General features: G+C 57.0%; 64 protein-coding genes and 1 tRNA gene (2 of these 65 cut by a window edge). 45 read left to right on the top strand and 20 right to left on the bottom strand.

Going from position 1 to position 54,325, the window contains the following annotated elements; genetic code table 11:
- The 3 genes from coaE to OZX67_RS04155 form a co-directional block, all read right to left on the bottom strand.
- A protein-coding gene (coaE, locus tag OZX67_RS04165) for a dephospho-CoA kinase (RefSeq protein ID WP_277144478.1) crosses the window boundary here: on the bottom strand, nt 1-335 show its 5' end (the start). Its footprint begins 379 nt before the window's first position; 335 of the gene's 714 nt are visible here — the first part of the coding sequence; its start codon is at nt 333-335; its stop codon lies beyond the left edge, outside the window.
- A gap of 117 nt (nt 336-452) precedes the next feature.
- Complete coding sequence (rpsA, locus tag OZX67_RS04160; protein ID WP_277144476.1) at nt 453-1,940, bottom strand: 30S ribosomal protein S1; 1,488 nt, start codon at nt 1,938-1,940, stop codon at nt 453-455.
- Nucleotides 1,941-2,079: 139 nt separating this feature from the next.
- Nucleotides 2,080-2,976, bottom strand: a complete 897-nt coding sequence (locus OZX67_RS04155) for a bifunctional methylenetetrahydrofolate dehydrogenase/methenyltetrahydrofolate cyclohydrolase (protein WP_277144474.1) — start codon at nt 2,974-2,976, stop codon at nt 2,080-2,082.
- A gap of 372 nt (nt 2,977-3,348) precedes the next feature.
- Here OZX67_RS04155 and OZX67_RS04150 point away from each other — a divergent pair, with 372 nt between their 5' ends.
- The 3 genes from OZX67_RS04150 (at nt 3,349) to OZX67_RS04140 (ending at nt 6,678) form a co-directional block, all read left to right on the top strand.
- The gene (locus OZX67_RS04150; protein ID WP_277144472.1) at nt 3,349-4,464 is read left to right on the top strand and encodes a zinc ABC transporter substrate-binding protein; all 1,116 of its coding nucleotides are present in this window, start codon (nt 3,349-3,351) and stop codon (nt 4,462-4,464) included.
- A gap of 343 nt (nt 4,465-4,807) precedes the next feature.
- A complete protein-coding gene (locus tag OZX67_RS04145) occupies nt 4,808-5,845 on the top strand; it encodes an ABC transporter ATP-binding protein (protein WP_348519620.1) in 1,038 nt (345 codons plus the stop codon).
- Nucleotides 5,842-6,678, top strand: coding sequence for a metal ABC transporter permease (locus tag OZX67_RS04140; RefSeq protein WP_277144470.1), 837 nt, complete (start codon nt 5,842-5,844; stop codon nt 6,676-6,678). Before OZX67_RS04145 ends, OZX67_RS04140 begins: the two co-directional genes overlap by 4 nt.
- Nucleotides 6,679-6,825: 147 nt before the next feature.
- Here the strand turns inward: OZX67_RS04140 and OZX67_RS04135 are convergent, their stop codons facing one another.
- Complete coding sequence (locus tag OZX67_RS04135) at nt 6,826-7,437, bottom strand: CarD family transcriptional regulator (RefSeq protein WP_277144469.1); 612 nt, start codon at nt 7,435-7,437, stop codon at nt 6,826-6,828.
- Nucleotides 7,438-7,622: 185 nt separating this feature from the next.
- On the opposite strand from OZX67_RS04135, the gene OZX67_RS04130 reads away from it, so the two are divergent.
- From OZX67_RS04130 to OZX67_RS04115, 4 genes are all read left to right on the top strand, one after another.
- Entirely contained in the window at nt 7,623-8,369 is a 747-nt protein-coding gene (locus OZX67_RS04130) for a response regulator transcription factor (RefSeq protein WP_277144467.1), read from the top strand.
- A gap of 115 nt (nt 8,370-8,484) precedes the next feature.
- The gene (locus OZX67_RS04125; protein ID WP_277144909.1) at nt 8,485-9,576 is read left to right on the top strand and encodes a HAMP domain-containing sensor histidine kinase; all 1,092 of its coding nucleotides are present in this window, start codon (nt 8,485-8,487) and stop codon (nt 9,574-9,576) included.
- Nucleotides 9,577-9,769: 193 nt separating this feature from the next.
- Entirely contained in the window at nt 9,770-10,420 is a 651-nt protein-coding gene (locus OZX67_RS04120; protein WP_277144465.1) for a S24 family peptidase, read from the top strand.
- A 9-nt stretch (nt 10,421-10,429) separates the two neighbouring features.
- Nucleotides 10,430-11,746, top strand: coding sequence for a Y-family DNA polymerase (locus OZX67_RS04115; protein WP_277144463.1), 1,317 nt, complete (start codon nt 10,430-10,432; stop codon nt 11,744-11,746).
- A gap of 123 nt (nt 11,747-11,869) precedes the next feature.
- On the opposite strand, the gene OZX67_RS04110 is transcribed toward OZX67_RS04115, so the two are convergent.
- Nucleotides 11,870-12,586 (bottom strand): phosphoribosyltransferase family protein, encoded by a 717-nt coding sequence (locus tag OZX67_RS04110; RefSeq protein WP_277144461.1) that lies wholly within the window; start codon nt 12,584-12,586, stop codon nt 11,870-11,872.
- A gap of 217 nt (nt 12,587-12,803) precedes the next feature.
- Nucleotides 12,804-13,616: an HAD-IIB family hydrolase gene (locus OZX67_RS04105; RefSeq protein WP_277144460.1), complete on the bottom strand. Its 813-nt coding sequence runs from the start codon at nt 13,614-13,616 to the stop codon at nt 12,804-12,806.
- A 94-nt stretch (nt 13,617-13,710) separates the two neighbouring features.
- Here OZX67_RS04105 and OZX67_RS04100 point away from each other — a divergent pair, with 94 nt between their 5' ends.
- Nucleotides 13,711-14,148, top strand: a complete 438-nt coding sequence (locus tag OZX67_RS04100) for a metallopeptidase family protein (RefSeq protein WP_277144458.1) — start codon at nt 13,711-13,713, stop codon at nt 14,146-14,148.
- A gap of 164 nt (nt 14,149-14,312) precedes the next feature.
- On the opposite strand, the gene OZX67_RS04095 is transcribed toward OZX67_RS04100, so the two are convergent.
- Together OZX67_RS04095 and OZX67_RS04090 are read right to left on the bottom strand one after the other, a co-directional pair.
- A complete protein-coding gene (locus OZX67_RS04095) occupies nt 14,313-16,034 on the bottom strand; it encodes a DUF5719 family protein (RefSeq protein ID WP_277144455.1) in 1,722 nt (573 codons plus the stop codon).
- A complete protein-coding gene (locus OZX67_RS04090; RefSeq protein WP_277144453.1) occupies nt 16,031-19,174 on the bottom strand; it encodes a glycosyltransferase family 2 protein in 3,144 nt (1,047 codons plus the stop codon). The genes OZX67_RS04095 and OZX67_RS04090 overlap by 4 nt, the downstream gene beginning before the upstream one ends.
- 245 nt (nt 19,175-19,419) lie before the next feature.
- Here OZX67_RS04090 and OZX67_RS04085 point away from each other — a divergent pair, with 245 nt between their 5' ends.
- The 3 genes from OZX67_RS04085 (at nt 19,420) to OZX67_RS04075 (ending at nt 22,707) form a co-directional block, all read left to right on the top strand.
- Nucleotides 19,420-20,826 carry an LCP family protein gene (locus OZX67_RS04085; protein ID WP_277144451.1) on the top strand — a complete coding sequence of 469 codons (1,407 nt, stop codon included), beginning with the start codon at nt 19,420-19,422 and terminating at the stop codon, nt 20,824-20,826.
- Between the two features lie 69 nt (nt 20,827-20,895).
- Nucleotides 20,896-22,218 carry an LCP family protein gene (locus OZX67_RS04080; protein WP_277144449.1) on the top strand — a complete coding sequence of 441 codons (1,323 nt, stop codon included), beginning with the start codon at nt 20,896-20,898 and terminating at the stop codon, nt 22,216-22,218.
- 210 nt (nt 22,219-22,428) lie between these two features.
- Nucleotides 22,429-22,707, top strand: a complete 279-nt coding sequence (locus OZX67_RS04075; protein ID WP_277144447.1) for a WhiB family transcriptional regulator — start codon at nt 22,429-22,431, stop codon at nt 22,705-22,707.
- 236 nt (nt 22,708-22,943) lie between these two features.
- Here OZX67_RS04075 and OZX67_RS04070 read toward each other — a convergent pair whose 3' ends face one another.
- Nucleotides 22,944-24,446 (bottom strand): PAS domain-containing sensor histidine kinase, encoded by a 1,503-nt coding sequence (locus tag OZX67_RS04070; protein ID WP_277144443.1) that lies wholly within the window; start codon nt 24,444-24,446, stop codon nt 22,944-22,946.
- A 170-nt stretch (nt 24,447-24,616) separates the two neighbouring features.
- Here OZX67_RS04070 and OZX67_RS04065 point away from each other — a divergent pair, with 170 nt between their 5' ends.
- A complete protein-coding gene (locus tag OZX67_RS04065) occupies nt 24,617-25,633 on the top strand; it encodes a hemolysin III family protein (protein ID WP_277144441.1) in 1,017 nt (338 codons plus the stop codon).
- A 176-nt stretch (nt 25,634-25,809) separates the two neighbouring features.
- Here OZX67_RS04065 and greA read toward each other — a convergent pair whose 3' ends face one another.
- The 4 genes from greA to OZX67_RS04045 form a co-directional block, all read right to left on the bottom strand.
- A complete protein-coding gene (gene greA / locus OZX67_RS04060; RefSeq protein WP_277144439.1) occupies nt 25,810-26,292 on the bottom strand; it encodes a transcription elongation factor GreA in 483 nt (160 codons plus the stop codon).
- Between the two features lie 119 nt (nt 26,293-26,411).
- A complete protein-coding gene (locus OZX67_RS04055; RefSeq protein WP_277144436.1) occupies nt 26,412-26,819 on the bottom strand; it encodes an FKBP-type peptidyl-prolyl cis-trans isomerase in 408 nt (135 codons plus the stop codon).
- A gap of 144 nt (nt 26,820-26,963) precedes the next feature.
- A complete protein-coding gene (locus tag OZX67_RS04050; protein WP_277144434.1) occupies nt 26,964-28,427 on the bottom strand; it encodes an L-serine ammonia-lyase in 1,464 nt (487 codons plus the stop codon).
- Between the two features lie 289 nt (nt 28,428-28,716).
- Nucleotides 28,717-29,997, bottom strand: coding sequence for an MFS transporter (locus OZX67_RS04045; protein WP_277144432.1), 1,281 nt, complete (start codon nt 29,995-29,997; stop codon nt 28,717-28,719).
- A gap of 167 nt (nt 29,998-30,164) precedes the next feature.
- Here OZX67_RS04045 and OZX67_RS04040 point away from each other — a divergent pair.
- A tRNA-Leu gene (locus OZX67_RS04040) sits at nt 30,165-30,245 on the top strand.
- Nucleotides 30,246-30,293: 48 nt separating this feature from the next.
- Here OZX67_RS04040 and OZX67_RS04035 read toward each other — a convergent pair.
- On the bottom strand, nt 30,294-31,445 hold the full coding sequence (locus tag OZX67_RS04035) for a site-specific integrase (protein ID WP_277144429.1): 1,152 nt from the start codon (nt 31,443-31,445) through the stop codon (nt 30,294-30,296).
- A 129-nt stretch (nt 31,446-31,574) separates the two neighbouring features.
- The gene (locus OZX67_RS04030) at nt 31,575-32,027 is read right to left on the bottom strand and encodes a hypothetical protein (RefSeq protein ID WP_277144427.1); all 453 of its coding nucleotides are present in this window, start codon (nt 32,025-32,027) and stop codon (nt 31,575-31,577) included.
- An 89-nt stretch (nt 32,028-32,116) separates the two neighbouring features.
- Here OZX67_RS04030 and OZX67_RS04025 point away from each other — a divergent pair, with 89 nt between their 5' ends.
- Nucleotides 32,117-32,836 carry a potassium channel family protein gene (locus OZX67_RS04025; RefSeq protein WP_277144425.1) on the top strand — a complete coding sequence of 240 codons (720 nt, stop codon included), beginning with the start codon at nt 32,117-32,119 and terminating at the stop codon, nt 32,834-32,836.
- A gap of 23 nt (nt 32,837-32,859) precedes the next feature.
- Here OZX67_RS04025 and OZX67_RS04020 read toward each other — a convergent pair whose 3' ends face one another.
- On the bottom strand, nt 32,860-33,279 hold the full coding sequence (locus OZX67_RS04020; RefSeq protein WP_277144423.1) for an ImmA/IrrE family metallo-endopeptidase: 420 nt from the start codon (nt 33,277-33,279) through the stop codon (nt 32,860-32,862).
- 17 nt (nt 33,280-33,296) lie between these two features.
- Nucleotides 33,297-33,692, bottom strand: coding sequence for a helix-turn-helix transcriptional regulator (locus OZX67_RS04015; RefSeq protein ID WP_277144421.1), 396 nt, complete (start codon nt 33,690-33,692; stop codon nt 33,297-33,299).
- 115 nt (nt 33,693-33,807) lie between these two features.
- Here OZX67_RS04015 and OZX67_RS04010 point away from each other — a divergent pair, with 115 nt between their 5' ends.
- Entirely contained in the window at nt 33,808-34,119 is a 312-nt protein-coding gene (locus OZX67_RS04010) for a helix-turn-helix transcriptional regulator (protein ID WP_277144419.1), read from the top strand.
- Between the two features lie 73 nt (nt 34,120-34,192).
- Here OZX67_RS04010 and OZX67_RS04005 read toward each other — a convergent pair whose 3' ends face one another.
- Nucleotides 34,193-34,447, bottom strand: a complete 255-nt coding sequence (locus OZX67_RS04005) for a hypothetical protein (RefSeq protein WP_277144417.1) — start codon at nt 34,445-34,447, stop codon at nt 34,193-34,195.
- 167 nt (nt 34,448-34,614) lie between these two features.
- Complete coding sequence (locus OZX67_RS04000; protein WP_277144415.1) at nt 34,615-35,238, bottom strand: hypothetical protein; 624 nt, start codon at nt 35,236-35,238, stop codon at nt 34,615-34,617.
- 43 nt (nt 35,239-35,281) lie between these two features.
- On the opposite strand from OZX67_RS04000, the gene OZX67_RS03995 reads away from it, so the two are divergent.
- From OZX67_RS03995 to OZX67_RS03885, 23 genes are all read left to right on the top strand, one after another.
- The gene (locus OZX67_RS03995; RefSeq protein WP_277144413.1) at nt 35,282-35,476 is read left to right on the top strand and encodes a hypothetical protein; all 195 of its coding nucleotides are present in this window, start codon (nt 35,282-35,284) and stop codon (nt 35,474-35,476) included.
- Nucleotides 35,473-35,601, top strand: coding sequence for a hypothetical protein (locus tag OZX67_RS03990; protein WP_277144410.1), 129 nt, complete (start codon nt 35,473-35,475; stop codon nt 35,599-35,601). Before OZX67_RS03995 ends, OZX67_RS03990 begins: the two co-directional genes overlap by 4 nt.
- A 67-nt stretch (nt 35,602-35,668) precedes the next feature.
- On the top strand, nt 35,669-36,073 hold the full coding sequence (locus OZX67_RS03985) for a replication-relaxation family protein (RefSeq protein ID WP_277144408.1): 405 nt from the start codon (nt 35,669-35,671) through the stop codon (nt 36,071-36,073).
- On the top strand, nt 36,057-36,284 hold the full coding sequence (locus tag OZX67_RS03980) for a hypothetical protein (RefSeq protein ID WP_277144406.1): 228 nt from the start codon (nt 36,057-36,059) through the stop codon (nt 36,282-36,284). The genes OZX67_RS03985 and OZX67_RS03980 overlap by 17 nt, the downstream gene beginning before the upstream one ends.
- Nucleotides 36,281-36,856: a hypothetical protein gene (locus OZX67_RS03975; RefSeq protein WP_277144404.1), complete on the top strand. Its 576-nt coding sequence runs from the start codon at nt 36,281-36,283 to the stop codon at nt 36,854-36,856. The genes OZX67_RS03980 and OZX67_RS03975 overlap by 4 nt, the downstream gene beginning before the upstream one ends.
- Entirely contained in the window at nt 36,846-37,397 is a 552-nt protein-coding gene (locus OZX67_RS03970; protein ID WP_277144907.1) for a single-stranded DNA-binding protein, read from the top strand. Before OZX67_RS03975 ends, OZX67_RS03970 begins: the two co-directional genes overlap by 11 nt.
- Before the next feature lie 93 nt (nt 37,398-37,490).
- Nucleotides 37,491-37,802, top strand: coding sequence for a hypothetical protein (locus tag OZX67_RS03965; RefSeq protein ID WP_277144402.1), 312 nt, complete (start codon nt 37,491-37,493; stop codon nt 37,800-37,802).
- Nucleotides 37,799-39,217 (top strand): ParB/RepB/Spo0J family partition protein, encoded by a 1,419-nt coding sequence (locus OZX67_RS03960; protein ID WP_277144400.1) that lies wholly within the window; start codon nt 37,799-37,801, stop codon nt 39,215-39,217. The genes OZX67_RS03965 and OZX67_RS03960 overlap by 4 nt, the downstream gene beginning before the upstream one ends.
- Nucleotides 39,214-40,233, top strand: coding sequence for a helix-turn-helix domain-containing protein (locus tag OZX67_RS03955; RefSeq protein ID WP_277144398.1), 1,020 nt, complete (start codon nt 39,214-39,216; stop codon nt 40,231-40,233). Before OZX67_RS03960 ends, OZX67_RS03955 begins: the two co-directional genes overlap by 4 nt.
- Entirely contained in the window at nt 40,230-40,505 is a 276-nt protein-coding gene (locus OZX67_RS03950) for a hypothetical protein (RefSeq protein ID WP_277144396.1), read from the top strand. Before OZX67_RS03955 ends, OZX67_RS03950 begins: the two co-directional genes overlap by 4 nt.
- Complete coding sequence (locus tag OZX67_RS03945) at nt 40,502-41,092, top strand: hypothetical protein (protein ID WP_277144394.1); 591 nt, start codon at nt 40,502-40,504, stop codon at nt 41,090-41,092. The genes OZX67_RS03950 and OZX67_RS03945 overlap by 4 nt, the downstream gene beginning before the upstream one ends.
- A complete protein-coding gene (locus tag OZX67_RS03940) occupies nt 41,082-41,363 on the top strand; it encodes a hypothetical protein (RefSeq protein ID WP_277144393.1) in 282 nt (93 codons plus the stop codon). Before OZX67_RS03945 ends, OZX67_RS03940 begins: the two co-directional genes overlap by 11 nt.
- Nucleotides 41,360-42,001, top strand: coding sequence for a hypothetical protein (locus OZX67_RS03935; RefSeq protein WP_277144392.1), 642 nt, complete (start codon nt 41,360-41,362; stop codon nt 41,999-42,001). Before OZX67_RS03940 ends, OZX67_RS03935 begins: the two co-directional genes overlap by 4 nt.
- Nucleotides 42,002-42,063: 62 nt before the next feature.
- Nucleotides 42,064-42,480, top strand: a complete 417-nt coding sequence (locus OZX67_RS03930; protein WP_277144390.1) for a hypothetical protein — start codon at nt 42,064-42,066, stop codon at nt 42,478-42,480.
- Nucleotide 42,481: 1 nt separating this feature from the next.
- On the top strand, nt 42,482-43,006 hold the full coding sequence (locus OZX67_RS03925; protein ID WP_277144388.1) for a hypothetical protein: 525 nt from the start codon (nt 42,482-42,484) through the stop codon (nt 43,004-43,006).
- A complete protein-coding gene (locus OZX67_RS03920) occupies nt 43,003-43,857 on the top strand; it encodes an ATP-binding protein (RefSeq protein WP_277144386.1) in 855 nt (284 codons plus the stop codon). The genes OZX67_RS03925 and OZX67_RS03920 overlap by 4 nt, the downstream gene beginning before the upstream one ends.
- Entirely contained in the window at nt 43,854-44,105 is a 252-nt protein-coding gene (locus OZX67_RS03915; RefSeq protein ID WP_277144384.1) for a hypothetical protein, read from the top strand. The genes OZX67_RS03920 and OZX67_RS03915 overlap by 4 nt, the downstream gene beginning before the upstream one ends.
- Entirely contained in the window at nt 44,102-44,350 is a 249-nt protein-coding gene (locus tag OZX67_RS03910) for a hypothetical protein (RefSeq protein WP_277144382.1), read from the top strand. Before OZX67_RS03915 ends, OZX67_RS03910 begins: the two co-directional genes overlap by 4 nt.
- Nucleotides 44,347-44,715: a hypothetical protein gene (locus tag OZX67_RS03905; RefSeq protein WP_277144379.1), complete on the top strand. Its 369-nt coding sequence runs from the start codon at nt 44,347-44,349 to the stop codon at nt 44,713-44,715. Before OZX67_RS03910 ends, OZX67_RS03905 begins: the two co-directional genes overlap by 4 nt.
- Nucleotides 44,708-44,959 (top strand): hypothetical protein, encoded by a 252-nt coding sequence (locus OZX67_RS03900; protein ID WP_277144377.1) that lies wholly within the window; start codon nt 44,708-44,710, stop codon nt 44,957-44,959. Before OZX67_RS03905 ends, OZX67_RS03900 begins: the two co-directional genes overlap by 8 nt.
- Entirely contained in the window at nt 44,956-45,393 is a 438-nt protein-coding gene (locus tag OZX67_RS03895) for a hypothetical protein (RefSeq protein ID WP_277144375.1), read from the top strand. Before OZX67_RS03900 ends, OZX67_RS03895 begins: the two co-directional genes overlap by 4 nt.
- 244 nt (nt 45,394-45,637) lie before the next feature.
- Nucleotides 45,638-46,144, top strand: a complete 507-nt coding sequence (locus OZX67_RS03890) for a hypothetical protein (RefSeq protein WP_277144374.1) — start codon at nt 45,638-45,640, stop codon at nt 46,142-46,144.
- A 246-nt stretch (nt 46,145-46,390) separates the two neighbouring features.
- Complete coding sequence (locus OZX67_RS03885; protein WP_277144372.1) at nt 46,391-47,125, top strand: hypothetical protein; 735 nt, start codon at nt 46,391-46,393, stop codon at nt 47,123-47,125.
- Between the two features lie 29 nt (nt 47,126-47,154).
- Here OZX67_RS03885 and OZX67_RS03880 read toward each other — a convergent pair whose 3' ends face one another.
- A complete protein-coding gene (locus OZX67_RS03880) occupies nt 47,155-47,874 on the bottom strand; it encodes a hypothetical protein (RefSeq protein WP_277144370.1) in 720 nt (239 codons plus the stop codon).
- Nucleotides 47,875-47,976: 102 nt separating this feature from the next.
- On the opposite strand from OZX67_RS03880, the gene OZX67_RS03875 reads away from it, so the two are divergent.
- From OZX67_RS03875 to OZX67_RS03845, 7 genes are all read left to right on the top strand, one after another.
- Complete coding sequence (locus OZX67_RS03875) at nt 47,977-48,240, top strand: hypothetical protein (RefSeq protein ID WP_277144368.1); 264 nt, start codon at nt 47,977-47,979, stop codon at nt 48,238-48,240.
- A gap of 9 nt (nt 48,241-48,249) precedes the next feature.
- On the top strand, nt 48,250-48,753 hold the full coding sequence (locus OZX67_RS03870) for a hypothetical protein (protein ID WP_277144367.1): 504 nt from the start codon (nt 48,250-48,252) through the stop codon (nt 48,751-48,753).
- Between the two features lie 526 nt (nt 48,754-49,279).
- Nucleotides 49,280-49,732, top strand: coding sequence for a phage terminase small subunit P27 family (locus OZX67_RS03865; protein ID WP_277144365.1), 453 nt, complete (start codon nt 49,280-49,282; stop codon nt 49,730-49,732).
- Nucleotides 49,695-51,425, top strand: a complete 1,731-nt coding sequence (locus OZX67_RS03860; RefSeq protein WP_277144363.1) for a terminase TerL endonuclease subunit — start codon at nt 49,695-49,697, stop codon at nt 51,423-51,425. The genes OZX67_RS03865 and OZX67_RS03860 overlap by 38 nt, the downstream gene beginning before the upstream one ends.
- Before the next feature lie 13 nt (nt 51,426-51,438).
- Entirely contained in the window at nt 51,439-51,621 is a 183-nt protein-coding gene (locus OZX67_RS03855; RefSeq protein WP_277144361.1) for a hypothetical protein, read from the top strand.
- Nucleotides 51,621-53,597 carry a phage portal protein gene (locus tag OZX67_RS03850; RefSeq protein ID WP_277144359.1) on the top strand — a complete coding sequence of 659 codons (1,977 nt, stop codon included), beginning with the start codon at nt 51,621-51,623 and terminating at the stop codon, nt 53,595-53,597. Before OZX67_RS03855 ends, OZX67_RS03850 begins: the two co-directional genes overlap by 1 nt.
- Before the next feature lie 13 nt (nt 53,598-53,610).
- On the top strand, nt 53,611-54,325 hold the 5' portion of the coding sequence (locus tag OZX67_RS03845) for an HK97 family phage prohead protease (RefSeq protein ID WP_277144357.1). 431 nt of this gene lie beyond the right edge of the window; the window shows 715 of its 1,146 coding nt (coding positions 1-715); the start codon lies at nt 53,611-53,613; the stop codon falls past the right edge of the window.

Here is a 54,325-nt window from a genome sequence, read left to right as displayed (position 1 = left end):
ACTTTGGCCTTGCATTCCTCAACGAATTGCCGTTCCAGCTCCTGCGCACGGCGGTAAATCAGCGGATGTTCGATATCATCAAGGCGCGTTTTGGCATCGGGCGCAGCCTGGGACGAGAAAACATGTGCAGCCATCCATTTGCGATTCAAAGAGCCGTCAGGCGACATTGCCTCAGAGCCGAATTCCTCGACGATTTGGCGGATCCCCTCACTGCCCTGCTTCACCACCTCGCGAGCCAGCTGATCGTAATCGATGAGATAGGCTCCGCGTTCCTTCAAGTGAGAGGCGACGGTGCTTTTGCCCGCCGCGATGCCTCCGGTCAACCCGATTCTCATGTATCCCCCGATACCGCCGACTTTGACAAGAACTAAAAATAAAGAAGGTCGGCACAAGCGTTAAAGCCTGCACCGACCTTTTCTCACGAAATCACCGTGAAATCACCAAAGGTGACCTCACTTCTTCTCCTTGAGGAGTTCCTCACGAAGAGCGGCGAGCTTGTCGGAACCGGCAAGCGTACCTTCGGATTCGTTCTCCGAGGAGTACTTGGTGGACTCTTCGGCAGCCTTTTCGGCATGAGCATTCGCACCCTGGCCATCCTCGGCGGCGGATTCCTCCGCGCCTTCGATTTCCTTGGCGACGAAGGCCTTATGCTGCTCCCACAAATCGTGGGCGGCCGCATACTGGTTCTCCCACTCCTCGCGCTGCTTCTCGTAGCCGGCGATCCATTCGTTGGTCTGCGGGTCGAAGCCTTCGGGGTACTTGTAGTTGCCTTCCTCGTCGTAATCGGCAGGCATGCCGTAGAGTGCCGGATCGAAGTCCTCGCTGGCGGGATCGACGGAGTCGTTGGCCTGCTTCAAGGACAGGGAGATACGGCGACGATCGAGATCGACGTCGATGACCTTGACGAAGATCTCCTCGCCCTGCTTGACGACGGTTTCCGGGTTGTCGACGTGACGGTTGGCGAGCTCGGAAATGTGGACCAGGCCCTCGATGCCGTCTTCGACGGAAACGAACACGCCGAACTGCACGATCTTGGTGACCTTGCCCTTGACGATCTGGCCGGGAACGTGGGTGCGTGCGAAGCGCTGCCACGGATCTTCCTGCGTCGCCTTGAGAGACAGCGAGATGCGCTCGCGATCCATATCGACGTCGAGCACCTCGACGGTGACCTTGTCGCCGACCTTGACGACCTCGGACGGATGGTCGATGTGCTTCCAGGAAAGCTCGGAAACGTGGATGAGACCGTCCACCCCGCCGAGATCGACGAACGCGCCGAAGTTGACGATGGAGGAAACGGTGCCTTCACGAATCTGGCCCTTCTTGAGCTGCGCCAGGAAGGTCTCGCGGACCTCGGACTGGGTCTCCTCAAGATACTGACGACGGGAGAGCACCACGTTGTTGCGGTTCTTGTCGAGCTCAAGGATCTTGGCCTTGATCTTCTGGCCGATGTAAGGCGAAAGGTCGCGGACGCGACGCATTTCGACGAGCGAAGCAGGCAGGAAGCCACGCAGGCCGATGTCGACGATCAGGCCGCCCTTGACAGCTTCGATAACGGTGCCTTCGACAACGCCGTCGTCGTTTTTGATCTTCTCGATATCGCCCCAGGCGCGCTCATACTGGGCACGCTTCTTGGACAGGATAAGACGTCCTTCCTTGTCTTCCTTGGTGACGACAAGGGCTTCGACGGTGTCGCCGACCTGGACGACTTCGTCGGGATTGACATCTTTCTTGATGGAAAGTTCGCGGGAGGGAATGACACCCTCGGTCTTGTAGCCGATGTCGAGCAGCACTTCGTCGTGATCGACCTTGACGACCGTGCCCGTGACCAGATCACCATCATCGAAATTCTTGATGGTGGAATCGACTGCCTTGATGAAGTCTTCTTCGGTGCCGATATCGTTGATCGCGACCTTGGTGACTTCGTTATTGTTCTCTGCCATTAAAAGTGGTTTCTTTGTTATTAGTTGGATGGATATTACCTATTAAGTTATGTTGGCGACCTTTCGGCCACGCAAGTCATAAGAATACTAGTCGCCCTAGCCAAAGCACCTCGACGAATCCGGGCGTGTCGTAGTCGGTTCAGCCGAGCTTGCGTTCGGCCATCTCCACGACGTTCGCCAAGAGCATGGCTCGGGTCATCGGCCCCACTCCCCCCGGGTTCGGCGTATAGGCGGAAGACAGGGCATGGCAGGCCTTGTCGATGTCACCGCGCACGCGGTAACGCCCAGCTTCCTCATCGTAGACGCGGGAGACGCCGACGTCCACCAAGACGGCTCCCGGCCTGACATCCTCGGGACGCACGAATCCGGCCCTGCCGACGGCAGCGACGATGATATCGGACGCACGTAAATGCTTCTGGATATCTTTGGTTCCGGTATGGCATAGCGTCACGGTGGCGTTCACGTCTTTCGCCGTGAGCATCAGCCCGATGGTGCGTCCGACGGTGATGCCGCGGCCGACAACGCAAACATCCTTGCCGTTGAGATCAATACCGTAATGCTTCAAGAGCACAATGATGCCGCGCGGCGTGCAGGGTTGCGGCGCGGGGTTTCTGCCGTCGATATGGGTGACGAGCTCGCCAAGATTGGCCGGATGCATGCCGTCGGCGTCCTTGGCCGGATCGACATGGGAGATGACCTTGTTGGAATCGATGCCTTTGGGCAGCGGCAGTTGGACGATGTAGCCGGTGCATTTCGGATCGGCATTGAGCCTTTCCACGGCATCGATGACCTCCTGCTCGCTGGCGGTTTCAGGCAGCTCGACGGCAATCGAGGCGATGCCGACCTCGGCACAATCCTTGTGCTTACCCGCCACGTATTTGCGCGACCCGACGTCGTCACCGACGAGGATGGTGCCCAAACCCGGCTGAACGCCTTGTGCCTTGAGCTTTTCGACGCGCTCGCTCAAATCCTGCTTGATGGCCGCCGCAGCAGCCTTTCCGTCCAATTTAAGAGGAGTCTGTTCCTCGTGCGCCATACCAATTCCTTAATAAGTTATTTCGACATTGCGTGCCGCCATGTTAAAGGCCGAACGGCATAGTTATCGATTGTAAGATGAAATCAATCCACAAACGCGGAAGTGTCCATCATCAACGCCATATCGTTTGCTTATAACCGTTTATAAGGCGGTAAAAACCGGACATCCCCGAAAAACGACAAAACAAAACACTTGAGAATCAGAATAAACGGTTTTCGAATTTTCGCTTCCGAAATCGACATACCTCGAGTCAATGGAATTGCTATACTTTTATTTGACAATGATTTTCATTTTCAGTATATTGCCTTAACGTATACTGGAATGACAATCAATATGGACCAGTGACAAACAGATACTGACTAAGGGGTCTCTATGAAACGATTCGGATGGCAGGCCAAGGCCACAGCCCTTCTGGGCTCTCTATGCATGGTTTTCGGCCTTGCGGCTTGCGGCGGCGGCAACGACTCCCAACCGCCGAGCAAGACTAACAACAGCTCCAAGCAAGCAAGCGGACCCATCAACGTGGTCGCCTCGATCAACCAGTGGGGCTCTCTGGCCAAGGAAATCGGCGGCCCGGACGTCAAGGTGACCTCAATCGTCAATACCGTCTCCGTCGACGCGCATGATTTCGAGCCGCAGACCAACGACATGGCCAAACTGCAAAAAGCGGAAATTGTTCTGGTCAACGGCGCCGGATACGACAACTGGGCCAGCAAGTCCATCGCCAAAGGGACCACCAGCGTTTCAGCGGCCACGGCAGTCGGGGCGAGCACGGGCGACAACCCGCATCTCTGGTTCTCCAAGGACGCCCGAAAAGCCACAGCCACGGAGCTCGAGGACGCCTTCGCCAAGGCGAGGCCGGCCAAGGCCAAGCAGTTCCAGGCCCGTCTGAAAACATGGAAGACGAACGAAGCCAAACTCGAAGATTCCATGAAGGCCTTCTCGCAGAAACACAAGGACGCCACGTATGGTGCTACAGAACCGGTCGCCTATTATCTGATGGATGACCTCGGCTTCACCGACAAAACGCCGAAGGGGTATACGCAGGCCGTCAGTTCCGAGGGCGAGCCCGCGCCGAGCGACCTGCAGAAATTCCAGCACCTGATTTCCGGGCGCGACATCAACCTGCTGATCAACAACACGCAGGAAGCCAGCAACACCACCAATCTGCTCACCGGAACGGCCGGACGCACCGAAGTGCCAGTCGTCGACGTCAGCGAGCAGATGCCACAGGACCAGACCACGCTCACCGGCTGGATCACCACGTTGATGAACAGCATCGACAAAGCCATGACAGATTTCAAGGCCAGCGAAGCCGACCACCAGAAAGTAGGGACCGGTAACGAGGGCAACAGCACGGAACAGCCTTCACAGGCCGGGCAGTCCGGACAGTCCGACAACGGAACGAATGCCAATCAGCAGACACCTGCGGCGCCGGGCAACGGCTCGGTGCCCTCGAATGCAGGACAGACCGATCCCGGCAAGTAATCAGGCGCGAAAAAGCACGTTCCATAGGTGAACAACGCGAGATGCCTGGTTTTCAAGCAGTCAGCAATGTGCTTGGAAACCGGGCATCGTCGTATTCTAAATCCCGATATCGGAATGGACGAACCGAAAACACCGACAGAGAACATTGGCCCTGCAATGGCTTCATCGGCAAATGCTGTTATCGAAACGCAATGTACAAGTGCGACATACGTGACGTTGCTTTCGCTTAACGAACAATTCATCACTAATTGAAAATGATTCTCAATTTCAAATATAATATATAACTATCAATTATTCAGTAGTGTTTCGAATGCCGCTGGCAACGAGAAAGACGACTATGAACATGCAAATGAAAACGAAAACGACGCGGACGGTCAAGCCCACCGACGGCCAGCCGGCCTTGGTCTTCCGCGATGCCGGCATCAAACGCGGAGAGAGAATCATTTGGCAACACGGCAATTTCTCCATCCCGTCAGGTTCCATCACCGCCATCGTCGGCACGAACGGGGCCGGCAAAACCACGATGATGAAAGCCGAGCTGGGTCTTTTACCACTGTTTAACGGAAGTTTGACCGTACTTGGAGGCCCGGCAGGAACCACCAATCATCTGATCGGTTATGTACCACAAAACTACGCAAGCGATATTGAATCGAACCTCACGGCAGAACAATCCGTCTTGCTGGGGCTTACCGGAACGCGATTCGGCATCCACCCCACCACGCGGGAGCAACGGGCTCGGGCACGCGAGGCCATGGCCTTCACCGGAGTGGACGACAAGCGGCATTACCGACTTTCCGAGCTCTCCGGAGGCCTGCGCCAACGCGTCGCCATCGCCCAGGCTCTGGTGAGCGGGCCGAAACTGCTCATGCTCGACGAGCCTCTGGCCAACCTCGACCTCGCCGCCCAGCGCGAAACAGTGCACGTGTTGGCCAAACTCAACCACGAAATGGGCATGACCATCCAAGTGGTCGCCCACGATCTCAACATGTTGTTGCCCATCCTCGACGGCGCTGTCTATCTGCTCGACGGGCACCCGCATTATGCGAAGATGAACGAGGTGCTGGACGCCGATCTCCTGACCCACCTTTATGGCACGAAGGTACAGGTGGTCACCACCCCGCAGGGCGACATGTTCGTCACCCCGGGCCCGGACGAACCCGATGACGTCACGCCTGACATCCACAAGCCGGACGAAGTGGCCGGCTTCCACCATCATCATTTAAAAAATCCGCCTAGTTCCGGCAGGAGCCATCGCCACGATTCCGCGATTAGCGGTGAGAAGCCGAGATATTTCGAACAGATGGTTTCCCATAAATCACAACCGGACACCAAACGAACGGACGGAAATGAAGCAAACCAGCGGCAGGAGGCAGGGCTATGAGTCACATCCAATTCGGGTTCAACCATGAATGGCTGGAAACGCTTTCGGTTCCGTTCATGCACAACGCCTTCATCGCAGGCCTTTGCATTGCGCTGGCCGCAGGCGTGATGGGCTATTTCACCATCGCCCGCCACTCGACCTTTGCCGCCCACGCATTGGCGCATATCGGTCTGCCGGGAGCCACCGGAGCGGTGTTGCTTGGTCTGCCGGTATCTCTCGGACTTGGCATTTTCGCTCTTGGCGGGGCGCTGACCATCGGAGCGTTGGGCAAGAAGGCTTCGCAACGTGAGATCGCAACCGGCACCGTGCTCGCTTTCGCCACCGGCCTGGGCCTGTTCTTCTCACGCATGTCGAGTTCGGCCTCGCAGCAGATGCAGGCGATATTGTTCGGTTCGATATTGACCATCACGAACGACCAAGTGCTGGGCTTCGCGATTTTCGACGTGCTGCTACTGGCGGTGATGGCCGTGGTCTACCGTCCGCTGCTTTTCAGCTCTCTGGACGAGCAGGTGGCGCAGGCCAAAGGCGTGCCGATCGGCGTGATGAACGTGCTGTTCATGGCCATCATGGCCGGCGTTATCACCATCGCCGTACCCGCTGTGGGCACATTACTTATCTTTGCGCTGGTCGTCACTCCGGCGGCCACGGCCAATATCCTCACCAGCACGCCGCTGCGTTCGATGGTGCTTTCCAGCGTCCTGTGCCTGGTCTCGATTTGGGGCGGACTGATCGTCTCCGTGATGTTCCCCACTCCCCCAAGCTTCGTCATCGTCACGATTTCGACACTCTTCTGGCTCATCGCCAAAGGCGTGGAGGCGTTGCGTCGGCACTGAAAAGCTTTGTGTGAAGGCCGGTTATGAGGTTACCGGTTTAAGCCAAAGGTCGGGGCAAAATTTTCAGGGTCATCCCCTGATATCGAGATGACCCTGAAAATTATTTAAACAATCAGCAAGCGATTTCCGGCCAGAGTAACCGAACAATCACTTCTTTTTCTTGGAACCCTTGGCATCCTTGTTTTCAGCTTCGATTCTTGCCAACGTCTGGCTGGCCGGTTCCTCGGGAGCCTCGGAATGATGCTCGGCATCTTCCGGCGTAGGTTCGGCATACCCGAGATTGACATCGAGCAGGTGCTGGGCCTCATCCTCGTCGGTCTTCTCGGAAAGCGCGATTTCCGAGGTGAGGATATTGCGGGCGCGCGTCAACATGCGCTTCTCGCCAGCGGAAAGTCCGTGCTCGTCGACATCACGCTGTGCCAGATCGCGCACGACTTCGGCGATTTTGTTGACCTCGCCGGTGGCGATCTTCTCGACATTCAGCTTGTAGCGACGCGACCAGTTCATCTTCTCGTTGTCGACAATCGGCGTGCGAAGAATCTCGAAGACCTTGGCGACTTCCTTGCCGTCGACGATGTTGCGGATGCCGACCTTCTTGGCATTCTCAACCGGCACTTCGATGACCAGACCATCGCTGGAAAGTACCGAAAGCTGCAGATAGTCGCGCGTCACGCCTTTTACCGTACGTTTTTCAAAGGCGGTCACCTTCGCCGCACCGTGACGCGGATAAACGACGACATCTCCAACTTTGTAATCCATGGAACCTCCGAGAAAACCCTTAAACGCAATGTGTCTTAGTTTTTCACGCGCCGCGGACGTTTACCATTGTCGCAAACAAATAAAATATAACCAAATCGAATAAAAACCTCATTTGGCAGCAAATTGGGTGCGCCGGAACCTATACTGGATTATTTGTAGCAATGTTTTTGAAAAGCGGAGGACACATGCTCAACACTTCGGCGCATCAGAAGACACCACGTACCATCTTGGTGGTCGAGGACGAGCCCGATCTCGCCACGGCAATCGCGCAACGTATCACAGCCAACGGATGGACCGCACGCGTGGCGGGAGACGGGGCGAGCGCAGTACGCGCCGCGAGCCAGATCAAGCCCGATCTGGTCATCATGGACATCATGTTGCCCGTCATGGATGGCATCGAAGCCACCAAGCGCATCATCGCCGAGCGCCCGGTGCCGGTGCTGATGCTGACCGCCCGCGATTCCGAAGCCGACAAGGTGATGGGCCTTTCCGCCGGCGCCGACGACTACATGACCAAACCGTTCTCCCCCCGCGAACTCATCGCACGTTGCGAGGCGCTGCTGCGCCGCGTCGAGCGTGCCACCCTCATCGCCAAGAACAACGAGAACGAAAAGGTGCTGGACTTCGGCACGCTGGTCATCGATCCGCGCCAGCGCATCGTCACCCAGGACGGCAAACAGGTGCATCTGACGCCTACCGAATTCGACCTGCTTGCCACTCTTGCACGCAAACCAAAGTCCGTCTTCAAACGCGAAAAGCTGCTCGAAGAGGTTTGGGATTGGCCCGACGCCTCCGGCACACGCACCGTCGATTCGCATGTCAAAGCACTCCGTCACAAGCTCGGCAGCGACCTGATCCGCACCGCGCACGGCGTGGGTTACGCCTTCGAGCCGCCCGAAGACGGCAACGCCGCAACACCTTCCGCTCAGTAGTGAAATCGACAGCCCCACGGGGCTGCTTTTCATATAAGATCCATTTCCAGCTTCCATGGATTTCCGTACCTTCATTTTTAGGAAACACAGTCGAGAGAACGCAGTGACCACAGCGATGAACAACCACACACATCAATCCGGCAAGAAGATTTTGGACAACGAACGTCCGATAGGGTTCTTTTCATCGCTGAAGGTGGAGCTGAGCGTCATCATCGTCATCGCCACGGCAATCGCCTTTGTCATGGCTTGGTTTCTGCTGAAAATGGGGCTCAGCGGCTGGATCGCCATGCCGCTGACACTCGTGGTGGCCCTGGGCATCACTTACTTCTTCTCCCGTGGGCTGACCGCTCCCCTGCGCCAGATGCGCGACGCCGCCAAAGCCATGAGCGAAGGCGACTACACGGTGCGCGTCAAGGTCGGCACCCGCAGCAACGACGAGGTGGGCCAGCTCGCCCGCTCGTTCAACGAAATGGCCGAGGAGCTGCAGCATGCCGACCAGATGCGGCGTGACATGATCGCCAATGTCTCCCACGAACTGCGAACTCCCGTCTCCGCACTGCAGGCCATGCTCGAAAACCTCGCCGATGGAGTGGTCGAGCCAACCCCAGCGAACCTTGAGGGGATCTTGAACCAGACCCATCGGCTTTCCGACCTCATCGCCTTCCTGCTCGACCTCTCACGTATGGAGGCCGGGGCGGCAAGCCTCAACATCGAACAGTTCAATTTCGCGGACTTCATCGACGAGACCTTGGAACCTCTGGAAATCGCCGATGCCGGCCATGCCCACGACGTCGACGTGCACGTGCCCGATACCATCGAGATCGAAGGCGACCAGGACAGGCTGCGCCAGCTGTTCACCAACATCATCTCCAACGCCTTCAAGCACTCGCCCGACAACACCACGGTGCTTATCGAAGCCCATGAAGACAAGGCACACGGCACCATCGTCACCAACGTCGTCAATTTCGGCTCACAGATCCCCCCAGAGGCACGCGCGGATATCTTCCGTCGCTTCGTCAAGGGCAAGTCCGGCCCCGGCACCGAATCCGGCGGCACCGGACTCGGGCTCTCCATCGCCCGTTGGGCTGCACAATTGCACGGCGGCAACGTCAAGGTGGTCGATGACAACCGTGGCACCGACTTCGAAATCACCCTGCCGAAATTCCATATCGTAGCCGAAGAACCAACCGAAAAGACAACACTCTGAGAGGTTTCCGAAAAGTTCTCTGCTTTCCGGCTTTGTCTTCTGTTTTTTGGGATTCCCTGCCTTCTGATCTCACTTTTCGTTCTTTGTATGTTCTGCATCACCCTTACATATTCGAACGTTTGTTCTATTTTATTGTCCCGACCTCTTGACACAATGATATTCGAACAAACGTTCGATTATTGGGAGGTGTGCGATGGCATCAACGACATCATGCAGATTGGTACGCAATGACCCAGAGCAGGATTGCAGGGTCACCCAGATCTTCCGTTCGACGCTTGCACCGACACCCATTCCCATCGCGCTTGAAGCAGTGCATGCAGGGTTCCCATCGGTGGCACAGGACTATTTTGCGGGCGATTTCAGCTTTGACGAACATATCATCCGCAACCCCGACACGACCTTCATCATCACCGTTGCCGGCGACTCCATGGAGGGAGCCGGCATCTGGGACGGAGACCTTCTGGTGGTCGATCGCTCGCTCGAACCGCAGGCCGATGACGTGGTGGTGGCCGTCCTCGATGACGAATTGACCGTCAAACGCCTCATAATGCGTGGATCGACACCGATTCTGCATCCCGAAAATCCCCATTACCCTGATTTCTCGCCGGAAAACGCCGAAGAACTGGTGATCTGGGGCGTGGTCATCGGCAATTTCCATACACAAAGCCGTTCCAGCCGATTCGGCTCTGCTTTGCCGGGCATCACCCGCCCCGGCATGTCAAGTACATCTGCATATGGATCCGATGCCGCCGAAAAAGCCAACGGAACCACCGGACTCGCCGCGCACAGTCGCGGATGGTCGGGCGGAGCCACCATCTATCCCTTCCCTCAGCGGCATAGCTAGCAGGGCGACATGAGCGAGCAGCTTCAAGTGCTGGCCGATGCGAACAGCTTCTTCGCCTCCTGCGAGCGCGTTTTCGACCCGAAACTGGCCAATAAGCCAGTCGTGGTGCTTTCCAACAACGACGGGTGTGTGGTAGCCCGCAGCGCCGAGGCGAAGCAGTTGGGCATCAAAGAGGGTACGCCTTGGTTCAGCATCCGCGACGAGGCACAACAGGCTGGCGTTGTGGCCTGCAGCTCGAACTATGAACTCTATGCCAGCCTGTCGGCACGGATGATGTCGGTGATGAGCCGGTTCATGCCGGGGCAGGAAATCTATTCGATCGACGAATGCTTCCTCTCCCCCTCAACGGATGCCGCACAGACCATGCAGATTTCCACGGCCATGCGCAAAGCCGTGCTGGAAGGCGTGGGCGTGCCGGTGAGCGTGGGCATCGCACCGACCAAAACGCTCGCCAAAGTGGCGAATCACTGGGCCAAGAAGCACCCCTCGACCGGTGGCGTGAGCCTGTGGAGCGATATCGAGGCACAATATGGCGATGCCGCACTCGCCTCCATCCCGGTGGGCGACGTATGGGGTGTGGGAAGACGGCTGACCCGCAAGCTGCAGGCTCTGGGCATCATTACCGCGCTCGACCTAAAACGCCAGGACCCGGTATCCATCAGGCACCGTTTCTCCATCACCCTGGAACGCACCGTGCTGGAATTGAAGGGCATCCCCTGCATCGTCGGCGACGCGAGCGCTAACGACGGCAAACGCAAGTCCGAAATACTCTGTTCGCGTATGTTCTCAAAACCCGTTACTGATATGGCCCAGCTGAATCAAGCCCTGAGTGTCTATGCCCAGAAGGCGTGTCGCAGGCTGCGACGCCAGTCGAGCCTGTGCTCGCACGTCGCGGCATTCTGCGCCACAAGCCCGTTCGGTCCAGAAGATAGCTACCAGTCGTTTCATGCGACGACCACCCTGCGCGACCCCAGCGACGACCCTCTGGTCATCGCCAAGGCCGCATGCGAGGCCTTGCGAGGCAGAACCGACCCCCATGCCCGCTATATCCGCGCGGGGGTGCTGCTGCTCGGCCTGCAGGATGCCAAGGATTTCACCACCTTGCACGGATTCGAGGCCAGACGCGACGATCACAATCTGGGAGCCGTCATTGACGAGGCCAACAAGAAATTCGGCACGGCCCGGGTCGGCATCGGCTATGGCGGCATGCGCGGAGAAGGGCGCGGCGACGAGGATACGTCGGCCTCATGGACGATGAGACGCGAGATGCTCTCCCCACGCTGCACCACACGCTGGGATGAGATGGCCGTGGCCTATGCCGATTAACCGATACGACGAACAGACACATTGCTGTTGCCGCACATGCGATGAGGCATCGAACCAGCGTTTAAATCAAAACGGCGCACACAATAAAGCCGACGAAGGAGACGCCATGCCTGACGGATTTCGTCATCCGGATCGGTTCGGCGTGCAGGCCAACGCAAGCCCGATGGCGTCACGCGCTCCCGCCGCGCGCAACGCCGCTATGCACTGGCCCATCGTGGCACCGGTCGTGACGATGTCGTCGACGACGATGAACAACGAATCGTCGCCGCTCAGATCTTCGGTAACACGCACGTGCCCCGCAATCCTTCGCGAACGGGATTGGGCGTCTGCCGTCTGGACGGATTTGCCTCGCACCCCTTCAAGCCTCAGCACCGGCTTCATAACGGACGCAAACCCATATCCGCGCAAATAACGCACCATCGACCTGGCAAGTGGCAAAGTCTGCCATCGGCCGCGATGATGCATCGACGAGAACGACGAGGGCGCAGGAACCAGGACAAGAGCATGGATTCGGTCATAAGATGCCTGCCCTGCAAGCACCTTCACCGCCAAATCCGCCAACAATGAGGCGAACACGCGGTCGCACTCCTCATCACCGTGATCCTTCCAATTGAGGATCGCCTGACGAACGCTTCCCTGATACCAAGAACATCCATAGCAGCGAACGTCATCACCCGGCAGTGCCTTGGGATAGGCATGCCCGAAAAGCTTGACACATGATGGGCAAAGCACTTCGTCCGGCTTGTCGCAGCCGGCACAGCCGCGCGGCAGCAGCACATCACGAATGACGGCAAACCAAGCCCGCAAGGCATTGGCAAATCGTAGAACAACGGCTCTCATACCTCAAAGCTAGCGGATTCCCGATCATTACCGCAGCAAAAACAACCACTGTGGTCGGATGCCATGGGTTATCCACATTCCGGGCGTGTCGGATTCTTGTTATCCACAACATCAGCAGTACGGCCTCATCAATCACAACAGCCTGGTTATAGGCCAAAGCCTCTGGTTTATAACCGGGGTTTGGCCTTGCGAGAGCAGGCGCTGGACCCGCAGCCGTTTACGACAGCGCCGCGATGAGACGGTCGCAGACCTGAAGCGTGTCGTGAGGGCCGGAAACGAGAATCGGCTTTGTGCCGATGACGGCCGCAGGATAGTCGTTGCCGTCCGGGTCCATACGGTCGCCGACGAAAATGACCTGATCGACCCTGCAACCCAAGATATGGCAAAGCTTACGTACCGCATATGCCTTGTCGACGCCGCGCTCGGAGATATCGATGCTGGTCGAACCGCCGGAACGCACCACCAGATTGGGCAGATCGGCACCCACCGCCTCGGCGAGCCGGTTTTTCTTGCTGTTGTCCGGATCCCAACGTTCTTTCTCGTCTACCGGAGCTTCCTGTCCCAAAGCGGAAAACGTGATCTGGCTGCCACGGTCCTCGATACGTGGCCCCCACGTGTGGTTGAGCCAGATTCCCTCTTCTCGGGCATGGCGTTCGATGGAGGCGATGGCGCTTTTGCGGTCGGCCACATCGAGATCGTTGGAATAGACGCACCGCCACTGCCCCTCGTGCCAACGAAAATAACGCGTACCGCTGGTCGGCATGACGTGGAGGTTCGTTCGACTGGCATCGGGTTCAAGCACGTCGAGCACCTGGCTTTGGGCGAGTTCAAAGCGACCTCCGGTAATGACGGCCACATCGATGAGACGCGTCAAGGCGGAAAAACGCGAAGCCATGTCGGCATGCATGGGTTTCTTGGAGCGTGCCAGCGTGTTGTCCAGATCGAAGGCGACCACTTTTACACCATCAACAAGTTCGGAAAGATCGTGGTCATGCCACTTCTCTATCGCCGCGTTCGCGCCTGCTGCCATCGATTGCTCCGTTCGCTTCGTGGGCCGCTCCCCCTGCCCAATACCTCTTTATGTTACGACTACCAATGCCTACGGCACACCATAGAATGAAACCATGTTGCGACCACCTTGGCAGACCCACGTCTATCGAAACCGGCATGGACGCGGCCCTAGAACGCCGATGTTCGGCGTACGCCTGCCCCGCTACCGCACCCGAAGCGGCATGTTCGACGACATGGTATCCTCCCAGATTCGACGTTTGCTCACGGCGTGGCCCGATCTCGTCCGCCCGGTGCAATTCGCCGTCGAGGACGTGCCGCCTTCCACTCCCGCGCCTTGGGAGCCCAAACGTAACCCGACCTCGCAAAGTTTCGCCGCCAACCATGGCATCCCCGCACGCATCGTGCTGTACCGCATGCCAATGCAGATGCACCACCCCGACAAAACGCAGCTTGAATGGGCCATCCGCGACGCGCTGGTAGCCCGACTGGCCGACCTCTATGGCCGTCGGCCCGAGGAAATCGACCCCGACTGGACCGGCACCGAACTATAAGACGCCAAGCACAAGGGCTCATGTCCTGATATTGCCCAGATATTACCCAAGTTTTCACCTTGTCGGGCTGCATTGCGCCTCAAAAATAATCATTGTCATTATCGCAAGATAATAACCATGTGATAATCGGGCTATGCGATAATCGGGATGTCATCCGCGCATTTTCAGCGCACGATTCCGGCGTTGTCATTGGCCCACACCTTCATATTGCGCGGTTCGAGACCTGAGGAGCCGAGATAGGCCACCGAGGCAAGTTTGGCTTGCGCCACATCAGGCTGGGTAAGTCTCATGCCCATCGACACGTCCTTGCCGTTTTTCAGCGTGAACATCACGGCGTTGTCGCCGACATCCTTGGCCAAAACGCTCGTCCCGGCGTTGGCGGGAATACCGATCTGCTTGTCTCCCACAGGTTTGCCGGAAGTGTCATAGCCCTGCAGGGTGGCTGTGGTCTCGCTACCGCTGGTATTGAGCAACACAACCGTTCCATCGGTATGGTCGGGAACCACGAGAGCCGATTGCGCGAAAGCAGGCGAAGGCGAAACATAAGCGAAATCTGTGCCGGAATCCGCGTTCTGGGTCACTTTCGCCGTCACATTGACAGGACTTGACGCGCTGGCTTGGAGTCCTACCACTCCATCAGGGGCCTTGCCCAAATCGACGGGGACGACCTTGTCTGCTTCGAGATGCTGCATCTTGGCCGACGCCGCGCCGTTGCCGTCAACCCACGAGAGGTTCAGATCCGTATCATGCTCGGCACGCGCGAATACAGTCACTTGATCGTCGCCGGAGACTCCGGGCAAGTAAGCCTTCTTGGAGGCGGCGTTCAAAGGTACCGCGTAATCAGAGCCCTTGGCATTCAAACCATCGAGCTCGATGCTGCGCACGACCGCGGCAATCGGTGTCTCTTTGCTCTTGACCTTCACGAAAAGAGCCTCGTTGCCGGGCGCTGCCGCCGATAATTCCAGTGTTGCCTCGCCATTGGCCCCGATATTGACCACGTTGCCGGTGGAAAGCTGCAAAGGAGTGCCATGTTTGGTGCTCCAGATCTGAACCTGCAGTGAAGTGGCTTTCGATGAGAAATTGGCCACGGACAACTGCTGGGTGACTCCGGTTGTGGTGGGCCCCAGCAGGAAATCCTGCTCAAGCGCGGGAGCGATGCAAGTGGAGGCGGCCAATCCCTTCAAATCGCCTTCGCTCGCCCATGAAGCCACAGATGCGGCGGCGCCCGTACCCGATTTCGCCGCCAACAAGCGCGTTTCAAATGCCTGCGAGCCTTGATCGGCAGAACCGGAATACGTTTTGACCATGGCGCTGTCGACGGTGTCGCTTCCGGTAAGTTTCTTGTTGTCCGCTTCGCTGCCGTTGGTGACGGCTCCGACACTCGCCTCATAAATCGAGCCGAAAGCGGAGTAGCGTGCGGACGAGGCCACATTGCCTTCCGAAGCCTGGAAAGCGCTGTCGCCATATTTCCCATTGTCCGAAAGCGCCATACGGGATGGGCAGTAATAGGTCAGATCGGTCTGGTCGACTTGTTTCGCTCCGGTGGCATCGCCGGCTTTCGCCGAATCAACAAGCCAGCCCGGCAGAGGCACAAGTACGACTGTCACAATCAAAGCGACCAACACAACAACCGTGATCACCGCCAACGAGACACGCGAAGCCACCCGTGAACGGGACGCACCTGCGCTCGCCGAACCGGAAGGATTGGCAGGGGTTTCCGGTTGCCGCGCATCCACAACGTTGCCGGGATGGCCGGGACCTCCGGAAACCGGCGAGGCAGCCGGAGGAGCGGGCGGCGCCGGAACGGCATGCTGAACCTGTTCAACTGCGGAACGACGCTTGCGGCCATCCATATCTTTGTTCATCGAGTTCTCCGTGTCCTTCATGCCTGTTCCCACCCGTATCTGCGTGCTCTGGGGATTGCGACCAGAACATAGATCACCATTACTATGCCCAAACACCATAGCCAGGTCTTGCGCCAAGCGCTGTGCTGCGCGGCAATCTGACCCTTCAATGGCACGCCTTGCTTGTTTTCATCAACTTTTGTCAGCCGGTAATAGGTGCCGTTCGCCGCATTCACCACCGACTGGGCCCCGTCACTGGAGTTGATGTTGCTGATCAGGCGCAACGTGGCGTCCTTGTCGGCAGAGGATTTGTCGGAGGAGACATAAATCCCGCCGAATCCCAGCTTGGCTAGTGTTTCGATGGCATCGTCATTGCCGTTGGAAAGCAATTCGCCGCTGGCTTTTGCAATCAGGTCGACCGACAGATCGCTGGCGCCGGAAGCGACGCTGGCCTTCCATGCAGGAGAGACATCAACCAGATCGCCACGCCGAGAGCGCATCACAGAGAAATCGATATGATTGTCGGATACTGCCTGAAGCGCAAGTATGCGATGGTTTTCCCTGTTCTGCAAATAGTCGACAGCCACCATGGGCAACCCGGCATCGCTTGCCTCGACTTGGCTGCCTCGCGACATCATGCCGAACGCCCCGGCCAGGCAGGTGGAAAGCGCCAGAGCCGCAACGAGTACCGCACGGCCGAATTTGATGGCTACACCCTTGACCTTGCCTTTTGCACCGTTGGCTTCAACGTTTTGTTTGATTTGATCGCTTTCCGAAATCCTCAAGGGAACGAAACGCTTGACCGCTCCGCCGGAAACAATGCATGCGCAGGAAAGCAATGCCAAAAGCGTCAGCATGACGCCCGGGAGCACGGATGCGGCGAAGGCGTCACCACCCTCAACAGACACACAGATACGCGCGGCGGCCATGGCCAGCACGAGGCCGGTGATAGCGACGAACCACATCATCCTCGTGGCACGAAGGGCGAATGGCAACAGAAGCGCCGCCAAAGCGACCACGACGATGACACAGAGCGCAGCCAAAACCACCAAGGTCTGCAAACCGCGCTGGCTGAACAGCTGCACGCGGATATCCCCTCCGAGCGGAAGGGCAAAGGCACGGGAGATGACCTGACCGAAGGAGAGTGAAGCGGGCGAGGAATCAGGCAGAGGCTGGATGACATCAGCGAAGAGTTGTCGCCACGCTCCAACACTTGCGTAATGGACACTGTTGACCAGCGTTGGCAGCAACAGAGCCAAGCCAGGCACCGGGATAAGCAGCAGCATCAGACGGTGCGAACGGACGACAACGATGAAAAAGACAAGGCAGACGATCAGCGGGAATATCAGCTGCGGCTCACAGGCCACCGTGACCGCGAAACACAACGCAGCGCAACCTGCAGCCTGCACGGAGGCGTGCGAATGCACCAGATCCTCGGTGCCGTACATTCCCACGGCCCTGAACGTGAAGGCGAAAGCCGCCGGCAGGAACACCATTGCCATCAACAACACAATATTGGCGGTGCCAAAGGCACCCAAAGCCAATCCCAACGCCACCCATAGCAAGCCCATGACCACGCGCACCCAGTCGGAACGGGTGAAGATACCCGCCAGTGCCCAGAAGGCCAGGGCCATGGCCGGGGCGGCGAGGAAGAACATCAGGGAAACGGCGATGACCGGATGGCCGATTGTAATGACAGAAGCCACAAGCCACACCATCAGCCAAGGCGCAGGAGGTGCGGGCACACCGATGCCGACGCCAAAGGCCCATGGCGTGCTTGCCGCCGAAAGCAATGTCGAAAAACTCGCCCCGCTTGCCAACAGAGACGGCGAATACAGACTGGCACCGCCCCAAACCTGACGGAATACATTCCATTCAAACGCGATGATCACTACAAAGGCCACGACAGCCATGAGGGCGGCACCGCCGAAACGCCGTACGGCACGCATACGCAGATGGCTTTTCGCCAGAGGGCTCAGAAGCTCGGTATGCTGCTGGCTGTCGAAGGCACGGCTGCGCTTGCGCCATTCCTCGATCTGTTTGCGGTCGGCCGAAAGCAGGTCCAACGCAGCGCTGCTGGCTCCATGACGCAAGTTCTGCTGACGACGGGCATGGATCATCTGTGGCAATTGGCCAAGCACACGCCATGGCAGGCACAATATATACCAAGCCCGCCAGGGGCTTTTGGCGAAGAAGGCGCCTATGGCATGCCACAGGGCGCGGAAGAGATTGAGCACCCACAGCAGCGGCCAGAACAGTGTGCGGATATCGGTGTAATAGTATTTTTGGGCGGCATCGAGGACGGCGGACGTTGTATCCACGGGGTTTTCCTCATCGATGGGCCCGCCTGCACGGTTGCGAATGCCTTCGAAACGTGCGCGGCGATGGGCGATATGTGCCTGCGGCACCACAATGACACGCCCACCGCCTTCACAGATACGACGTGAGAAATCCGCGCCTTCGGCGAATGTCGTGAACCACGGATTGATTTCCCCGGTATCTTTTTTCGTCTGGAGAGGAAGCAGGGCACCGGCCAGGGAGACTGCGAACACATCGGCACGTCCGTCATATTGTTCCTGGTCTGGTTCGCCGTCGACCACGAGGCTTTCCAGACGATGTTTGCCGGCGTAGCTGCCGACATTATGAAGTGCAGAACCGGCCCAATCAAGCTGTTTGGCACCGATCAGCGAAACCGTCGGCGTATTGTGCCACGCCTCAACCAGAGCCTCCAGGCAACCGTCACCCACAGGCCTCGAATCGTCATGCAAAAGCCAGAGCGCACGAACGGAGGCCGGAAGACTGGCATAGCGGAACGCCTTGGAAATTGCGTCGGAAAAGGAATGCGCCCCGGCGGCACGCACCAGCTGAACATCGACGCGTTCAGGAGGTTCGGGAATGAGCTGCTGGGCCGCCCCATGACCGAGTTCGGGAAGAGACGAGATAGTAAAGCCGGTACGCATCGGCTGCGAGGTGCCGCCCGTGCAATCGGCGATGACGATGGTGCGTGGCAGCACTTTCTGGGCCATCAGCGCACGCAGGGTTGTGGGGAAAAAGCGTACATCGTGTTCGACAGTGATGATCGCGGCGACGCTTCGATCGACGCTTTGCCCGTTTATTCGGGGCCTGGAACCGATTACCTCGGCCACAATTCGCTGTATATCGACACTGCCGTTGGAACTCATGGTCTCCAGTGTAGACGATGGCCTCGCTAGTATGCCGGGAACGATCGATAGGGAAAAATTCAGCTTTCCACTCGAATTTATATCGAGCGTTATGTATACTGGATATTCATGCCCAATGCGGCTCTTACATCAGATTTTCAGGAAAAATTCAACCTCTAGGCATACAATGCCCTCTAGGAATAGTGAATGGCAGTCCCGCAGCGGCCTTTAAGACTTTGGCTGGCGGGTAAACAGAAAGGCAAGATATGGCTTCACACCGTATCAAAGACCTCAAAATACCCAACCTTGGCGGATGGCACTCCCCCAAGCCCATGCACGGTACCGCCTATATCGTCCGTCACCGGCTTCGCAGCGCCATCATCATGACCGTAGTGGCCGTTTTCGTATTCGTCTCCACTGCCGTAGGCGTCGCCGCGTTCACTCTCGCACATGCACCACAATCCGTCAAGGTCATCCGCCAGAACGGAGCCTCCGAAGAAAAACTCGTCGACCCGAATGCCGGCAAACCGATCGAATTCCTCGTTTTAGGGCAGGACACGCGAGACGGCGGCGACAATGCCGCTCTCGGCGGAAGCCACGACGACGGCGAACACAACGCCGACACCTCCATGGTGGTGCAGATCAGCGCCGACCGTTCCTATATCGATCTGGTCTCCATCCCCCGCGATTCCTTGGTCAATGCCCCAAGCTGCCAGACCACCAAGGGCGTGGTCCCTGCTCGCCACAACGTGATGTTCAATTCCATTTTCGCTACCGGCTGGAGCGTGGGCGGCGATCTCGCCAGCGCTGCAAGCTGCACAATGAACGCGGTCAATGCCTTGACCGGCCTGAAGCTCGAACATTTCATCGTGGTCGACTTCCAGGGGCTGCAAGGCATGATCAACGCCATCGGCGGGGTCAACGTCTGCCTGCCGACCGACACGAAAGACGATTACACCGGGCTTGACCTGAAACAAGGCCTCCAGCACCTCGACGGCACACAGGCCACCGAATACGCCCGTATGCGCCACGGAACCGGCACCGACGGCAGTGACATCATGCGTGCGGCCCGTCAGCAGTATCTGGTCAAGGAAATACTCACCGAGGCCTTGTCGAAGAACCTCCTGACCAACAGCGCGCAGCTTTATCGTCTGGCCAACGAGGCATTGAAGTCACTGAGCATCTCAAGCGGCCTTTCCAACGCCACAACGCTGGCAGGACTTGCACTGAGCCTGCACAGCCTCAAACCCGATCACGTTTACGCACGCACCATTCCGGTTGTCCCGGCACCCACTGACCCGAATAACCGCGTGGTTTGGGCCAGCAACGCCGATGACACCTGGAGGGTGCTGCGCGAATACAAGCCGCTGACCCAACAGGACATGCCTGCACAAACCACATCCGGCGAAGGCCAGAGCGAAAGTACAAAGGGGAAGCAGGGTCAGAACTCCAACGGAACCCAGGAACAGCAACAGCAACAGCAGGTACAAGGTACCCCTGATCCTGTCACCGGCCTGATCACGACCTCCGACGGCCGACTCATCGACCCGATCACCGGAGGAACCGTCGACAAGAAGAACGGCATGATCCGCGATCCGAACACCGGCCAGTACATGGGCGTCGCCAACCAGTACCTCAACGCCACGGTATGTGCGGTTCCTGCGCAGAAGTAGGCGAACCTTCTCCCTTTCATGGCCTCCCGCGAGTAAAAGTAGTAACTGCTTTTACTTTCGGGAGGGTATATGGTCAAGCAGTCTGGTGGATACGACGCGCAGGGCACCCCACCCAGTTTCATACCATCAGGCGCGCGCACACGTCCGGACACCGGTCGTGTGCCCGTCCCCAACGAATCACAGATTCCACCGGCCTTCTCACCGATCAAGCCGCGTAAAAGGACGACCAATCGCCAGCCGATCCAAGAACCAGCTGCACCAATTGCGTCTCAAGTTCGCGCACCACGTCAAAGCGCAGGTTCTTCACGTCTCGCTTCATCGCCGCGTTCGTCTTCCTCCCGCAACCCTTCACGTGGATACGGTGCCGCCGCGATGCCGCCGCAACGTCCGAACCGTGTAGAGCCGACAGGGTTTGGAAACGAAGCGGCCAAGCCTCACAAAAAACATCACTGGGTGCTCACCGCTCTGCTGGTCATCGTCCTGGTCATCGTCCTGGCGCTTTTCGGTTGCTGGAACTGGGCCAATTCACAGCTAGACAAAACTGATTGGCTCACCGACAAGGCCGATACCAACGGCACTTCCTGGCTCGTGCTCGGCTCCGACGAACGCGATGATTCCGGGGTCGGCGGCAGCGCAGACGACACTCCCGGTTTCCGCACCGACACCATGCTCGTGCTGACCAAGCCCACGCACGGCAGTTCCTCGCTTATCTCGATTCCCCGCGATTCACTGGTCAAGGTCAATGGCACCAGCATGAAAATCAATGCCGTCGCCGAAACGCAGAGCAAGAAAACGCTCACCGGCGAGGTCGAGGATATCACCGGACAGAAAATCGACCACGTCGCCGAAATCAAGTTCAACGGACTCACCAAAGTGGTCGATGCTTTGGGCGGTGTCAACCTCTGCTATGACAGCACGGTCAACGACTGGCGTTCCGGCATGAACTGGCAGGCCGGCTGCCATACCGCCGACGGTGCCACGGCGCTGGCTTTCTCACGTATGCGCTATTCCGACCCAAAGGGCGATTTCGGTCGCGCGGAACGGCAACGCCAGGTCATCGGAGCCATCATGAGCAAAGCCTCGTCAGGTGACATGTTGAAGAGCCCGGCACAGACCCAGAAGGTGGCCAAAGCCGCCCTTTCCTCCGTCGAGGTTGACAAGAAGACCAACCCGCTGACGCTGCTGTCGATGGCCATGGCGTTCAAAGCGGCCACCGGCAAACAAGGTATCTCCGGTTCGGTCTATTGGACCGACCCCAACCATTACGTGAGAGGCGTGGGTTCCACGGTGCTCCTGGACGATACCAAGAACCTCGAATTGTTCGAACAGCTTTCCTCCGGCTCCCACGCTCCCGGAACGGTGGGTACGTTGGCCGGTTCGATTTCGCAATGATTCTTTAGCTGCAATGGGAAATTTACCAAAATCTCGGCAACCGTTTGCCATACAAAATTTCACCAGGCTGGTCTGAAATTTGACGGTTTCGATAATCACAACAAAAATTTAAGCTATTTTTCTGGCAAAATCCCTTGAAAAATTGTGATTTTCGTGATTATCTAAGTAGTGGAATGCAGTCGAGGACAAATAGGAAGGTCGTTTGCTTCTATGAGTAATGCTTTTGATTGGCGGGCCAAGGCGGCATGCCGCGACAAGGATCCGGAGTTGTTCTTCCCAGTCGGCAATACCGGCGCCGCCTATCAGCAAATCGAAGAGGCCAAGGCCATCTGCCGTACCTGCAAGGTCATTGACGCGTGCCTCAAGTGCGCGCTCGACACCAATCAGGATTATGGCGTCTGGGGCGGCTTGAGCGAGGATGAGCGTCGCGCCTTGAAGCGTCGCGCCATGCGTGCCCGCCGCAGCCAGAACATGCAGATGCAGGTCTGATTTCGCCAGTGGCACGCGCTTCGATAAGTGCGTTGCCTACGCATAGGCTTGTTCGTAGTTTCATTTTGATAATGCCCCTTCCGATTCATTGAAATCGGAAGGGGCATTGTTATGCAGAGCATAGCTATGTCTCACTGTTTAACCGACAAAAGTCGAGACTGCACATCAAACGGGGTAGACAGGCACAGTGCAGGAATCATCGCCGCGGCCCTACTCCCCCCTGATTCGTTATGCCCTCAGTATTCCGATTCGTCGCCTTCCTGCGCCGCACGCAGGTTGATGTCGAGGATGACCCTTGTGCCGCCTCCGTGGCGTTCGTCCCAGCGCACGGTGCCGTTGAAGTCGTTGGTGACGAAGGTGTTGATAATCTGCGTGCCGAGTCCGGAACCGGAGGTACGGGCCATGCCGTTGTCTTCCTCGGCGGCCAAACCCGAACCATCATCCTCGACCACGACGTTCAGATGATTGCCGCTGCGGCCCACCGAAATGGTGATGTTGCCTTCCTTGCGGCCTTCGAAGCCGTGCTCCACGGCGTTGGTGATCAGCTCGGTCAATACCAAGGAAAGCGGGGTGGCGTCCTGCGCCGGCATCATGCCGAACTTGCCGATGTAACGAATGTGGATGTGCTGGTCGTCCATCGTGGCCAGGTCCACGCTCATCTTCAGGAGGTTGGAAATCACGGCGTCATAGTCGACGATCTCGTCGACGGTCTGGCTCAGGCCTTCGTGGACGGTGGCGATGGTCTGGATGCGTCGCTGCGCTTCTTTGAGTTCTGTCTTGACTTCCTGTGATTTCGTTTTTCTCGCCTGCAGGCGGAGCAATGCAGACACCGTCTGGAGATTGTTCTTCACTCTGTGGTGGATTTCGGAGATGGTGGCGTCCTTCGTTTGCAGTTCCTGTTCGCGGCGGCGCAGTTCGGTGACATCGCGGCACAGCACGATGGCGCCGGCACGTCCTGTTTCGTTGTAGAGCGGCAGCGAATGCATGGAGACCATGGAGTTGTTGGCGTCGAGCTCGCAGTCGGCGGCCGCCTTGCCGCTCAGGACCAGCGGCAGGGTCTCGGGGACCGGGTCGTTGGGATGAAGCAGTTGCGTTCCTATTTCGCTTAAGTAGTGTCCTTCCATTTGGGTGATGGCACCAAGCCTGCGGAAGCAGCTGATGGCGTTGGGAGCGGCATATTTGACGATGCCCGTGGGACCGAGGATGATGAAACCGTCCGAGACCCTGGCATTGTGCTGCTGGCTCATCAACGCATCATGATACGGGAATTGGCCGCGCGGAATCATCTCGAAAAGCATCTTGCCGGCGTTGATGCTTTCGGATTCATAGCGGCCGTTGGATTCGCGGGTCGACATATTGGTCTCTCGCACCACCACGCCGAGCGTCTTGTTGCCGCAGCGCACGGGTGCATAGACGTTGCAGACGCTTGATTTGCCGACCTGGTAGAGCGTCGAGGTATGAAGCACGCCTTTGGCGTTCATCGCGGTATCGATCTCATCGACAAGATTCGCCGAGACCTCGTTGCCTACAGCGTCATCGCTGCGCATCGTCATCACGGTGGAAGGGCGGCACTGTTCGGCGACGATGTATTTGCCATCATCACGACGAAGCACCAGAAGCAGGTCCGCGAAACTCAAGTCGGCGATAACCTGCCAGTCCGCCACCAACAAATGGAGCCATTCACGATCGCCGGCGTCGAAATCGGACTGCGCGGCGAGAATCTCATCAAAATCAGCCATAGTTCAATGATACTATGTGTCGGTTTCGCAGGTGTTGCCGGTTCGGAAAAAATATGTCATCAATGTAGGTTACGATGTCGTAAGTTACGTTAGCGTAAGCGAGCGTTGGCTTATACCGTTCCCGCAGCGTATCCGATAGGCGTAAAGGCAGTTGAGACTCTGGAGGGACCATGTCCGACAAGTCCGTCAAAAAAATGACAGACGGTACCATAGCCATCAATCCGTATCAAAATATCTCCGGACAGACCGGCACCGGCTCATCACCTATGCCGACAAAGCAAAACGGCTCAGGTCTCCCTACCTCCGATAAATCAGAAAAAGACCCCAAAACCATCGAGACCACCGTCACCAAGGCGCAGCAACAGGCCATGGAGGCCAAGGCCGAAGCCATCCGCGCCGAGGCGCACAGCAAGGCCGAGACCATTCGTCGTAAGGCCGAAAAGCGCGCGGCGTACGTCATCGCCCGAGGAGAGGTGAAGGCCGCCGAAACACTTGGTATCACTCCCCCGCCCATGCCAGGCCACAAGGTTCGTCTCGACGTTCACGGCCGCCCGAAACCGCTGCTGCGCGGCTGGATCCATGCCGTCGCCGCACCGCTGGCATTGGCCGCCGGCATCGTGCTCATCTGCTTGGCGAAAGGAGCGGGACTCAAATGGGCGTGCGCCGTGTTCATGGTCTGCTCGTTGATTCTCTTCACCAATTCGGCCGCCTACCACTTGGGAGATTGGTCGGCCAGAACCACGGATATCCTGCGCCGCATCGACCACATGAACATCTTTCTGTTGATCGCCGGCACGTATACGCCGGTGTCGTTCGCGTTGACGACCAATTGGCGCAACGGGGTCATCGGCGGCATGTGGGCGTGCACGCTGGTGGCATTGCTCATCCACGTCATCTGGATCAACGCCCCGCGTTGGCTTTATACCGCGGTCTACATCATTTTCGGCGTCTCCGGCGTCGCCTTCCTCGACCTCTTCTGGTTCTCCCCTTACGCGGGACCGGCGGTGGTGGTGCTTCTGGCGGCAGGCGGTGCCTGCTATATCGCCGGAGCCATCGTCTACGCACTGCGCAAACCGGACCCATGGCCGCGCGTTTTCGGCTTCCACGAGATCTTCCATCTGGGCACAGTGGCCGGTTACGCCTGCCATATGGTGGCCATCTACATGGTCATCGTCAATCTCTGGTGATCCCGGAACGTTCCGGAACGGATATCTATATCAATTTTCAACATACCGGCAAAAACGCTCGATGGATGTTTGCCATCACCGATTCTGCCAGGCCGATATCAGAAGGCCCGAATCCACGTTTCTGCGGATTCGGGCCTTCTCTTGTCATACATATATGAAGCGCTGGAAATCAAGCTCTACTTCATCGGCTTGGAGTCCTTGATCTTCACCTTGATCTCACGACCGTTCGGGGCCTTGTAAGAGACCTCGTCGCCCTTCTTGGCACCCATGATGGCCGCGCCGATGGGCGACTCCGGACTGATGACGTCGTAATCGGTGGCCACTGCGATGTCGCGCGAACCAAGCACGTACTTCATTTCCTTGCCTGCCAACTCAAGCGTGACCAGCGATCCATTGCCGACCTTGCCTGCCGGCGGCGCCTTCAGGATCTTGGTGTTACGCAGTTTGACGATAAGCTCGTTGATGCGGCCCTCGTTCTTGCCCTGTTCCTCGCGCGCGGCCTGGTAACCGCCGTTTTCGGAAAGGTCGCCTTCGGCGCGTGCCGTGGCGATACGCTGGGTAATCTCGTCGCGATAATCGCCCTGACGGTAGGCCAGCTCCTTCTGAAGCTTGTCATAGGCCTCCTGCGTGAGCAGAATGGTCTTTTCTTCCTCTGCCATGATTCTTCCTTGCCTTTTTATCAGTTTGTTTCCATGTTTCGCATCCGGCGTCACCGAACGGTTCAAAACCAATAAGACCGGCTCTGAGGCCGGTCAATCGTATTTGATTTCCCTAGGCTTCAGCGCGTGGAGATGATGTCGATGACAAACACCAGCGTGTCATCGCCGCCTATCCCGGCCTGTGGCATACCCTGCCTGCCATAGCCGTATTCCGGCGGAATCGAAACCACCAGACGCGAGCCAACGTTGTGACCGACAACGGTGCGATCCCAGCCTTTGATGACCTGACCGACACCGATACCAAAACTTGCTGGCTGATGGCGGTCGAAACTGGAGTCAAACGGTTCGTCCTTGCCCCAGACGACGCCATGGTAGTTCACGGTGACATTATCGCCGGCACGCACCATCGGGCCATTGCCTTCGACCAGTTCCACAGCCTTGAGCCCGTTCGGAGCCGGGGTATCGGGAAATTCGATAACCGGTTTTGCACCGAACTCGGCGTTCACCTTGGGCATGTTCGTAGCCATACGTAGGCCTCCTTGTTGGTTTACAATGACATTAGGTTAGCACTGGCGCACCCCGATGTCCGAAAGTGTTCCGAAAGCGCACAGAACCTGCCAGAGAAAAACTTTCCTATTGCCAGGCAAGGGGGCAGATAAATTCCCTTGCCGTCAGCATTCCACGACGTTGACGGCAAGACCGCCTTCCGAAGTCTCCTTGTATTTCGACATCATATCGGCCCCGGTATCTTTCATCGTCTTGATGACCTGGTCGAGACTGACCATATGCTGCCCGTTGCCCAAGAGGGCCATACGCACGGCGTTGATGGCGGTGTTGGCGGCCATGGCGTTGCGCTCGATGCAGGGAATCTGGACAAGGCCGGAAACCGGGTCACAGGTCAGACCCAGATGGTGCTCCATGGCGACCTCGGCCGCGTTCTCGACCTGTCTTGGCGTGCCCTGCATGACCTCGCAGAGCCCTGCCGCAGCCATCGAGGCCGCGGAACCCACCTCGCCCTGGCAGCCGACCTCCGCGCCGGAAATGGAGGCGTTGCGTTTGAAAAGGTAGCCGACGGCCCCGGCAGCCAACAGGAAGCGGATAACGCCTTCCTCATCGGCCGAGCCGGCGAAATGCCAATAATATTCGAGCACTGCCGGAATGATGCCGGCCGAACCGTTGGTCGGCGCGGTGACGATACGGCCTCCCCCGGCGTTCTCCTCATTGACCGCGAGCGCGAACAAATCGACCCAGGTGCATTCCGAGGATTCGAGCAGAGCGGCAGGCCGGCGTACATTATGCGAAAGGATATCGGCGTTGCCGGAAAGCTCTCGATAGATCTTCGGGGCCCTCCGTGGCACGTCAAGACCACCGGGCAATACGCGTTGGGTGCTCATGCAACCGTTTTTGACGCAGTCGTCCATGTGGCGCCAGACGTTGAGCAGCGTTTCCCTGACAACCTTCGGCGTTCGGGTGGCCGTCTCGTTGGCCCATACGATTTCGGAGATGCTTTTGCCTTCGCGCTTGCATATTTCGAGCAGCTCGTCGGCGCTGGCAAAGGGATACGGGGCTTCGGGCGGGAAATCGTTGCTGCTGTCAACACTCGCCTCTTCGGCGAACGTACTGCCTTTCGGCGCTTTTTCGTGAATGCCGATCAGCAGATCGTCGGGATGCCCTTTACGGACGAATCCACCGCCTATCGAGTACCAGACCTGTTCGTCTATTTTCCTGGCCTTGTCGTCGAACGCCTCGAAGCGCATGCCGTTGGGATGGGCGGCGAGCATCTTCCACTTTTCGAAGATGACGTCTTTGTCGTAGTCGAACCTGATATGGTGTTTGTCGCCGAGATTGAGCTTCCCGGTGTTCTCACACTCTTCCCTGATGTTGGCCAGATGCTCCGTATCGACCGTGGCCGGCACGTTGCCTTCAAGCCCTGCCACCGTCGCGCGATCGGTGCCGTGGCCAAGACCAGTCATCGACAATGAGCCGTAAAGGGTGGTTTTGACGCGACTGACACGGCCCAGCAGATCACGTTCATCAAGCGAGTCGACGAAATTCGAGGCCGCCACCATCGGGCCGACGGTATGCGACGAGCTCGGTCCCACACCAATCTTAAACATATCGAGAATAGTGAACATGTCGCCATTTTACCGTGCCGTTATGTGCAGCGCGTTTCCTTGTGTATAAATCCACAAAATATCGGTTGTTATGCAGACCATGTCTCCTGACGTGATGTGACAGCAATCAAAGACACAACAATAATCGCGCGAAAACATCAGCATCAAATAAGCAAAAGCATCAATATGGAAAACCTGGTTGAACAATGTGATATACAAGTGTGACCCGTCAGTACTTTCGTAGTAACGAGCCACATTTGACTCATTAGCCAATCAATCGGATCTTTCGATATCCGATCCTGTTATCTGATTACTTGTTTGCCGTCGTCAGTTCGGGCTTCACGAAAAGCACGACCAGAGCGCAGAGCACCGTCATCGCGGCGATGAACAGGAAGGCGTTGGTGAACGAACCGCCAGCGGACTTGACCATATTGCCGAGGATGGTCGGAGCCAGGAAGCCACCGATGGTGCCGCCGGTATTGATCACGGCGATCGAGGAGCCGATGATTTCGGCGTTCATGATCTTGTGCGGCCAGGTGAAAATGCCGGTGAAGGCGAACATCGACACCAGGCTCATCAATGCCAACAGCACCATCGATATCACCAGGCTGCTCTTGCCCACGAAGATGAAGACCACGATGAGCACGGCAGTAATCAGGCAGGAACCGATAATGGCCATGCGCTCGCGGCCAAGAAACAGTTTGGAAAGCAGAGAACCCGAGAAGATGGTGGCCAACATGGTGAAAATGGAGTTGAACGCCAGCACCAACGCGGCCTTCGTCGTGCTCAATGCGAACGTGGTCTTGATATAGGTGGGCATCCATGACATCTGGCCATAAAGCATGACATTGATGAACAGCATCGCAATGAACAGCACGATGACGTTGCGGTTCTTGATGACGTCCTTGAAACCGACTTTGGGGGCGTCGGCCTTGGCGGCTTCCGTATTGCCGGCCTGCGCTTCGGCCCGAGCCTTACGCTCCTCTTCGACCGCGCCACCATGCGCGGGCACGAAGAACCAGATCAGGATGACCGAGACAAGATAAAGCGCGCCAAGAACGGCATAAGCAATCCGCCAGTTCTTGTCGACCAACACGCCGCCCAAGGTGAAAGCGAGAATGCCGCCGATGCCTGAGGTGGAGAGGATAAGCGATTGGACGAAGGTGCGCTTTTTAATCGGGAAGTTTTCGGCGATTGACTTGGTGACGCTCGGCGGATAGCCGCCATGTCCGAGACCCATGCAGAAACGCATGACAATGAAGAGGACAAGGCCACCCATCGCCCCGAAAAGGAACGCGAAGGCGGCAATGAAGGCCAGCGAGCCTATCAGTACTTTTTTCGCGCCGATACGGTCAGCCAGCCAACCGCAGGGAATCTGCATCAGGGCATAGCCCAGAAAGAAGAACGACATGATCAGCCCGGTCTGGCCGGTGTCAAGCCCGAACTGCTTGCCGATGGGCATGACGGCCAGAGAAATCATGCTCTTGTCCATGTAGACGATGGAATAGCCGGCCATCAACGAGACGACGATCATCGTCCCCCCGCGTTTCGCCGTTTCGTTTATCGGTTTGGCTTCCGGTGTCCCAGCCATTGATACCGCCTTTGTAAAATGAGTAAGACATGGATTAGCTTACCCGCATCAATGTCACCAAGGTTACAAAAACGACCAATTCTGAGACAGAATATGCCATTATCCGATATTTTTATGCGGTAGACCGGGCATGGCATAATAATGATTTGTCGGTTTCATGCCGGCGTGCCCCCGTGGCGGAATTGGTAGACGCAGCTGACTTAAAATCAGCCGCCATTGGCTTGTGGGTTCGAGTCCCACCGGGGGTACTTCTTTTTATTCTTTCAAAACGTTCCAATTCCAACGTTCTCAAAAACTCACGCGGCGCTCGCGGGCTTCCGTGAGTTCATTTTGAGTTCATTCCGCAGCAAAATAGAGTTCATGGCCTCCCCCACAGCGTCCAGATCATCATCGAAAAGATCAGCATAAACATCCAACGTCATGCTGGCGCTCGCGTGCCCCAACTGTCTTTGCACCGCCTTGACGTTCGCCCCGCTGTGGACCATGAGGCTCGCTGCGGTGTGGCGCAGATCGTGAATGGTCATCCTTGGAATTCCAGCTCTCCTGCAGGCGGAGCCGAACCAACCGTCCACCCTGCCCGGTGCTACCTGTTTCAGATGCCCACCATCGGCTGATGAGAAAAGAAGGTCATCTGGCCTCTTGCCTTTCATAAGCTTGGAAAAATCGCCATCGAGCACTGCAGGGAATATGACTGTTCTGGGCTTCCCCGCCTTGGGTGTTCCTACTTCGATAGCACTGCCAACCTGAGTCGCGGACTGCTCGACGCTGATACGGTGCCGTTTCATATCCACGTTCCTTATATATAGACCGATTGCCTCGCCCCATCTGAGACCCACCGTCCCCAGCAGTATCACCAGGACCGCGTGTTCACGGTCGAGATTGGTCACCCGTCCGGGCTTGTTCACACACGCGCCGGAGAGGTTGTATAGCTGGCTGACGGTCAGATAGATATGCTTACGGCGTCGCTTCCTGGGCAGCTCCACACCACGCGCAGGGTTCCGCGCGATCATCCGGTCTCCTACCGCATCGTCGAGGATACCGGCAAGGATCCCATAGGCTCGGATAACGACCGAGGCTGACATGCTGGCAGCCATATCGGTCACCCATTCCTGCACCTCGCCGCGCCTGATTCCCCCGACAGACCTGCAAGCCCATATCGGCTCCACATGCTTGCGCCACGTCGATTCCACGACACGATAGGTGCTGGGCTTCAAACTCATGCTCTTTTTCGACAGCCACGCGCCACTGCGCTCGCCGACTGTCACATTGCTCAAGGACTCGTCGATGAATTCGCCGTGGTTCTTGCTTGATTCCTTCTCGGTCGCCCATCGCCGTGCGTCTAGCTTACGCTTGAACCCTCGCTTTGTGGTATGGCTGCCGTCAGGCTTGCGGTATCCGACCATGTATCTGGTGCCCTTGGCGGTCTGATATGAGGTGATGCTCGCCATGATGTGCTCGATTCCGCCGTTTCGCGCTAGAATAAAGCACGGAACGACTTCTTACTAGTCACTTGAATCCGTTTCACCGCCCTCGCCGGGCTGCAACCTGGCGGGGGCATCTTCTTCGTTCGGGACGGTTTACTGCTTGCTCATGCGGACTGTCGTTGTGGTGCCCAGGGCGGACTGCTCATAGGTGAGCTGTTTGCCGTCGTAGGTGAATTTCTTCGTCGCATCCTGTGAGGCCATAATCGAGGTCTTCATGGTCTCGGTATCACCCTGGCTCGTCCACGAGTATGCGCCGGCTTTGGTCGGTGCGGTGAACGTGCCCTTCCAATACAGGCTCTTCTGGTCGGGCTTCACCCAGTTGATCTCGATTGAGTTGGCGGTGACTATGGCCTCCATGTAAGTATCTTTTGACTCGGAATTCGTCTGCTTCCAAGTACCGGTGAGATCCGCAGGTTTCGGTGCAGGCTTCGTCTGCGAGGACGAGGTGCTTTTGCCTGCGTCACCTTGCGACGACGACCCGCAAGCCGCAAATCCCGTAAGCATCACCAGAGAAGCCACAACTGCTGCTATCTTCTTCAGTTTCATAATTATCTCTTTTCCTTCAAGCCACACATTGACGTGCAACACAATTTATAAATCCGTCTCTGTCCCGCTTCGGGAGCAAAGTCATACCTATGAGATTGAAGAAGTGGGAGTCGGTCACCGAGTGGCCGCTGACGATACTGTCGATAGTGTTCCTGATTATCTACGCGTGGCAGATAATCGACGAACCCAAAGGAATTTGGAACACCGCCGCCGAATGGACGATGAACGGGCTGTGGGTTATATTCGCACTCGACTACGTGATATCCTTCGCGCTCGCGGACGGCAAGTGGAAGTTCTTCAAGACTCACTTGTTCGATCTTGCAGTCGTCGTTCTTCCTGTCGTGAGGCCATTGAGGGCGTTGCGAGTACTGACAGCGCTCAACACGTTGCATCGGACGAGCGGCATGGCTTTGCGCGGCAAGATCATCATCTACGTTGTGGCCTGCGCCGTGCTCCTGGTACTGATTGGATCTCTCGCTGTGCTTGATGCCGAACGCTATGCGCCCGGAGCCAACATACACACTTGGCCTCAGGCTTTGTGGTGGACGTTCGTCACTATAACGACTGTCGGCTACGGGGATTTTGTGCCTGTCACCGCCACCGGTCGTATCATTGCCTTCGTGCTTATGCTTGCCGGCATCGGCCTCATCGGTGTCATCACTGGCACATTCGGCTCGTGGATCGTCGACGAAGTGAGCGCAGACGAGAAAAAGAGCACTGAAATCACAAGGGCACAAATCGAGGACGTCTCGCAGAGGCTTGAGCGAATCGAAAGCATGCTGAAAGAACAATCCAACAGAACGATTTAAGCTACTCCGGCAACAAATATTCGCTAACATGCCTTCATCACTATCCTTCGAGGTTCTTGATTCTGCAGCCACGATCGGAAATCTTCGACCACTTGCCTCGTCACATTGAGTTCACTGGCAATCTTGGAAGAATCCCCATCGTACATTTCTTCCGCAAGCTTGTACTTGGGCACATCAATGAGGTGCAGCGCCGTCTCACGTCTTGTTCTGGCCTCGGCGGCCATACCCGTTCTCGATCCACAGCCTCGGTCATCGTGTTCGGCATGGACCAATTCGTGACACAATGTGCATCGACGCACATATTCCGGGAGATTCTGGTCAATCACAATCAGACGGTATGGCCACAAATAGAGGCCATCACAATCGCTGGGTATTGATTCTTCGATCACCTCGAATCCCAATGCCTGAGCCGTGGAAAGCATCTCGTCGTAACACTGCATCATCACAGTATCCCCTCTCGTCAATCGAGTGGTATATCTTTCTCTGCTTGTTTGTACTTATCACGATTCGCGGCAAGGTCATACTTATCAGGATTCATAATCATATCTTGAATTTTTGCCTCCCGACCCTGATCGCTTCTCGGCGGTTTATACTCGCCCATTTCAGCAATTAATCGCTCATACGCCGAATCAACAACTTTGCCGGGATTAATCTTAAGCAGTTCACAGGTATTCAAAAGAGCTTCCAAAGGCATAGACGGTTTAGCATTCAGCCATCTTGAATATCCCGACTTTGAATGTCCCAGCAGTTCAGCAACCTTGCTCTGAGGTATTCCGCATCGAGCGAAATTAGCTTTCAGTTCTAGCCCAACTAACTGTGAAAAACGTTGGCTACGTATATCTTGCTCTTGAGTCATGTGAGCATCTTATATCTTAATTCAAGCAATTGCAATTCACATTCCGAATAAGTTGTTTCTCACTTGTGACATACCTGTTTTGACAATTTCACATATAAAGTATATTGTGGCTCACATGAGCAACGTAAATGCAGAAGTCGGCCATAGAGTTGATGAAATCCGTCGCAAGCACGGCATGACGAAACGTGCGCTCGCAGAGATGTCAGAGATACCTTATTCGTCATTTAACGCAAAAATTTCAGGTCGTAGAGGATTCGACGTTAGTGAGTTAGTGCACCTAAGCGAGGCAACCAGAGAAAAACCCTCAGAATTCTTTCCTCCAGAAATTTTTAACATTCAGGACGCTATTTGCAGTTCTCAGGGTCAGCCTTCTGCCGCCACGGCGCTCGCGGACACCAACCAATCGAAGGAGATGGATCATGAGTGATTGCATAGAAATCAGCACCTGTGACATCGCCCGGGCACTGGAGTATCTGGGCGGCGGGAAGTCGCGGCAAAGGTCAGGAGAAAGCGATTCTGGCTCCGTCCGAGATGGTGTCGGTGTCGACAAGCGTCCACCAGACCATCGCGCGCGGGTTGACGTTGACGCTGCATGGGACGGAAACCCCCTTGACGTTGGCCATCATGGACACCGCCTCCCCGTCCTTCAATCCTTGATCGAGATTCTCAAGGAGATGCACCGCATCATCGTCGCCGGCAAGATCAATCTGCCGCACCTGCCCAGCCTTCGTCTCGAATCTAAAAGAGTACGCCATGCCAATACTTCCTTCCTTCATTGGATTTCTGGTTACTGCAATTCCAATTCTAACGATGGAAGGAACCTACTTTTCCTGCTTCGTGGAAGTAGACAATCTTGAAAGGCGTTGGTGAGTCCTATGTACAAGCGCATCGAAACGGATACGGAATCATGATTGCTAATGATTCAATGGCGCTTTCCGTCGGTGAAGCTCTTCTTGATTTTATCGGTTCTACGGCTGCCGAGCTCAGTGGTATAGACGATATGGACAGTTGCGCCGGTAGAGCCGCTTCCGAGAATAAAGACGAATCCGCTGGCATTATTCCTGTCGATGGACTGCTGGCTTTTTCGAATCTGCTTCGTGAGGAGCTTGCATTCGAGCGAAGCCTCTCCGAAAGCGGGTATTTCCTCGAACCGTCGGTGAGTGAGGGTCTCGTCTTCCTGGCGAAGGAACACGGTCACGTCTCGTGCCTCGTGACCGCAATCATTCACGATGTAGACGGTCGAGCTTTTTCCATCGAATTCGACCCGCCAGTTGTAGACCGTCTGGTCCGCGGTGACGGCAAGCGCCCGGTTGCTGATCGTGTTCGCGTCTGTACTTATCTCGTTCGCCTTGGATGCAAGGTCGTTGGCCTTACCGGCCAGCGTCTTCGAGTCTCCGGCGATCCTGTTGGCTTCCTTCGCTGTGGCGTTTGCCTGCTTCGCGAGCTGGTTGGCCGCATGCGTCTGGACCAGGGCGACAATGCCGGCGATGCCACCGAGCCCGCCGACCATGCTTCCTATATCCGCGATGATATCGAGCACGTTCATACACCGGATTCTAGCAAACCCGGGACCGGAAAGGAGCCGAGCCATGAGTGAGGAATTCAAAAGAACGCTTTCCATGCTGGGGTTGCTGCTGGTCGCGGCATCGATGCTGGCAGTCGTGCTGTGGATGTGCACCGGCCCAGCATGCGAGACGCCGCTGCTGCATCTGATCGCAGCGATGTGGGCGTTTCTGATTTGCCCGCTGATTGCGGTCACGATTCTCGAGGGAGGCGGCGAATGAGCTGGCAGGCATGGGTACTGCTCGTCTACGGCGTGATCATGGTGATCGCGGCGACGGGTTCCAAGCAAGGCAAGACGGTGACCTACACTACCGCGTCACTGGTCACGAGCGCGATCAGTCTCTGATTTTCAGCAAAAGAAAAGCCCCGCGGCAACGGGGCTTCAAAACAACATTCAAGGAAAGGATACCACAATGACCCATCTCATCCAAGGCAGCATCGACGAGCCCACTGTGGCCGGCACCCGCGCCGGCGACCCGTGGACGAGCCAGCTGGCCGCGACCGGTGTCAACGTCGTGCAGAAGCAGAAGCTGACGCTCGTCGCGATGTACCAATTGCGGCGGCATTCGGGCATGCCGCTGGAGGCGTGGCGTGTGGCGAGGCAGGCGCAACGGATCAACCGTCTCCGGCACCCGGAGGCGCACCCGCTGGGCGAGAGCACGATACGCACGCGTCTCAAGGAGCTCACGAAGCTGGGCATGGTCGAGGAGTTCGACCGTGAAGGCGTCACGGAGTCGGGCGGACGGTGCACGCGCTATCGGCTCACGCCGATGGGGCGCGACGAGGCGAAGGAGGTCGAGGATGACGAAAGCCGATAGGGAAAGGGTGTGGCTGACCAGCAGGGAGCTCGCCGCGCGGTGGCATTGCGCGATGGGGACGCTGGCGAACTGGCGCTACCAAGGCTGCGGGCCACACTTCAGCAAACAGGGCCGGACGGGTGCGCATGGCGTGCGAATCCTATACGACCTGGCCGATGTGGTGCGCTGGGAGAAGGACCACATGATGAGCTCGACCGTGGAGGCGGCATGATGGGGCGCTATTCGAACGATTATCTGGAGAACCTTTACAATCTCGCCCGCAAGGACGGGTGCGAGACGCTGACACCGGCGGAGAGGCTTGCCCTGGGGCGCTGGTGCCGGAAAAACGGCAAGACGATACCCGGAGAGATTCCCACGAAACAGGACAAGTCGGCCGGAACCGTCCCCCCGCAACCTGTACAGGACAAGCCGGCCGACACAAAGGGCACGCCGAAACTCGTGAAGCCTGCCGAGGCAACAGTGCAGGCACCGAAACCGAAGGAGGCCGATGCCGATGGCTTGGAATGGGTCGGCGACGACTGGCCTGAAGGCGCGGTCGAGTGCGAGCCAAAGCGCGGCAGGTGGTGGTCGGTTGCGGAGGCGCTGACCGACCACCGGGGCAGGGTCGCGATGGTGGAGTCGGGTCTTGCGCGCGAGCGTGCGCGTGACCTGGCTACGCGGATCCGCACGGGACATCTGCACAGCTTCGCGCCCAAGGGCAGTTTCGAGGCGAGGTACATACGCCGTGACGGCAAATACTCCGTACTCGCACGCTATGTGGGAGGCGAGCCCGATGGCAGGTGAAACGATGCTGACGATCATCGGTAACCTTACGGCTGACCCCGAATTGAGGACGACCGGCGGCGGGACACCCGTGGCGAACTTCACGGTCGCTTCGACGCCGAGGACGTTCAACCGTGAGACGAAAGGTTGGGAGGACGGGCCGGCGCTGTTCATGCGCTGCTCGGCCTGGCGTGACATGGCGTCGCATTGCGCGTCAAGCCTGGCGAAGGGCATGCGGGTGATTGTGCGCGGCACGCTCGGACAGCGCTCGTACACGGCCAACGACGGGAGCAACCGCACGGTGGTGGAGCTGACGGTCGACGAGATCGGCCCGTCTTTGCGTTATGCCACCGCCCAGGTGCACCGGATCACGCAGAGACACGGGTTCAACGGCACGTATGGCGACCCCAACCGCAAGCCATTCCCCGCCAACAGCCAGCCGGCACGGCAGAACGCCGGCCAGCAGCCGGCTTTGGGCACTGACCCGTTCACCCAACGCGCGGCCGACGCGGAGGCGGACGCCGAGTTCGGCAACGTCGATTCCGGCCAGCCGGAGTTCTGAAAAAAAATGAGCAATCTTATCCTCGCCCTGCTGATCGCCCTGACGGTATTCGTCGGGTGGCTCGGCGGGAGGAAATAAAAAAAGGAGATCAAGATGACCGATAACAACGATAAAGATCATATTCCCGAGGGGCTGCGGTTCGTGCTCTCGGTGACGACCCCGTGGGGCGAGAGACCTTTGGGCTCCATCAGCCTGCCCAAAACCTTGGAGGACGGGAAACTGCTGGCACCGGTGGAACTCGACCCCATAGTGACCAAAGGGAACGCCGGGCGGACGGCTGCAGTGGCCGCGGAGCTGCTGGCCCAGGCGCTTCGCGCGTCCGGAAGGCATGAGGCCGGTGATATGGCGTTTTTGGGTGGCCGTCTGGATTCTGTCGGACGGCTGGTCGAGGAGGAGCAATCATGAGTGACAACAACATCCAGATGATCAAAGTGAGCGATCTGCACCCGCATCCCGGCAACCCACGCAAGGATGTCGGCGACGTGAGTGAGCTGGCCGACAGCATCAAAGCCCAAGGGATAAAACAGAACCTGCTTGTGGTGGAGAATCCCGATGGTGATGGATACCGTGTCATCTGGGGGCATCGCAGGCTTGCGGCCGCTAGGCTCGCGGGACTGGAGACAGTGCCGTGCATCATCGACAGCCTGGATGACAAGCAGCAATTGGAATTGATGATCGTCGAGAATTGCCAGCGCAGGAACCTCAGCGCAATCGAGGAGGCCGACGCCTACCAGGGGCTGCTCGACCTCGGCGACACTGCCCCCAAGATAGCCAAGAAAACGGGACGCAGCGCGAAATACGTGCGCTTGCGCCTGAAGATGGCCGCGATCCCCGAGACTGTGAGATCCAAGTCGAAGGATTTCGCGCAACTATCGGTCTCCGATCTGGAGGCGCTTGCGGAGTTCGACGACGATCCGGAGACACAGGCGGAGCTTGCCGAGACGGCGGGAACGGACAATTGGGGCTACAGGCTCCAACGGCTGCGGGAACGCCGTATGGAGCGCAAGTGGAGCGCGGCCGCCCGTCTCGCCGTCGAAAACCTCAAGCTGGAGGTGTCGGAGCTGGAGGGCAAAGCCTACGACAATCGCAAGGGCTACCGGTACCCCGATCTAATCTGCGCGAAGAAGAGCGAGACCTTCAAATACCAGTGGGAGGGGTGGCTCAATCTTCATGGCGACCCCCACCCGATGCTCCTGGTGGAGCACGAATCGACCGGCGTGGACAAATACTGGGTGTACGAGCATCAAGACGATTCCGAAGAAGAAAAGCAAAAGGAAGAGGAGAAAAAGCGCAAGGCCAAGGAACACATCAGACTTCAGCCAATCAAGGACCTTGACTCGACCAGCCGCGAGCTGCGCGAGGAATGGCTCCACACCAACCTCCACACCCTCACCAAGCCGAAAATCACGGACGCGGTCACCGCCCTGGCGCTCGCCGACCTGATGGGCACCAGCTCCTACAACTACAGCCGACACGGCGACATCAACATCGACGACCTCTCGGTGGAGGCATGGAATCGGATCGCCGGCAACATCCTCCCCCACCCCAAGAAGGACAGCAAGGCCGGCATTTGGCACCTCATCGAACCCGACAACTGGCAGGCCATGCGCCAGGAACAGGAGAAGAACCCACAACTCGGGCTCCTCCATCTGCTCTGCGCCCGCGCCGAAAGCCTCATCGACTGGGAGGCATGGGACGACAAGGACCGCCGCAAGGACATCATCGCCCCCTACTACCAGACCCTCGAAACCCTCGGCTACCCCATCAGCGACGCCGAAACCAAGGCGCTCGTGGGCAAATACGGCAAGGATGAAGCATGAGCTACCAGGCATCGAGCTGGGCACTCAGGCATGCTCCCGTGGGCAGCGACACCACCAAACGCCTGATACTGATGGCGCTCGCGGAGTTCGCCGGTCCGGACGGTACGGGTGCATATCCGGCCATCGACACCCTGTGCGACCTTGTGCGCCTGAAACGGCGCTGCGTGCTGAGGCATATCGCCGAGATGGAGCGCTCAGGGGTAATCCGCAGGGGCGATCAGAGGCTGACGCTGCATTATCGCGCCGACCGGCGTCCGGTGGTGTGGGACCTCAACATGCCGGCTACCGGCAAGAGCGGCATGCCCGTCGCGCAGGAGCATGCCATCGAACATTCACTGGCCGACGACGTGCACGCCGATGCACCCCGTGGCGACGGTTCGGACGAGAAGAACGACATGCATCAGCGTGCACCGCGTGCAACTAGCGGAGTGCACGCTGATGCACCTCGTCAAATTCGACGGGGTGCACGCACAGGCACGAACGGGGTGCATCGGCGTGCACCCAAACCGTTAGATAAACCATTACTACCCCCTGTAGTCCCCCAAGGGGACCCGCAGCAGATGGAATCGAAACAGGTGAAGCATCCCAGCACGACGCTGCCGGACGGCTGGGAGCCGACCGAAGCCCACCGGATCTACGCGCTGGAGCACGGCGTCGATCTCGACCATTCCGCCAAACGCTTCCGGGAGAACATGACTGGGAACGGCACGAAAAGCCGGGCTTGGAACCAGAAATTCCAAGCATGGCTCGAGAACGACTCGATTTACAACCTCATGCATGACAACGGGGCCAAGAACAAGCAGGACGGTGCGGACGAAACCGAGGCACCGAAGAACCACACGCACTCGTGGAAGTGCGAGCACGTGCTCGGTCTGCTCCGCCGTGACGAGGAGGGCAGCGAGCCGGACGGTCTCGCCTGTCGACTCGCGGAGCTGCTCAACAACGGTGAAAGCGGCCATGAGGCGCTGAAGGAACTCGGTTTGCCAGCCGGTTACGAAGGATTGGAGGAAGCATGAGCGTGAAGATCTTGCCCTATGAGAAAATCGGGGAATTCGCCGACAATCCGCCGGTGTGCGACGTGGATTGCGACGCCGTGGGCTGTACTTGCCATATCAGGCTCATGGACGAGGATTTCGACGGCCTGACCGAGCATGTGGCGGCGGACGGCTACACCGACACCGATATCAATGCGGCGCTCGCGGACCAGGGATGGGCCGTCGGCTCACGTGGCGTGCAGCGCGGCCACGTGTACTGCCCGCTCCACGCAAACATGGGGGTGAAAGCATGAGCAGCCAACCCAGCAAGGAAATCTGCGCGATCGTCGATCGGCGCGACGAACGGCGGTGCCTGATCGACGGGAAGAATCCTGATTGGTCGGGCGGGTCCCGTCATCACCGCAGGCCCAGAAGCCACGGTTTCACGAAGCTCAACAGCCCTTCGAATCTGATGTTTCTCGAGGGGTCGGGCACGACCGGCTGCCATGGTCAGATCCACGCCCATCCCGGTCTCGCCTACCGGTACGGGTGGCTGATCCATTCGTGGGTGGATGAGCCGAGCGAGGTGCCGTGCAAGACGCGCGACGGGTGGATGTGGCTGTTGGACGACGGCACCAGAGAGCCGCTCACCGAGGCCGAGAAGGACGAATGGTTCCTCGCGACCGGGCTTAAGTGGCGTCGGCTCGGCATCGCCATACACACCGGAAAGATGTGCACGGTGACCCTGGGCACGGGCTTCGTCGACCACGGGAAGCTCACAAAGGTCAGGGAGGATTCGGCCGGCGTGGTCGTGGTCACCCTCGACGGCTCGCAACCCTGGAGGCTGGAAAATAACGCAACCATCGAATTCGAAGAAAGGGAGAACAGAAATGAGCGATAAGAAGCAGTCCAAGTGGACGGAACCACAGCCAATCGACCTTGAGATAGGACTGGTCTGCCCGCACGGCGTGTTGCCGATGGTCAGGACGAAGCATATCGACAAGAAGAACGTGTCGCTGGCCACCACGGACAAGCTCGCGGAGATGGAGCAGCACAACGAGGCACTCGGCATCAAACCGAGCGAACTGTACGACTGCCTCGAAAAGAACATCCGGAGAATCGCAGACGGCATGGCCATCATCGCAAACCAGTATCGAAAGGACGGACGATGAGCAAGAGTTCCGAAGAAGGCAAGCCCGAACGGCTCCTTTGGATTGATATCGAGACCACTGGCCTCGACCCTGAGCATGACACGGTGCTGGAAGCCGAGCTGCGGGTCACATCGATGGATGCCAAACGCGTGATGGACAGCCGGCATGTGGTCTTCGGCGTCGGCGACGACACGATCATGCCGATGACGGAAGAAGTGGTCGCGATGCATACGGCCAATGGCCTTCTTCACGACGCTTTCGGCAGAGCTTCGGACTTCCATCATCAGGTGACAGTATTGTGCGTGTTCGCTGAGATTCAGCTTGGACGCTGGACGCTGCACCCTGCAGGAAGCAACCCGAAATTCGACCTTGCTTTCCTCGAACGATTCATGCCAGAGCAGATCAAAAGTTTCCATCACCGGATGCTTGACCTGGACTCCCTGCGCATGGCTTTCGAGGCTGCCGGCCTTGACCTGCCAGATCAGACGCCCACCGATCACCGCACGCACACTTGCCTCGACCGAGACATCAAACAGTACAGGACGATGCTGCAGATGCTGGGCAATCTTCAGACTTCGGGCAAGCAACCGAAAGAAAAGACGAATAGAAAAAGAATCGATCACGCCATCGCGAATATCAGGAAAGAAGGACTCTGTTGAGATACCACAGGATAAGCCCGTGCCCGCTGTGTGGAGGAAAGGTCAAGGCCGACACTTCGGATATGAAACTGATCGGAGCGGATTTCATCATCTTCCGCTGCAACCGCTGCGGGTACGAGATGAGGCTCAGGTTCCCTGAGTACACGGATTCGTGGGATGGCGGCGACCGCCTGCAGGCGTGCATCGTCGGATGGAACCGCATGATCAACACGCGACCCTGCCCCCGCTTCCCGCTCGCTTCACGGCAACGCTGCCGGGTCTGCGGGTGCGACGACCTCCACGCCTGCCACACCGCGAACGGCTCATGCCAATGGGTCGAACCCGACCTGTGTTCAGCCTGTGCAACCCGGCAGCAGATGAATGATGCGCTCAACGCTTTTCACGACGCCGGCAAAAGCGTCCTCAGTTTCATGACGGCGCTCGCGGGCGGCTGGCGAATTTTATTCGACGGGCTTGCGGGATGTGCAAGGAGGAAGTGAAATGAGCGAACGTGAGGAGACGACGGCGATGCTGTCGAAAATGGTGCAACGCAGGTGCGAGTCACGGCACCGGTTCTCGGCCCCCGAGGTCATGCTTGAGGATCCAAAGACCGGCAATGCGGTAAGAGTGGATTTCATGGGTTTCGACCCGTACATGTGCGGCAGCCCGTATCCCAATCCTTCAAGCGTCGGCCTCGGGAAATTCACGGCCTATGAGGTCAAAAGCTGTTGGGCTGATCTGACCAGCGGGCACGGCCTCAACATTCTCGGCGACCAGAATTTCCTGGTAACCACGAACGAGGTGGCCGACCGGCTCACCAACGGCGAGATGGCGTCATTGCGCCGGCGTCTTGACGAGGTGCTCGTGCCGATCGGCGGACGCTTGTGCGTGGCGCGGCGGTGCAAATGCTTCGCCCATTCAGAGCGTTACCGGTATTCCAACGACGAGCTGCTGCTCGCCATATTCATGGCGCAGACACACCACGCGCCCATCAAAATAAACGAAATCAAAAAGGCGGAATCATGAGCGGCATAGAGGTCGGGATGAACGAGATGGAGGAGCGGAATGTCTTCAACACACTGACCGACGCGGGCGCTGGCGTCGATGAAGGCCACGAGCCGGTATGGGGCGTGGAAGCGAAACGGATGTTTGACACCATAGTCGCGGAGCGCAAGGCGAGGAGGCGCTTGGAGGAGCACCATCTACGGCCTGTGAGCAGGGTGCTGTTGACGGGGGTTCCTGGAACGGGCAAGACGACGATGGCCATGAGCTTGGCCGACAAACTCGACATGCGTCTCGCGAGGGTCAGGGCCGACAGGCTGATCACTTCGGATCTTGGCGGGACACTGCGGAACATCGGCGTCGTCTTCGACGTGCTGGGTCGTGAGACGTCGTATCCGACGCTCCTGTTCCTCGACGAGGCCGATGCGCTCCTGACATCCCGCAAAAATTCTTCGGAGGATGTTGCGGAGATGCGCCGCGCGGCCAACGTCTTTCTGCAGGCCATGGATGGGTGGAAGTCCGTTCACCTGCTGGTGGCGGCCACGAACCTTGCCGACCTGATCGACCCTGCGGCTTTGCGCCGCTTCGACATGGTCACCGAAATGCCGATGACCGACAAAAAGACGGCGGAACGCATCATCAAGGCACGTTTCAAGGAGATCATGCTCGAGGTCGGGTCTGCGGATACCGCGATGCTGGCCGGGCACGCGGAAGGGCTCGCCCCGGCGTTGATCCTCAACGCAATCGACCGGCAGGCGCGCACCGACATCGTCGCCGGCAAGCCCGTCGATCTGCAGGCCATCGCCGACGACCTCGACCGGCTTCGCGACAAACAGGCGAAGAAGCATTCAGACAAACAGGAGGAAGCGAAATGAGTGGGCACATGCCGATTATCGTGGCGACGGAAAGGAACGGGGTCATCCTGCCTTTTGGCAAGTCGGAGATTGTGGATGCCAAATCCGGTATGACGGCGATCAGTCTCGTGCGCGGTGCCGACATGGCTTTCCGCCGCATGCCGGCCGAAGATGTGCGGGAGATGTGTGAGTTGATGCGCCAGCAGTGTGACGGCATCATAGACGATCTCGAAAAACTTGGCGTTGAACAATCGAAGGAGACGGAATGAGCGTGGAGAAGAAAGACGTCCTGCCTGTTCTCAGCATGACGATCGAGACCCGGACGGGGAAACGTGATTGGGCGGTGACGGCGATAACCGGGACGCCGTACACGACGATTTGCGAGATTACCGACGAGGACGGTGATCTCGATGTGACCACGACGAGGCTGGTCATCCAAGCCGCCAAAAGAATCATCGCAGAGGCCGAGCTTAGCGTGGCTATCCATGATCGGATTTGTGGGGAAACGTCATGAGCGACTGTCTGATTAACGGCTTGCATACGCTTCGTTGCGACTGGAACGGCTGCGGCAGGATGATGCCGGCCGGCAAAGGTTACGGCTCGTATCGTGAGGCGAGCCGGGAGGCGGGAAGGCATGGCTGGACGCACTGTGTGTGTTCGCGCCATGACCTGTGCCCCGAACATGCCCAACCCATGACGCAGGGAAAACCAGAAAGGGAGGAAATGAACGTGAAGAAGCATCAAACGAGAATCAACGATGCGCTTCGGCTTATCCGTATGGGCGATGATGATGAGGCGATACGCCAGATCACAGGGCTCAACCCCGAAGCCATCAAATCTCTGAGAAACGACATCGAGAAAGAAACCACCGATGAGTAAGACAAAAACGTATCTGGTCGAATCCTCTCTCTGGCAGAAGATCACGTATGGGGCTGTTGTTCGGGCATCCAGTAAGCGTGATGCTATCCGACTTGTCGATGAATTCGCGGAACAGGGCGGCGAACTCGAATGCATCAACGACGGGCAGGGCTCGACACGAGATTCAAGTGAAATCGCGACCGTTATCGAAGATCCCGACATTTATGCCCTCCCTCGCATCGGTTTCGGAAAGGACGAACAATGAGCAAGGAAATAGCGAAGCAGGTCACTATAGACGATTTCCATGTGGGTGACGTTGTGGAGTTCGACCATCACAGCTACCACCACAAGGGCATCATCAGCAAAGTGGATGCCGAGGGGTGTGAGTTCGAGATGATCTGTGACCGGTGCAAGTCCGACCAGGCTGCGAGATGGTGGCTGCCGAAGATCGGGGGCACACCAATGGAGAACCTGACCGTCACACGAGGCAGGGACGCACTCGACAGGCTCGTCAATGAAACCTATGCGAAAACCTTGCTGATGACAGCGGGTATGTCCTTCGACACGTTCGCCATGCAATCCAGCCTCATCCCGGCTTATACATTCGGAACCAAGTGCGACGAGGCCGCCCGCTGCTTACACGACAAAGTCAGCGAGACGAGAGCGGCGCTCGCGGATCTGAAGAAGGATCTGCAATGAGCCTGTGGCAAAGAATCAAACGTTCTCTAGTAGGGGGCAAGTCGTGTTGCTGGGCCTGCCTTGACAGGTGGAACAGATTCCATCGCGATTACGTTCTCCCGGTCATGTATATCTGTCCGGAGTGCGGTGACAAGCATTGCGCTAAAGCCTCTGATCACCGTAACTTGTGTGACCGTGGCTGTTGGTATTACCTTCTGGCGCATGACTCGCGGCCGGCGCTCGCGGACTTGGGGAAGGGGCTGCAATGAGTATCGCGTCCGAGGAAGCAGAGAAAGCATTTCCCGCCCAGTATTGGCCGGGCTATGAGCCTCGTAGGGATTATAGGGGCAAGCTTGCGTATCTGGATGGTGTGACGACCGATGATATGCGGGAGGCTTATGAGCGTGGCCGTACCGCAGAAGTGACAGCCGAGGAGATTGAGGCTGGCGCGAAGGCGCTGGCCCAGAATCTGGACGGCGATTGGGAGCAGATGCCCGGGACCGTTCGGGAGAAGTATCTCGCCGATGCCTGTATCGTGCTCGAATTCGCACGCAGAATGGTCGATAAATCATCCGATATGTCGGTTGAAAGCATAATGTCTCCTTTCAAGTGTGGCCTCAGCCGGCATAACCCGTGCTACGTGCCGGGCCATGATGAGACCGCTTACCGGTGCCCCAGATGCTATCGGATGAACGTTTCCACCCACGACATCGTCGAACGCTGCGAATTCTGCGGGTTCTACGTTCGTGTACGTCCACTCAAGGAGGTTTGAAACGCATGACGATGGACAACATTGGAACACTGATCATGCAGGTGCTGATCATCTGCATGCTGACCTTCGCGGCGGGAATCGCGATAATGTACGCAATCCAATCTGCCTTATCCCGACACCGAAATGAAGGCTCCCAGACAATCCGGCACGCGCGGAACGACGGCACACGACCCAAACCCGAAAAAGACGAAAACCACAACACACAAACGGAAAACAACAGCGCTCGCGGAAGGAACGACACATATCATGGCCGAAGCAAACGATAGGAAACAACAACTCGAAAAGGACCTGCGCTCGCTGGCCGCCAACCTGCCTGCGCTGCGCGACATCGCCGCGAAAAAGGCCAGTGTGGTCGCAAGGCAGTTGGGGCACGGCTCCTACACCGCCGCACCGATACCGCTCAATCTGGGAGCTTGGCAGCTTCTGCAGGACATCAAGAAGTTCGCCCGCCAGCTTGCAAAAGTGCTGGGCTTCGCGCTCAGCTTCGACGCCGAATTCATCCTTAAGGGATCACTACAACATCTAGATGACCTTCTTGCACGACACGACGCAGGCAGCATCTGCAAGATCGCACGAGAAGCATGCAAACGCCTCGACAGGCAACTGGAACCTCCAGAGGACAAGGTGCTCATCGGTTACTGCACTGAACCGACTTGTGGAAGCGAACTCTGGTGCAACGACCAGGACATCGAATCAGGCTGGACAGTGTGCCCAAGCTGCGGCAAGACACTCAATGTGCGCGAGATACAGCAAATACGTATGCTTGCTCTTGCGAGTGCCGGGACACAAGGCACGGCAGCAGAATTGAGCAAGCTACTGGCTTCCTGCGGCTTGAGAGTACGCAGAAAGACCATCAGCGAGTGGAAGCGCCGTGGCATCGTACACCAAGCTGGACAACAAAACAATAAACCTGTATATCTGCTATGGGATATATGGCGTGCGATGAACCGAAAAACTTCATCTATCGGTTCTGATATATAAAAATCATAGAGAGCTTATCTGCCTTAGATTCAAAAACCAAGTGAATGAAGAACGATTGGAATAATAATTGACGTTGCTACTGCAGCAATCAAAGCGAAGACTTTCGCACTGTTTGTTTTACCATTATTCTTGCATAAATCGAATTTAGTAATCCATTTTTCTTTTACGAAATCAGCAACAAGCAAAATCATACCAGAAACAATAAATCCTTTACTCCAATTCGAAAGCTCGCGATAGAAAACGACACCTATACCAAGAACAATGGCACCTACAAAAAGCATCCAATCATAGTCAAAGATGAATGACCACCATTTTTTCTGCTTATCTAACTCGTCACTGAGCTCTTGAAAAACAGATTCACCCAAATTTTTATTTTCAGAACAGACAGAAAGGGTAGGGTTAAAATCCTTACTTAAAACGATTCTTATATTCTCCTCATCATATACACAATTTGATTGCAATGTAAGACTGTCATAATTCCTCGGGTCTATCGCATCAATCAACTCTTGTTCAGTGGGATATAACTGTGTTTCTGACCCATCATTAAGATCAATAATTGCTAATACAGGTTTATCCATATTATCGCTAACATCTTTATTAGATAGATTGTTCTTTTGCTTTTCATCCTCTATCATCTCTCTTGTTTTTTCATAAAAAAGTCTTATCAAAGAATCAAGATCACCTACATCCCCTGTCCATCTTGATTTAATGCTCGAATTTTTCCAAAGTTGTTCAACGTCATTGCCCATACCAGCATTCTCCTCATTCTTATTCAACAAACGCCTAAACTGTGGACGCTATTTGCATTTTACCTTGTGGACGTGCATATTGATAGTGTTGGTGCTTTCCAGATGGAGGGAACCAACGGATTCTCGAACATATTCTCGGTCATCGGGCATCCGCCGCTATCGGCGGGTGCCTTTCCTTTTATCGATTGGGGTTGCATGTTTGCGGTTACGAAGCCTGATAACAAATCAGATCAATTCCCCGATGCCAAAGGCTATCGAATCGACAAGAAGGGTTCTTTGATTGTTTACGGCAAGCACTATGGGACGCTTGCTCAATATCCTGCCGGCAGTTGGTCTTACATCAGCCAAGCGCCTCCCGTGATGTAGAATTTAGACATGGGTTACAAGAACATCATCGGTGCTGTTTCGGATTCATCCTGCATCTTTAAATATTCGGACGACGAACAGGCCTTGCAAATATTCACGAACTGGAAGAACGGCAAGCCCAAGATGCATCTGCGCCGTCATGTGGAGACGATACCTTACGCAAATCTCGCCGAATACACTACCTTCATCGAAACTGATACAAAGAACACTGGTGGTGTCGGCACAGCATTGATTGGAGATGTCCTGTTCGGACCTCTCGGAGCCATTGGTGGGGCAATCCTCGGACGCAAGACCACTGTGATGGTTAAACAGCTCGGTTTGGCTTTCAAGACCAAAGAAGGTGACGAGTATGTGTTCCCTCTTGTCTATTCGATTCGTGGTCTTAAATCCGATTCTGGTGAAGTCATGATGGCTAATCGTCGGCTGGAGAAGATGGTCGCAGTATTCGAGCGAATAGGAACTCCATTCAATGCAGACTGGCACACCAGTGTTGACGCTTGGATGAAACAATAGATTTGATTGGGGGCATGCACAATGCCGTGGATGCCCCAAGGAAGATGCACCACCCCCGGTTGCGGGGAGACGGCCACGCAGCACGGCAAGTGTGAACGGCATCAGCGTAAGCCGTGGGATCAGCCGAGTCAGCATACTTTGCAGATGGATTCCGCGAAGGAAAAGAAGTGGCGTCGGCAAGTCCGCGAGAACGCCAACAGCATGTGCGAATCGTGTGGCAGGTATGCCCCACGCGGTCAGGCCGACCACATCATAGCCGTTGCTGATGGTGGTGCGTTGTACGATCCAGCGAACGGGCAATGGTTGTGCTTCGCTTGCCACAAAGCGAAAACAATCAAAGAGAACCGGCGGCGTACTCATGAGCGTGCGGTCGAACGTCGACACACTACGGGTAGGGGAGTTCGGATTTTAAATTTCCATACCGATGGCGGCGGCATGGTCAGCTCTGCGTGCGCGCGTCCGAGTTTTTCCTTTTTTTGTGAGATTTTCGATTTATTAAAGGTTTTCGGTGTGATTGGGGCTTGAAATGGGTGCTCGTGGTCCTTTGAAGCTTGCTCCGGTGGGCGAAAAGCCGGAAACCGACGCCACTGCCCAATCGATGGTCGATGTGAAGGAGCCCGAGAAGCCGATGGGGCTTCCCGACGAAGTTTCCGCGCTGTGGGATGAGATTGTACCGGTGCTTTCCGAAGCCGGTCTGCTCTCTGAAGCGGACGGAATGACGCTGGAGATGGCTTTGCGGCATTTCAGCACGGCTCGCAAAGCTTCTAATGAGCTTTTGGAACAGGGCATCGTCGTTGAGGACAAACGACATGCCAAGCAGAAAATCAAGAGTCCGAATGCACAGGTTTTTAAGGACAATTCAGCCGCGTTTCTGGAGTATGCGAAGCAATTGGGGCTCTCGTTTGCCGCAAGATCGCGGATAAGCGTGGAGGGCAGCGATCATGGCGGTAAGGAAGGCAACCCGTACGCGATCGACTGACCGGCCTTACGCCGCTCCCCTGTCCCCCGAAGTCAAATGGTATCTTAACGATCGCGGCTACAACCTGCAATCATGGCAGAAACCACTGTGGCGTACACGAGAGCCACGCGATGTCAAAGGAGCGTACTTCGACCCAGCTCGGGTCGACAAGGTCATAAAGGCGCTCAAACACCTCCGCCATACCCAAGGCAAGTGGGCAGGTCATCCGCTCCGCCCAGACGCTTGGCAGGTCGCTTACATCATCGCCCCCATCTTCGGATGGGTGAAGAAGAACGCTGCCGGCAAGATTGTCCGTGTCATCCGCAACGTTTGGGTCGAAGTACCCAGAAAGAACGGCAAGACCACCCTCGCCAGCGGCCTCGGCCTCTATCTTGGATTCGGGGACGGCGAGTACGGTGCCCAAGTCATCGCGGCCGCAGGTTCGAAGGATCAGGCTTTGAACGCCTACCGTCCAGCCCAGCTCATTGCCGACAACAGTCCTGACTTCAAACAGGCCGGCATCCAGGCAATGAAAAAAGAAATCATCCGCCCCGTCGACCAGTCGTTCTTCAAGGCTGTTGGTTCGATCGGCGACCTGCTGCAGGGATCCAATCCAAGCGGATATATTGTCGACGAGATGCACGTCCACCGTGATTCCACCGTCATCGATGCCCTTGAATCCGGCACCGGTGCCCGCGAGCAACCGCTGGGCATCATCATCACGACTGCTGACGACGGAAAGCGCAACAGCCCCTATTCGCAGCACCGTGACCGCATCGAAAAACTGTGCAAAGGAATCTACCATAATCAAACCGAATACGGGGTTATCTTCGCGGCACCCAAATCCGCGGATCCCTTCAAGGAATCGACCTGGATGCGCGCAAACCCCGGCTATGGCGTCAGCCCCAGCAAGGAATTCATGCAAGCCGAAGCAGAAAAGGCCAAGGACTCGCCTTTGAACCTCGCACGGTTCCTGCGCCTCAATCTCAACGTCCGCACCAAGCAAACCACGAAATACATCAGCCAACGAGCATGGAACGCCAACGACCGAGAGATAGACGAAACGAATCTGCGCGGAATGGATTGCTACGGCGGCCTTGACCTCGCCAGTGTCTCCGATTTGTCAGCACTGTGCTGGCTCTTCCCTACCGATAACGACAGGTACAAGGCAGTCTGGAGATTCTGGACACCCGAGGACAATCTCAACGCGCTCGACGTCCGTACCAACGGCATGGCCAGCGTGTGGGCGCACGACGGATGGCTCACCACAACGCCTGGAAACGTGCAGGACTACGACTTCATTCGCCAGCAGATCAACCACGACTGCGAGACCTTCGAGGTGCAATCGCTCGGCTACGACCCGTTCAACTCTTCGCAGCTGGTGAACGACCTCGTGGCCGACGGAGTGAACATGGTCAAGGTCCGGCAAGGCTATCTCACGCTTTCGCCACCGCTCAAACAGGTGCAGCGACTCGTCCTGTCCGGCCTCAAAGCCGAACCGGGAATCATGCATCACAACCCGGTCATGGACTGGTGCATGGACAACCTCGCAGTCACCACCGATCCTGCCGGCAACGTCAAACCCGATAAAGCAAAATCCGGCGACAAGATCGACGGCGTGGCCGCACTGGTCACCGCCATGAGCGAGGCCATAGCCGCAGACCAACGCAATACGCACAGCGCCTACGAAGAACATGGGCTGCTTATCGCATAAAGGAGAACACATCATGTGGATCATGCCAGGGAAAAACGTCACCGTCAGCCTCACCGACGGAAGCGCTCTGACAGGGCGTTCGCAACTAGCCTGGCCGGGACGCGTTCGCCTCAGCGGTATCAAAGTCAAGGAAGGCGAAGTGCCTGGCACCGTGACAATTTACAAACAATCGATCATGACAGTGCAGGTGGTGTAATGGTAAGCCTTAATACAGCAGACGGGGTTATTACCATCGGAAATCCGAGTGTTCCCAATGCCAACACCCACACTTCGTGGGGTATACCCGTAGCCGACCCCGGAGTTCCCCTATCCTCGATTGCCAGTCTAGGTCCCGTAAACGTTCAGCAGGTTTGGCGTACCCAACCTAGCGTGCGCAAGGTGGTTGAGTTTGCAGCACGTAATGTGGCTATCATCCCCTGGAAGGTCTATCAGCGCCAGTCAGATGACGACCGGATCCGCGTCAGTGATAGTGCCGCCGAGAAGCTTCTGCGAAAACCTGATGTGCAATCCAGACGGACCAGTTTCGATCTGCTTTATCTCCTCACCTGCGACGCCATGATGTATGACCGATGGTGCGTCGTCTTACTTGACGACACCAAAGGAAGACAATGGCTCCAACGGATACCGCCCCGCATGCTCCTGGTCGAATCCGATGCGATTGACAACATCATCCATGTCGGAGTGCAGACCGCACAAGGAACCATCGATCTTACCGATGAGGCGCTCGCGATCGGTACCGGTTGGTCAGCAGTTGACGGAATCGGTGTAAGCCCGCTGGTCACGCTATCCCAGATTCTGCAGGAACAGACCAACGCGATAGCTTGGCGCAATGCGCAATGGGATCGCTCGCCGAAATTCACGGGAATCATCACCCGCCCTGCAGATGCCCCGAAATGGGACGATAAAAAGAAGGAACGGTTCATCCAGTCCTGGCGTAAATTCCGTGATTCCAATGCGGGAGGAACACCAATCTTTGAAGACGGCATGGATTACAAGAACCTCGGCAGCACCATCACCCCTGATGATGCCAACGACATCGAAGGCCGCAGGCTCAGCGAAATCGAAGTCTGTTCAGCTTTCCATATCCCCCCAGAACTCGTAGGAAGCAGGCAGGGAAACTATTCGAACATCGCCGCATTCCGACAGATGCTCTACGGTCCTACCCTCGGCCCAATCCTTGAACGATTCGAGCAGGAATTCAATCTGCAGATCATTCCGGCTTTGGATGCTTCTGGAGACGGATTATACGGCGAACTTGACCGCAATGCAGCCCTTAACGGCTCCTTCATGGAAATGGCCCAATACCTACAAACCGCCGTCGGAGGCCCCTACATGACACGTGCTGAAGCACGCTCGCTGCTCGACATGTATAAGATTCCCGGCACTGAGGACCTCATCGTTCCTCTGAACGTCACCGCCGGCGGCTTGGCTTCTCCTACTGATACTGGTTCGCAAAACCGTAAAGCACGACAAAGCCAAGCGCGCTCACAGGCGCGAATGGCACTACGAAGATCTGCATTGGACGAGCTCGCCACAGTCAAAACGAAAGCTGAAGCCGGATTGGCAGATACCTTGCGAGGCATCTACCAGCGTCAGCTTGATGAGCACAAGACTGGGGAGAACGCGAAGGATTTCCACCGCAAATGGGACAAGATCCTCGCCGACGCGATGAACCCGCACACGTGGGCAACGGCCCTTGCGGCCGCTAAGAGCGTCATTCGAGAATACAACCCGGACGAATCCGGCTGGTCAGAAGACGTTATGCAGCCCTATATCGCTGCAGTCAATAACAATGCCGCCCAGAAAATCAACGATGGGATGCTCGACAGCCTCGACGAACTCGATGAATCTGACCAGGAAAGTGATGACGATACCGATCCGAAGCAGGCCTTGCTCAACAAGCTCAAGGACTCCACCGCACTCGCATGGGCAGGGGCCCTCGTGGCGAATTGTGCAGGCTTCGGTCGGCAGGACGCCGCACGGGCATCAGGACTCACGCAGAAAACCTGGACGGTGACCTCGGCGAACCCGAGACCATCCCACGCCGCCATGAACGGTGAAACGGTCGACATGGACGACATCTTCAGCAACGGTGCCCGCTGGCCTGGCGACGGCGGGCTGGACGTCGACGAATCAGCAGGATGCACCTGCGTACTCAGCTACACATGGTGAAAAGGAGACCACATTGGCAAAAATCACAGTAGTGACCGGACCTCCGGCCGCAGGAAAAACCACCTATGTCATAGGACACAAGCATATCGGCGACGTGGTTATCGACTTCGATGCGCTCGCAAAGGCTCTTGGGCAGACGGAAACTCATTCCGTCGAGGGAATGCCTGCAAAACTGGCAAAAGCCGCTCGCGACAGCGTCATCGACGATGTACTCAAGGGCATCGATGCCGATTCATGGATCATTCAGACATGGATGAATCCAGAAAGGGCCGACGAATACAAACAGGCTAAAGCAGTCATAGTAACTGTCGATCCTGGCATTGAAACTGTGCTCCAACAAGCAAAGGATGACAAACGTCCTGATGGCACGGCTGACGAAATCAAACGCTGGTACGAAAGCAATGGAAAACGCGAAAAGCAGAAGAGCGACACCCATACCAAAATCTGCAAGCAGTTTTCTGTCAAAGCAGACGCCAGCGCCGGCGAAGGTAAATTCACCGCGCTCGTGTCAGCATTCGGCGTCGAGGATTCACAAGGCCAGATTATCGAGCCAGGGGCTTTCGCAGAATCACTGAAAGCCTTCGACGAAAAGACGCCACTGCCAGTCCTCTGGGATCACCAATGGGATGACATCTGGGCACACATCGGCTCCGCACAGGCAAGCGAGACCGATGAAGGCCTACAGATCGAGGCACAGCTCGACATGAACAATCCCACCGCGCAACAGG

It is taken from the genome of Bifidobacterium sp. ESL0728 (genome assembly GCF_029392015.1).
GTDB lineage: Bacteria > Actinomycetota > Actinomycetes > Actinomycetales > Bifidobacteriaceae > Bifidobacterium.
This window is presented reverse-complemented; position numbering and strand designations above follow the sequence as displayed.

What these genes read in the sequence shown, in the direction of transcription:
- OZX67_RS03895 (WP_277144375.1), top strand. Translation starts at nt 44,956, where the DNA reads ATGAGCAAGGAAATAGCGAAGCAGGTCACTATAGACGATTTCCATGTG.
- OZX67_RS04035 (WP_277144429.1), bottom strand. Translation starts at nt 31,445, where the DNA reads ATGGCGAGCATCACCTCATATCAGACCGCCAAGGGCACCAGATACATG.
- OZX67_RS04125 (WP_277144909.1), top strand. Translation starts at nt 8,485, where the DNA reads ATGAACAACCACACACATCAATCCGGCAAGAAGATTTTGGACAACGAA.
- OZX67_RS04150 (WP_277144472.1), top strand. Translation starts at nt 3,349, where the DNA reads ATGAAACGATTCGGATGGCAGGCCAAGGCCACAGCCCTTCTGGGCTCT.
- OZX67_RS04065 (WP_277144441.1), top strand. Translation starts at nt 24,617, where the DNA reads ATGTCCGACAAGTCCGTCAAAAAAATGACAGACGGTACCATAGCCATC.
- greA (WP_277144439.1), bottom strand. Translation starts at nt 26,292, where the DNA reads ATGGCAGAGGAAGAAAAGACCATTCTGCTCACGCAGGAGGCCTATGAC.
- OZX67_RS04095 (WP_277144455.1), bottom strand. Translation starts at nt 16,034, where the DNA reads ATGAAGGACACGGAGAACTCGATGAACAAAGATATGGATGGCCGCAAG.
- OZX67_RS03980 (WP_277144406.1), top strand. Translation starts at nt 36,057, where the DNA reads ATGACGAAAGCCGATAGGGAAAGGGTGTGGCTGACCAGCAGGGAGCTC.
- OZX67_RS03920 (WP_277144386.1), top strand. Translation starts at nt 43,003, where the DNA reads ATGAGCGGCATAGAGGTCGGGATGAACGAGATGGAGGAGCGGAATGTC.
- OZX67_RS04110 (WP_277144461.1), bottom strand. Translation starts at nt 12,586, where the DNA reads ATGAGAGCCGTTGTTCTACGATTTGCCAATGCCTTGCGGGCTTGGTTT.
- OZX67_RS04015 (WP_277144421.1), bottom strand. Translation starts at nt 33,692, where the DNA reads ATGACTCAAGAGCAAGATATACGTAGCCAACGTTTTTCACAGTTAGTT.
- OZX67_RS03900 (WP_277144377.1), top strand. Translation starts at nt 44,708, where the DNA reads ATGAGTAAGACAAAAACGTATCTGGTCGAATCCTCTCTCTGGCAGAAG.
- OZX67_RS03850 (WP_277144359.1), top strand. Translation starts at nt 51,621, where the DNA reads ATGGTAAGCCTTAATACAGCAGACGGGGTTATTACCATCGGAAATCCG.
- OZX67_RS03955 (WP_277144398.1), top strand. Translation starts at nt 39,214, where the DNA reads ATGAGCTACCAGGCATCGAGCTGGGCACTCAGGCATGCTCCCGTGGGC.
- OZX67_RS04085 (WP_277144451.1), top strand. Translation starts at nt 19,420, where the DNA reads ATGGCTTCACACCGTATCAAAGACCTCAAAATACCCAACCTTGGCGGA.
- OZX67_RS04105 (WP_277144460.1), bottom strand. Translation starts at nt 13,616, where the DNA reads ATGGCAGCAGGCGCGAACGCGGCGATAGAGAAGTGGCATGACCACGAT.
- OZX67_RS03945 (WP_277144394.1), top strand. Translation starts at nt 40,502, where the DNA reads ATGAGCAGCCAACCCAGCAAGGAAATCTGCGCGATCGTCGATCGGCGC.
- OZX67_RS04090 (WP_277144453.1), bottom strand. Translation starts at nt 19,174, where the DNA reads ATGAGTTCCAACGGCAGTGTCGATATACAGCGAATTGTGGCCGAGGTA.
- OZX67_RS04010 (WP_277144419.1), top strand. Translation starts at nt 33,808, where the DNA reads ATGAGCAACGTAAATGCAGAAGTCGGCCATAGAGTTGATGAAATCCGT.
- OZX67_RS03935 (WP_277144392.1), top strand. Translation starts at nt 41,360, where the DNA reads ATGAGCAAGAGTTCCGAAGAAGGCAAGCCCGAACGGCTCCTTTGGATT.
- OZX67_RS04130 (WP_277144467.1), top strand. Translation starts at nt 7,623, where the DNA reads ATGCTCAACACTTCGGCGCATCAGAAGACACCACGTACCATCTTGGTG.
- OZX67_RS03910 (WP_277144382.1), top strand. Translation starts at nt 44,102, where the DNA reads ATGAGCGTGGAGAAGAAAGACGTCCTGCCTGTTCTCAGCATGACGATC.
- OZX67_RS03870 (WP_277144367.1), top strand. Translation starts at nt 48,250, where the DNA reads ATGGGTTACAAGAACATCATCGGTGCTGTTTCGGATTCATCCTGCATC.
- OZX67_RS04115 (WP_277144463.1), top strand. Translation starts at nt 10,430, where the DNA reads ATGAGCGAGCAGCTTCAAGTGCTGGCCGATGCGAACAGCTTCTTCGCC.
- OZX67_RS04030 (WP_277144427.1), bottom strand. Translation starts at nt 32,027, where the DNA reads ATGAAACTGAAGAAGATAGCAGCAGTTGTGGCTTCTCTGGTGATGCTT.
- OZX67_RS04135 (WP_277144469.1), bottom strand. Translation starts at nt 7,437, where the DNA reads ATGGATTACAAAGTTGGAGATGTCGTCGTTTATCCGCGTCACGGTGCG.
- OZX67_RS03885 (WP_277144372.1), top strand. Translation starts at nt 46,391, where the DNA reads ATGGCCGAAGCAAACGATAGGAAACAACAACTCGAAAAGGACCTGCGC.
- OZX67_RS04100 (WP_277144458.1), top strand. Translation starts at nt 13,711, where the DNA reads ATGTTGCGACCACCTTGGCAGACCCACGTCTATCGAAACCGGCATGGA.
- OZX67_RS03990 (WP_277144410.1), top strand. Translation starts at nt 35,473, where the DNA reads ATGAGCTGGCAGGCATGGGTACTGCTCGTCTACGGCGTGATCATGGTG.
- OZX67_RS03865 (WP_277144365.1), top strand. Translation starts at nt 49,280, where the DNA reads ATGGGTGCTCGTGGTCCTTTGAAGCTTGCTCCGGTGGGCGAAAAGCCG.
- OZX67_RS04155 (WP_277144474.1), bottom strand. Translation starts at nt 2,976, where the DNA reads ATGGCGCACGAGGAACAGACTCCTCTTAAATTGGACGGAAAGGCTGCT.
- OZX67_RS03905 (WP_277144379.1), top strand. Translation starts at nt 44,347, where the DNA reads ATGAGCGACTGTCTGATTAACGGCTTGCATACGCTTCGTTGCGACTGG.
- OZX67_RS04025 (WP_277144425.1), top strand. Translation starts at nt 32,117, where the DNA reads ATGAGATTGAAGAAGTGGGAGTCGGTCACCGAGTGGCCGCTGACGATA.
- OZX67_RS03875 (WP_277144368.1), top strand. Translation starts at nt 47,977, where the DNA reads ATGGAGGGAACCAACGGATTCTCGAACATATTCTCGGTCATCGGGCAT.
- OZX67_RS04145 (WP_348519620.1), top strand. Translation starts at nt 4,808, where the DNA reads ATGCAAATGAAAACGAAAACGACGCGGACGGTCAAGCCCACCGACGGC.
- OZX67_RS03890 (WP_277144374.1), top strand. Translation starts at nt 45,638, where the DNA reads ATGAGTATCGCGTCCGAGGAAGCAGAGAAAGCATTTCCCGCCCAGTAT.
- OZX67_RS03965 (WP_277144402.1), top strand. Translation starts at nt 37,491, where the DNA reads ATGACCGATAACAACGATAAAGATCATATTCCCGAGGGGCTGCGGTTC.
- OZX67_RS03975 (WP_277144404.1), top strand. Translation starts at nt 36,281, where the DNA reads ATGATGGGGCGCTATTCGAACGATTATCTGGAGAACCTTTACAATCTC.
- OZX67_RS03970 (WP_277144907.1), top strand. Translation starts at nt 36,846, where the DNA reads ATGGCAGGTGAAACGATGCTGACGATCATCGGTAACCTTACGGCTGAC.
- OZX67_RS04000 (WP_277144415.1), bottom strand. Translation starts at nt 35,238, where the DNA reads ATGAACGTGCTCGATATCATCGCGGATATAGGAAGCATGGTCGGCGGG.
- OZX67_RS04050 (WP_277144434.1), bottom strand. Translation starts at nt 28,427, where the DNA reads ATGTTCACTATTCTCGATATGTTTAAGATTGGTGTGGGACCGAGCTCG.
- OZX67_RS03915 (WP_277144384.1), top strand. Translation starts at nt 43,854, where the DNA reads ATGAGTGGGCACATGCCGATTATCGTGGCGACGGAAAGGAACGGGGTC.
- rpsA (WP_277144476.1), bottom strand. Translation starts at nt 1,940, where the DNA reads ATGGCAGAGAACAATAACGAAGTCACCAAGGTCGCGATCAACGATATC.
- OZX67_RS04140 (WP_277144470.1), top strand. Translation starts at nt 5,842, where the DNA reads ATGAGTCACATCCAATTCGGGTTCAACCATGAATGGCTGGAAACGCTT.
- OZX67_RS04055 (WP_277144436.1), bottom strand. Translation starts at nt 26,819, where the DNA reads ATGGCTACGAACATGCCCAAGGTGAACGCCGAGTTCGGTGCAAAACCG.
- OZX67_RS03860 (WP_277144363.1), top strand. Translation starts at nt 49,695, where the DNA reads ATGGCGGTAAGGAAGGCAACCCGTACGCGATCGACTGACCGGCCTTAC.
- OZX67_RS03985 (WP_277144408.1), top strand. Translation starts at nt 35,669, where the DNA reads ATGACCCATCTCATCCAAGGCAGCATCGACGAGCCCACTGTGGCCGGC.
- OZX67_RS03995 (WP_277144413.1), top strand. Translation starts at nt 35,282, where the DNA reads ATGAGTGAGGAATTCAAAAGAACGCTTTCCATGCTGGGGTTGCTGCTG.
- OZX67_RS04070 (WP_277144443.1), bottom strand. Translation starts at nt 24,446, where the DNA reads ATGGCTGATTTTGATGAGATTCTCGCCGCGCAGTCCGATTTCGACGCC.
- OZX67_RS04120 (WP_277144465.1), top strand. Translation starts at nt 9,770, where the DNA reads ATGGCATCAACGACATCATGCAGATTGGTACGCAATGACCCAGAGCAG.
- OZX67_RS04005 (WP_277144417.1), bottom strand. Translation starts at nt 34,447, where the DNA reads ATGGCGTACTCTTTTAGATTCGAGACGAAGGCTGGGCAGGTGCGGCAG.
- OZX67_RS03880 (WP_277144370.1), bottom strand. Translation starts at nt 47,874, where the DNA reads ATGGGCAATGACGTTGAACAACTTTGGAAAAATTCGAGCATTAAATCA.
- OZX67_RS03940 (WP_277144393.1), top strand. Translation starts at nt 41,082, where the DNA reads ATGAGCGATAAGAAGCAGTCCAAGTGGACGGAACCACAGCCAATCGAC.
- OZX67_RS04020 (WP_277144423.1), bottom strand. Translation starts at nt 33,279, where the DNA reads ATGATGCAGTGTTACGACGAGATGCTTTCCACGGCTCAGGCATTGGGA.
- OZX67_RS03925 (WP_277144388.1), top strand. Translation starts at nt 42,482, where the DNA reads ATGAGCGAACGTGAGGAGACGACGGCGATGCTGTCGAAAATGGTGCAA.
- OZX67_RS03960 (WP_277144400.1), top strand. Translation starts at nt 37,799, where the DNA reads ATGAGTGACAACAACATCCAGATGATCAAAGTGAGCGATCTGCACCCG.
- OZX67_RS04045 (WP_277144432.1), bottom strand. Translation starts at nt 29,997, where the DNA reads ATGGCTGGGACACCGGAAGCCAAACCGATAAACGAAACGGCGAAACGC.
- OZX67_RS03855 (WP_277144361.1), top strand. Translation starts at nt 51,439, where the DNA reads ATGTGGATCATGCCAGGGAAAAACGTCACCGTCAGCCTCACCGACGGA.
- OZX67_RS04080 (WP_277144449.1), top strand. Translation starts at nt 20,896, where the DNA reads ATGGTCAAGCAGTCTGGTGGATACGACGCGCAGGGCACCCCACCCAGT.
- OZX67_RS03950 (WP_277144396.1), top strand. Translation starts at nt 40,230, where the DNA reads ATGAGCGTGAAGATCTTGCCCTATGAGAAAATCGGGGAATTCGCCGAC.
- OZX67_RS03930 (WP_277144390.1), top strand. Translation starts at nt 42,064, where the DNA reads ATGAAACTGATCGGAGCGGATTTCATCATCTTCCGCTGCAACCGCTGC.
- OZX67_RS04075 (WP_277144447.1), top strand. Translation starts at nt 22,429, where the DNA reads ATGAGTAATGCTTTTGATTGGCGGGCCAAGGCGGCATGCCGCGACAAG.